Here is a 57,132-nt window from a genome sequence, read left to right on the forward strand (position 1 = left end):
TCCGGGCGCGCCGGCGGGGGGGGTGGCCCCCCCCCCCCCCCAACCCCCGCCCCCGGGGCCCCCGGCCCCCGCCCGGACCCGCTCCTCAAACGCCGGAGGGGCTGGATGTGCCCGCCCGGAGGGGCTGGATGTGCGCGCCCGGAAGGGCTGGACGTGTCTGCTCGGAGGGGCCGGATGTGTCCGCCCGGAGGGGCCGGGTCGTGCCCGCCGCAGGGGTGGGGGCGGGCCCAGCGGGGGCGTGACCGCCGGGAGGGTGGGTGGTGGGGCCGGAGTGGGCCGGTGGGGCCGGAGTGCGGCTAGGGCTCGGCGTGGCCGGGGTCGCGGCGCCGGGGCGGGATCGGGTTGCCGACTAGGCTGCTCGTGGCCGCGGGGGTGCACCCCGCCGGGCCGTACGTCGTTCACCCGCACCCCCCCTGGACCCCGATGCCCCTCCCCGCCGAACCCGGCCGTCCGACCCGCCGTGCGCTGGGCCGGGGGCCCGGTGTGCCGGGAGGGGGCCAGGAGGCCCCTGAAGGGGGCACTGAGCGCCCTGCACCGGCCGCAGGGGCGGCGGAGCCGCAGCGCGCGCCCGAGGCCCCGGAGGGGCACGAGGCTCCGCCGGCGGGTGAAGAGGGTCCTTCGGTGCCCCGGGGCGGGCCGGACGTCCGTGACGGCGAGGCCCCGGCCGGGCGCGTCGAGGAGCCCGTCCACCCCGTGGAGGCGCGCGCCGCGGCGCCGTCCGACGGTTCGGCTCCCGTGGAGGCTGCCGACCGGGAGTCGGGGGCCGGGGAGCTTGCCGGGGAGCCCGCAGCGGGCGACGGGCGGTTCACGTTGCGGCTCGACAACTTCGAAGGGCCGTTCGATCTGCTGCTCCAGTTGATCTCCCGGCACAAGCTCGACGTCACCGAGGTCGCACTGTCCCGGGTCACCGACGAGTTCATGGCCCACATCCGGGCCATGGGTCCCGACTGGGACCTCGACCAGACCACCGAGTTCCTCGTCGTCGCCGCCACCCTCCTCGACCTCAAGGCCGCCCGGCTGCTGCCGGTCGCCGAGGTGGAGGACGAGGCCGACCTCGCCCTGCTGGAGGCGCGGGACCTGCTCTTCGCCCGGCTGCTCCAGTACCGGGCGTACAAGAGGATCGCCGAGATCTTCGAGGACCGGGCCGAGGCCGAGGGCAAGCGGTACCCCAGGACCGTCGGACTGGAGGCCCACCACGCCGACCTGCTCCCCGAGGTCGTCATCGGCATCGGCGCGGACGGGTTCGCCCGGCTCGCGGTCAAGGCCATGCAGCCCAAGGCCAGGCCGCAGGTCTACGTCGACCACATCCACGCCCCGCTCGTCAGCGTGCGCGAGCAGGCCGGGCTCGTGGTGCGGATGCTGAAGGCGCGCGGCGAGGCCACCTTCCAGGAGCTCACCGAGGACACCGACGACACCCTCACCGTCGTCGCCCGCTTCCTGGCCCTCCTGGAGCTCTACCGGGAGAAGGCGGTGGTCCTCGACCAGGAGGAGGCCCTGAACACCCTCACCGTGCGCTGGAGCGGCGGGGACGGCGACGGCGTGCCGGCCGTGACCGACGAGTTCGACCGGATCATCGTGGAGGCGAAGGATTGAGCAGCGAGACGAGTGCCGTGGCGGGGCTGGAGCTGAAGCCGGCCCTGGAGGCCGTCCTCATGGTCGTGGACGAGCCCGCGACCGAGGCGCACCTCGCCAAGGTGCTGGAGCGCACCCCGCGCGAGGTGGCCGACGCCCTGCGCGAGCTCGCCGACGAGTACGCGGCGGCGCGGCGCGGCTTCGAACTGCGCCTCGTGGCCGGCGGGTGGCGGTTCTACAGCCGGGCGGAGTACGCGCCGGCCGTCGAGGGCTTCGTACTGGACGGTCAGACGGCCCGGCTCACCCAGGCGGCCCTGGAGACCCTCGCGGTCGTCGCGTACCGCCAGCCGGTGAGCCGGTCGCGGGTCTCGGCGGTCCGCGGAGTCAACTGCGACGGCGTCATGCGGACCCTCCTCCAGCGCGGTCTCGTGGAGGAGGCGGGCACGGAACCCGAAACAGGTGCGATCCTGTACAGGACGACGAACTACTTTCTGGAGCGGATGGGCCTGCGCGGCCTGGACGAGCTCCCGGAGCTCGCGCCCTTCCTCCCCGAGGCGGAGGCGATCGAAGCCGAGACGCAAGAAGGTGTGCCGTCGTTCGATCCGGACGCACCGGACACCGATGAAGACGACGACAAGACGACGGACATTTGATGCGAAGCAGCGGCAACGGCAACGGTGGCGGCAACAGGAACAGCGGCGGCGGCGCCGGAGGCGGGCGCGGCAACTCCCGCGGCGGCTCCTCCGGCGGCGGTGGTTTCCGCGGGAGCGGCTCCGGCGGTGGCAGCCGCGGCGGGAGCTCCGGCGGGTCCCGTGGCGGCTCCTCCGGCGGCTACCGCGGTGGCGGCTCGGGCGGTTCCCGCGGCGGCTACCAGGGCGGTGGCGGCTACCAGGGCGGCGGCTCCGACTCGCGCGACCGCGACCAGCCGGCCCCCCGCATCCGCAACCCCCGCCCCGAGGAGCGCCGCTACGACGTGGGCCCCGAGGGCGAGCGCAGCGGTCGCAGCGGCCCCAAGGCCGGCGGCGGCGGCGCCCGTGGTGCGGCCGCGCGCGGCGGTGCCAAGGGCGGCCCCCGCACCGGTTCCAAGACCCCCGGCATCGGCGGGGCCGGCGGCCCGCGCAGCGGTCCCGGCAGCCGCAGCGGCAAGGCGCGCCCCCGCGAGCTGGACGCGCGCATCGAGGAGCGCGTGCGCGACCGGTACGCCGACAAGCCCGTGATCAAGACCCCGAAGACCTTCCCGGGTGCCGAGGAGGAGGGCGAGCGCCTGCAGAAGGTCCTCGCCCGCGCCGGCATGGGTTCGCGCCGCGCCTGCGAGGAGCTCATCGAGCAGGCCCGCGTCGAGGTCAACGGCGAGATCGTGCTGGAGCAGGGCAAGCGCGTCCAGCCGAAGGACGAGATCAAGGTGGACGGCCTGACCGTCGCCACCCAGTCGTACCTGTTCTTCGCGCTGAACAAGCCGGCCGGTGTCGTCTCCACGATGGAGGACCCGGACGGCCGCCAGTGCCTCGGCGACTACGTCACCAACCGTGAGACGCGTCTCTTCCACGTCGGCCGGCTCGACACCGAGACCGAGGGCATCATCCTGCTCACCAACCACGGCGAGCTGGCCCACCGCCTGACGCACCCGAAGTACGGCGTGCAGAAGACGTACGTGGCCGCGATCACCGGCAACCTGCCGCGTGACATCGGCAAGCGCCTCAAGGACGGCATCGAGCTGGAGGACGGCTGGGCCCGGGCCGACAACTTCCGCGTCGTCGACCAGGTCGGCAAGAACTACCTGGTCGAGGTGACCCTCCACGAGGGCCGCAAGCACATCGTCCGCCGCATGCTGTCGGAGGCCGGCTTCCCGGTCGACAAGCTCGTCCGGACCTCCTTCGGGCCGATCGAGCTCGGCGACCAGAAGTCCGGCTGGCTGCGCCGACTGACCAACACCGAGGTCGGCATGCTGATGCGCGAGGTCGGTCTGTAGTCCCGCCCCGTTCCGAAAGATCCTGAAAAGCCCGCGGTGCCTTCGGCGCCGCGGGCTTTTCCCTTGTCCGAGACCACCTTCCCTGTTTATAGTCAACCTGACTATAAAAGGAGTAAGGGGTCGTCATGAGCTGGACCATGAGTTGGACCGAGGTACTCGGATTCGCCACTGGTGCCCTGTGCGTCTGGCTCGTCGCCCGCCAGCACGTCGCCAACTGGCCCATCGGCATCGCCAACAACGTCTTCTTCATCGTCCTGTTCGCCCAGGCCGGCCTCTACGCCGACGCCGGGTTGCAGGTCGTCTTCATCGCCCTCGCCGCGTACGGCTGGTGGTCCTGGACCCACGGGGGTGGACCAGGAACCGCGCAGGCCCTGCCGGTGCGCCGCACCACGCGCGCCGAATGGCTCTGGCTGGCCGCGGCGGGGGCGGTGGGGGTCCTCGCCCTCACGCTCCTGCTGAGCCGGGTCACGGACTCCACCGTGCCCTTCTGGGACGCCCTGACCACCGGGCTCTCGCTCGCGGCCACCTACGGCCAGTGCCGCAAGCTCGTCGAGTCCTGGTGGCTGTGGATCGCCGCAGACCTCGTGTACATCCCGCTCTACGCCTACAAGGGGCTCTACCTCACCGCGGTCCTCTACGTCGGCTTCCTCGCGCTGTGCGTGGCCGGCCTGGCCGGCTGGCGGCGGGACCTCCCCGCACGGGAGAACCGCACGGCCCTGGGAGCGACGGCATGAGGCGCCACGCGCACGGCCTCGTGCTCGGCAAGTTCTACCCGCCGCACGCCGGCCACCACCACCTGGTGCGCACCGCCCAGGACCGCTGCGACCGGCTGACCGTGCTCGTCTGCGCGGCCTCCGTGGAGTCCGTACCGCTCGCCGACCGGGTCGCCTGGATGCGCGAGGAACACCCCGGCGCGGACGTCGTCGGCGCCGTCGACGACATCCCCGTCGACCTGACGGACCCGGCGGTCTGGGAGGCGCACATGGCGATCTTCCGGGAAGCGGTCGGCCGGCCCGTCGACGCCGTCTTCACCTCGGAGGAGTACGGGACCGAGCTCGCGCGGCGGTTCGGTGCCGAGGAGGTCTGCGTGGACCCGGCCCGGACCCTCTTCCCGGTCTCGGGGACGGCCGTACGCGCCGATCCGGCGGGCTGCTGGGACTTCCTGGGGCCGGCCGTACGGGCCTCCCTGGCCCGGCGGGTCGTCGTACTGGGCGCCGAGTCCACCGGCACGACGACCCTGTCGCGGGAGCTCGCGGCGCACTACCGGGCGCGCGGCGGGGTGTGGTCCGCCACGGGCTGGGTCGCCGAGTACGGGCGCCGGTACAGCGAGGAGAAGCTGGAGGCGGCCCGCGCCGCCGACCCGGCGGCGACCTGGGAGGACATCACCTTCGCCTCGGAGGAGTTCCCGGTCATCGCCCGGCGCCAGGACGCGGAGGAGGAGAGGGCGGCCCGGCTGGGCTCGCCGGTGCTGATCTGCGACACCGACTCCTTCGCCACCGGCATCTGGCACGAACGCTACGTCGGCGGACGCAACGAGGAGGTGGAGAAGATCGCCGCCCTCACCCGGCGCGACCTGTACCTCCTGACCGACGACGCGGACGTGCCCTTCGAGGACGACGGCCTGCGCGACGGCCCGCACCTGCGGCCCTGGATGACCGGACGGTTCCACGAGGAACTGGAGCGCACCGGCAGGCGTTTCCTCGTCGTGCGGGGCAGCCGCGAGGAACGGCTTGCGGCCGCGGTGGCGGCCGTCGACGAACTGCTCGCCGAGGGTTGGCACTTCACCGACCCGCTGCCGGAGACCCGATGAGCGGCGCGCCGCCGGCGGGCTACGACCCGTACGCCTTCTCGCCGTTCGCGGTGACCGTCGACCTCGCGGTGTTCACCGTACGGGCCGGGCTCCTGCACGTACTGCTCATCCGCCGAGGCCAGGAGCCCTACGAGGGGTCCTGGGCGCTGCCCGGCGGCTTCGTCCTGCCCCGGGAGTCCGCCGAGACCGCGGCCCGCCGGGAGCTGGCCGAGGAGACGGGCCTCGCGGAGCCCCTGGTGGCCGGCCTGCACCTGGAACAGCTGCGCACCTACAGCGAGCCGGACCGCGATCCGCGGATGCGGGTGGTCTCGGTGGCCTTCACGGCGCTCGTCCCGGACCTGCCCGAGCCGGCGCCGGAGGGCGGCGGCGACGCGGCGCAGGCCCGCTGGGTGCCCGTGGGGGAGGCCGCGGAACTGGCCTTCGACCACGCGGTGATCCTCGCCGACGCCCGCGAGCGGATCCGCTCGAAGCTGGAGTACACCTGCCTGGCCACCGCCTTCTGCCCGCCCGAATTCACCCTCGGGGAGCTCCAGGCCGTCTACGAGACCGTCTGGGACACCACCCTCGACCGCCCCAACTTCCGCCGCAAGGTGCTCGCCACGCCCGGGTTCGTCGAAGCCGTGCCCGGCGCCGCCCGGCTGACCGGCGGGCGCGGCAAACCGGCCGCCCTCCACCGGGCCGGCCCCGCCACCGCCCTCCACCCCCCGCTGCTCCGACCCGAAGGAACCACGCGATGACGAAACGAGCCGCGACCGGCGCCCTGCTCGGGCTGGCCCTGGGGGACGCCCTCGGATTCCCCACCGAGTTCAACGACGTCCCGTCGATCCTCGCCAAGACCGGCCCCTGGCGGGAGATGAAGCTGCCCCGCCCGGCGATCGTCACGGACGACACCCAGATGACCCTCGCCCTGGCACGCGGCATACGGACGTCCGAGGAGCGCGGCCGGGTCGGCCCGCTGCGCCTCGCCCGCCCGGTCCGCGAGGAGTTCGTCGACTGGTACCACTCCCCGGAGAACAACCGTGCCCCCGGCCGCACCTGCCTGGTGGCCTGCGGCCTGCTGAACGACCCTTCGCGGGACTGGCGGGACGCCAGTCAGATCGGCTCCAAGGGCTGCGGCGCGAACATGCGCGTGGTGCCCGTCGGCCTGGTCCCCGGCTGGACGGACGAGGAGCGCGCGGGCGCGGCCCAGCTTCAGTCGGCCCTCACCCACGGCCACCCCACCGCCCTCGCCGCCTCCGACCTGACGGCCCGCGCCGTCCACCTCCTGGCGCAGGGCACCGAGGTGACGGGTCTGATCGGGCTGCTGCGCTCGTACGCCCTGGAGAACCGCACCCGCTACCACGAGCGCTGGCTCGGCGACCTGTGGATGCGGACCGCCTCCGACGCCACGCCGGAGTCCTTCATCGCGCGCGGCTGGGACGAGTGCCTGGGGGTCCTGGACCGGCTGGCGGCGGCCCTGCGCACCCCGTCCCCGGAGACGGACCCCTGCCTGACCACCGGCGACGGCTGGATCGCGGAGGAGGCCCTCGCGACCGCCCTCCAGTGCTTCCTGCTCTTCCCCGACGAGCCGATCCTGGCCCTGCGCCGCGCGGCCTGCACCAAGGGCGACTCGGACTCCCTCGCCTGCCTCGCCGGAGCCTTCGCCGGAGCCCACCTCGGCGCGGACGTCTGGCCCCGCGACTGGGAGGGCCGCATCGAATACCGGGACGAACTCCTGGCCTTCGGAACCCTCTGGGATGCTTGATCCATGCTGGACGCACTGAGTCTCGACCTCGCCCCCGTCGTGGCTGAGCAGCCCGACCCGCTGCTCTTCGCCACGGTCTCGGGCGCCCACCTGTACGGATTCCCCTCCCGGGACTCCGACGTCGACCTGCGCGGCGCGCACCTGCTGCCGCCGGCCGCCCTCCTCGGGCTGCGCGAACCGGAGGAGACCCGCACCCGCATGTGGGACCGGGACGACGTGGAGATGGACCTGGTCACGCACGACCTGCGCAAGTTCGTCCGGCTGATGCTGAACCGCAACGGCTACGTCCTGGAGCAGCTCCTGTCCCCGCTCGTCGTCCACACGACGCCGACGCACGAGGAGCTGATCGCGCTGGCCCCGGGCGTCCTGACCTCCCACCACGCCCACCACTACCGGGGCTTCGCGAACACCCAGTGGCGGCTCTTCGACAAGGCCCGCGAACTCAAGCCGGTGCTCTACGCGTTCCGGGCCCTGCTCACCGGCATCCACCTGATGCGGTCGGGCGAGGTCCAGGCGCACCTGCCGACCCTGCTCGGCGAGGTGGCCGAGGCGCCCGCGTACCTCGGGGCCCTGATCGAGGCCAAGGTGGCCGCCGAGCACGGGGGCTACGAGGGGCCGGACCCCGTCCGGGTGCGCGGTGACTTCGAGGCGCTGCACGCGGTGTTGGACGCGGCGCAGAGCGCGTCGGCGCTGCCGGAGCAGGCCTCCGCGTACGACGCGCTCGACGAGCTCGTCGTACGGCGCCGGACGCCGCTCGGCTGACGCCGAGAGGGGCTACGGGACCGCCGCGCGGCGCGTGCGCAGGAGGAAGTCCTCGACACGGGCCAGGTCCGGTTCCTCGGGCAGCGGCGTCGAGGAGAGGGCCGCCTCGGTCTCCTCCTGGAGCCGCGCCATCCAGGCGTCGACCTCCTCCCAGGAGGCCTCGCCGCGGCGGACGGCGAGCAGGCGCTCGCGGTAGGGGCCCGCGTCGATGGTCAGCCGGCCCGTGCGCAGCAGGTCCCGGCAGGACAGGAGCAGCCGCAGCAGGTGCATGGCGTGCTTCCAGCGCGGGGCGCCGTGGACGCGGACGTCCGCGAGGAGTTTGCCGCGCTGGGAAGCCGCGTACCGGCTGAAGCTGGTGTGGGCCCGGCGGGAGAGGAACGCCCCGCGCAGGGAGAGGAGCTCCTCTCCGACCGGGCTGGTCTCCTCCACGAGGGGGGAGTGGAGGCACTCCAGGATGTTCGGGTTGGCGCGGAGCGCGAGCTCGCAGAAGCGCTCCAACTCCCAGGAGAACTCCTCGTCCCGAGGGCCCTCCACGTGCGTCGGGGGCTTCTCGAACCGCCAGAACAGCGGCGTCGGGGCGAGGTAGACACCGCGTCGGTCGGTGTCGCTCGCCTCCGTCGCCAGCCCGAACGCCCGGGACCCCATCACGCACCGGTAGACCGTGTGGTCCCGTACCAGCGTCAGATCGTCCATCAGGGGAGATTAGGCGCCGGGGCCCGCGCTACGCGAGCGAGATGTTCCCGTCCGGAGCCACGGCGATCTTCTTCTCGGGCAGCGGCTTGGTGGCCGGGCCGTGGGCCACCGCACCGTCCGCGACCTGGAACTTGCTGCCGTGGCAGGGGCAGTCGATGGTGCCGTTCTCCACCTTGTTGACCAGGCAGCCCTGGTGCGTGCAGACCGCGCTGAAGCAGCGGAAGGACCCGGCGGTGGGCTGGGTGACCACCAGCTTCTCCTCCTTGAGGATCGTGCCGCCGCCCACCGGCACGTCCGCCGCCTTGGCGATGGCCTTGCCGCCCGCGGCCGGCGCGGAGGCGGACCCGCCCGAGGAGGGGGTGGCAGCACTGCCCGATTCGCTCTGGGGCTGCTCCTTCTCACCGGTGCCGCCGCACGCGGCGAGGGTGCCGCCCGCGAGGGCGGCCGCTCCCACCGCCAGGACGGTGCGGCGGGCGGTGCTCGTGGGGTCGCTCATGGGTGTCTCCTCAGCTGTCTGCAGTCGGCGAGCAGCATCCTGGCCTGTGCCGGCCCGTAGGTGAAGCCCGCCGCGCCGTCTCAACGGTCGGTCGGCTCCCACGGGGCCAGTGAGGCAGGGCTGCCTGGTGTGCGTACCACCTCCCACACGCGCCCCACGGCTTCCCGGTTCAGCGGACCGAAGACGTGCGGGTAGCGGCCGCCCGAGTCACCCTCCCGGCGGACCTCCGCCGTCAGGGCGGCCTCGTCGAGCTCCACCGCGAGCAGGGTCCCCGGCAGCTCCCGGTAGTACGCCTCGACGATCGCGAGGGCGGTGGCCCGGTCCGCGGAACAGTGCACGAAACCCTCGGAGTCGAGCGAGGGCGGGGCGTACGGAAGGTCGGGCGCGGCGGTCCAGTCGGCGAGCGGGACGATGTGGAAGATCATGCCGATCGTTCTACCCCAGCGGCGGGGGAGCCGTGTGCCGGGTGGCGGCACGACCCGCCGTCGGTGAGATTGGCCGTGTCCCGAAGCCGGGTACGACGCCGTCCGCGCGGCCCGGTCCCTCTTCGAAAGGCAGCACCATGGCGGGTAACGACCTCGGCTCCCTTCTCGGCGGGTCCGGCGGCAGCGGCGGCGGTCAGAGCGGTGGGGGTGGCAACATCCTCGGCTCTCTTCTCGGCGCGCTCATGGGCGGCGGCGCCGGTGGCGGTGCGCAAGCCGGCGGGAACGGCAACCCGCTCGGCGGGCTCCTGGACATGCTGACCAAGTCCGGCCTCGCGGAGCAGGCGCAGTCCTGGATCGGCACGGGGGACAACCAGCCCGTCAGTGGCGCCCAGGTCAGGGAGGCGCTGCCGGACGACACGCTGCGGAAGGTCGCCCAGGAGGCCGGCGTCAGCCCGGACCAGGCCGCCGACGAGATCGCACAGGCCCTGCCGCAGGCGGTCGACAGGCTGACGCCGAGCGGTCGGATGCCGTCCGGATCGCTGGAGGACATCATCAAGGCACAGGCCCTCTGACCCCTCCGACCCCATCCGACCACCGGTACGACAGGTTCCGCACGCGGGCCCGGCGGCCCCGTCCCACGGGATGGGCGGCCGGGCCCTCGCGCTGTCCTCTCTGGCTACCCTGGCCACGCAGAGTCCTCGATCCCTTACGCACCCCTTGGAGCGCCCCGTGAGAACCGCCGTCGTCATCGGAACCGGACTGATCGGCACCTCCGCAGCACTCGCCCTGTCGGGCCGGGGCATCACCGTCCACCTCGTCGACCACGACCCGGCCCAGGCCCGTACGGCGGCGGCCCTCGGGGCCGGCACCGACGAGCCCTTCGACGGCCAGGTCGACCTCGCCATCGTCGCCGTACCGCCGGCCCACGTGGCGTCGACCCTGGCGGACGTGATCGGGCGCGGCGTGGCGCGGGCGTACGTGGACGTGGCCAGCGTCAAGGGCGGGCCGCGGCGGGAGCTCGCGGAGCTCGGCGTGGACCTCACCGCCTACATCGGCACGCACCCGATGGCCGGCAAGGAGCGGTCGGGGCCGCTCGCGGGCTCGGCGGACCTGTTCGAGGGTCGCCCCTGGGTGCTGACCCCGACCCGGGACACGGAGCACGAGGTGCTGAACCTCGCCCTCGAACTGGTGGCCCTGTGCCGGGCCGTCCCGATCGTGATGGACGCGGACGCCCACGACCGGGCGGTGGCGCTGGTCTCCCACACCCCGCAGCTGGTGTCGAGCATGGTCGCGGCCCGGCTGGAGGAGGCCGACGAGACGGCCGTCCGGCTGTGCGGGCAGGGGATAAGGGACGTGACGCGGATCGCGGCCTCCGACCCCCGGATGTGGGTGGAGATCCTGTCGGCGAACCCGGGGCCGGTGGCGGACGTCCTGGCCGGGATCGCGGCCGACCTGGAGGAGACCGTCGAGGCGCTGCGGGGCCTGCAGTCGGGCGACGAGGAGAAGCGGCGGGGCGGCGCCGCCGGGATCGAGGACGTGCTGCGGCGCGGGAACGCGGGGCGGGTGCGGGTGCCGGGCAAGCACGGCGCGGCGCCGACGGTCTACGAGACGGTGGCCGTGCTCATCTCCGACCAGCCGGGCGAGCTGGCGCGGATCTTCGCCGACGCCGGGCGGGCCGGGGTCAACATCGAGGACGTGCGGATCGAGCACGCGACGGGGCAGCAGGCGGGTCTCGTGCAGCTGATGGTGGAGCCGCGGGCGGTGGCCGGCCTGACGGCCGAGCTCCGCGAGCGGGGCTGGGCGCTGCGGCAGCAGTAGCCCCTCGGGCGGGCGGGCCGGGTGCGCGGTCCCCACGGGGCGGCGGGCGGATCGGGTGCGGCGCCGTTGCCGGGGGCGCTGCCCCCCGGCCCCCGCGCCTCAAACGCCGGTGGAGCCGGAACGGGCCGGTGGGGCTGGAACGGGCCGTGGGGCTGGAGCGGGGCGGCCCGGGCGGAGCGGGCTGGGCGGGCCGGATTCGGCGGTCGGGATCGGGGGGTTCCCGGGCCCGGTAACCTGGAGCAGGGGCGTTTTTGCGCGCCCGTATGTCTACGCGCTAACCAGGAAGGTGCCCGCACCGTGGAAACCGCAGCTCCGGCAGCCGTGATCGTCGCCATCGACGGTCCCTCCGGCACGGGCAAGTCCAGCACCTCCAAGGCCGTGGCCGCCAAGCTCGGCCTGCGCTACCTGGACACCGGTGCCCAGTACCGGGCCATCACCTGGTGGATGATCACCAACGGCGTGGACACCGAGGACGCGGAGGCGATCGCCCTCGCCGCCGGCAAGCCGGCCATCGTCTCCGGTACGGACCCGGCCGCGCCCACCATCACCGTGGACGGCCTCGACGCCTCCGGTCCCATCCGCACCCAGGAGGTCACCTCCAAGGTCAGCGCCGTCAGCGCCGTCCCCGAGGTGCGCACCCTGATCACCGAGCTCCAGCGCTCCATCGCCGCCGAGGCGGCCCAGGAGGCCGACGGGATCGTCGTCGAGGGCCGGGACATCGGCACCACCGTGCTGCCCGACGCCGACCTGAAGATCTTCCTCACCGCTTCCCCGGAGGCCCGCGCGGCCCGCCGCAGCGGCGAGCTGCGCGGCAAGGAGGCCGCCGACCTCGCGGCCACCAAGGCGGCGCTGATCAAGCGCGACGCCGCGGACTCCGGCCGCAAGACCTCCCCCCTCGCCAAGGCCGACGACGCCGTCGAGGTCGACACCACCGAGCTCACCCTCGACCAGGTGATCGAATGCGTCGTGACCCTGGTGGAGGAGAAGCGGGCGGGCCGCAAGTGAGCGGTACGCCCTCCCTCAAGGGTGCGGCGGTCGGCAGGCGCATCGGCATCGGGCTCATGTACGGGCTGTGGAAGCCCCGCGTGCTCGGCGCCTGGAAGGTGCCCGCCTCGGGCCCCGTCATCCTCGCCGTGAACCACTCGCACAACATCGACGGCCCCATGGTCATGGGCACCGCTCCGCGACCCCTGCACTTCCTGATCAAGAAGGAAGCGTACGTCGGCCCGCTCGGCCCCTTCCTCGAAGGGATCGGGCAGGTCAAGGTCGACCGCAGCGGCCCCGACCGGACGGCCATAGGCCGCGCCCTCGGCGTGCTCGACAACGGCGGCGCCCTGGGGATCTTCCCCGAGGGCACCCGGGGCGAAGGCGACTTCGCCTCGCTGCGCGCCGGGCTCGCCTACTTCGCGGTCCGCAGCGGCGCGCCCATCGTGCCGGTGGCCGTGCTGGGCAGCGGCGACACCCCGGGGCGGCTCGTCAAGGGGCTGCCCGCCCTCAAGAGCCGGGTCGACGTCGTCTTCGGCTCGGCCTTCGACGCCGGGGACGGCAGTGGCCGCCGTACCCGTACCGCGCTGGACCAGGCCACCGTACGCATCCAGGACCGGCTGACCGCCCACCTGGCCGACGCCAAGCGCCTCACCGGGCGCTGAGCGAGACTTGACCCAGTAGTGGAACCGCGCTGCGCGGCTGCCACCGATCACCACGAACGACGAGGAACGGACTTCATGAACGACCAGCACGACCACGGAGCACTTGGCGATGCCGAGTACGCGGAGTTCATGGAGCTCGCCGCGGAAGAGGGCTTCGACATCGAGGACGTCGAAGGCGCCCTGGAGGAGGCCGCTGCCGGCCCCCTCCCCGTCCTCGCCGTCGTCGGCCGGCCGAACGTCGGCAAGTCGACCCTGGTGAACCGCATCATCGGCCGCCGCGAGGCGGTCGTCGAGGACAAGCCCGGCGTCACCCGCGACCGCGTCACGTACGAGGCCGAGTGGGCGGGCCGCCGCTTCAAGGTCGTCGACACCGGCGGCTGGGAGCAGGACGTCCTCGGCATCGACGCCTCCGTCGCAGCCCAGGCGGAGTACGCCATCGAGACCGCCGACGCCGTGGTCTTCGTCGTCGACGCCAAGGTCGGCGCCACCGACACCGACGAGGCCGTCGTACGCCTGCTGCGCAAGTCGAAGAAGCCCGTCGTGCTGTGCGCCAACAAGGTCGACGGCCAGAGCGGCGAGTCCGACGCGGCCTCCCTGTGGTCCCTGGGCCTCGGCATGCCGCACCCGGTCTCCTCGCTGCACGGCCGCGGCACCGGCGACATGCTGGACGCCGTCCTGGAGGCCCTGCCGGAGGCCCCCGAGCAGACCTTCGGCGCCGGCACCGGCATCGGCGGCCCGCGCCGCATCGCGCTGATCGGCCGCCCGAACGTGGGCAAGTCCTCGCTGCTCAACAAGGTCGCGAAGGAGGAGCGGGTCGTCGTCAACGAGCTGGCCGGCACCACCCGCGACCCGGTCGACGAGCTGATCGAGCTCGGTGGCGTCACCTGGAAGTTCGTCGACACCGCCGGCATCCGCAAGAAGGTCCACCTCCAGCAGGGCGCCGACTACTACGCGTCCCTGCGCACGGCCGCGGCCGTGGAGAAGGCGGAGGTCGCGGTCATCCTGATCGACACGACCGAGCAGATCAGCGTCCAGGACCAGCGCATCATCACCATGGCCGTCGAGGCCGGCCGCGCCATCGTGATCGCCTACAACAAGTGGGACGAGCTCGACGAGGAGCGCCGCTACTACCTCGAGCGCGAGATCGAGACCGAGATGCAGCAGGTCTCGTGGGCGCCCCGGGTGAACGTCTCGGCGCTCACCGGCCGCCACATGGAGAAGCTGGTCCCGGCGATCGAGACCGCCCTCGCGGGCTGGGAGACGCGCATCCCCACCGGTCGGCTGAACGCCTTCCTCGGTGAGGTCGTCGCCGCCCACCCGCACCCGATCCGCGGCGGCAAGCAGCCCCGCATCCTGTTCGGTACCCAGGCCGGCAGCAAGCCGCCGCGGTTCGTCCTCTTCGCGTCCGGCTTCCTGGAGCACGGCTACCGGCGCTTCATCGAGCGCCGGCTGCGCGAGGAGTTCGGCTTCGAGGGCACCCCGCTCCACATCTCGGTGCGCGTGCGCGAGAAGCGCGGCGCCCAGTACAAGAAGAAGAAGTAGTACGGGGCGGGAACGGCGGTCCCGGGGTCAGTAGCCCCGGCGCGGAGCGGGCGGCAGTGCCGCCGGGATGTGCGTCATCCCGGTCTGGTGCTGGCGCCCGCCGCTGTATGCGGGGGCGGGCTCGGAAACCGTGCCCGCGTAGGAGTAGGCGGCCGGCTGCGGGGCGTAGGAGGGCTGCCAGTCGTCGACGCGCTGCCATGCGGAACCGTTCCAGCCGCTGCCGTACGAGCTGCCGCCGGTGTGGCCGCCCCCGTACGAGAACGCCGTGAACCCGAGGTCCTCCTCGCCCGTGCGGTCGCCGGGCAGGGCCCGGAAGGCGCGCAGGTACTCCGAGTACAGCGTGTCGTAGATCGGGGTGTGCGAGACGGTGCTCGTACGGGCGGGGACGCGGGAGGAGTCGTATGAGTGCACGTACCAGCCAACGAACGCGGTGCCCTGCGGATGCGGGGTGAACGGGGCGAAAACGCAAGAGGCCGGGGGTGCGCGGGACGGACCGCGCACCCCCGGCGCACACCGCCGGGCCCCCGGGGTGGAGGGGGCCGGCGGCCGTTCGAGGGCCGGTGGGAGTCAGGCCCCCGGGGTGCCCGCGAGGGGCATGGAGGCGGCCACGAGCTTGCCCGCGGCGGCGGCCTTGTCCAGGGCGTCGCGCAGCAGGTCCTCGCGGGGCTGCTGGCCGATGGAGCCGACCGGCGCGGCGTAGATGAGCACGCGCTGGGTCTTGTTGACGGCGGTCCGCCAGCCGTCGGTGACCGACAGGGCCTGGTGCGCCTGCCACCAGGCGACCTGGCCGCCGTCGGCGCCCGGCTGCAGCACGGCGTGCAGCTGCCCGCCCGCGAGCAGCACCGACCAGCCGCCGAGGGCGGTGGGGAGCTCCGCGGTGTCCGTGACCGGGATGAAGCCCTGCTCGATGAGGAGCGGCAGGAAGTCGTCCCCGGGGCCGGTGGTGCCGGGGCGGGCGATCGGCGCGGTCGGCTCGACGACCAGGGCGGGGTGCAGCTCGCCCCCGATCAGGATCAGGCCGCTGGTGATGCCGAGGACGGCCTGACCGCCGGGCACGTTCTGCGGGCCGTCACCGGGGAGCGGCAGGACGGGCGCGGCGGGGGCCGGGCTGTCGCCGGTGATGCTGCGGACGGCGCCCTGCAGCTGCTCCTCGGACACCGTGACGACCTGCGAGGGGATGCAGGTGGCGTGGGCGAAGGCGAGGACGGCGGTCTCCTCGCCGACGAACAGCACCGTGCTGGTGCGGTCGCTCTCGGGGTCGCCGGGGGTGCGGCAGGAGGTGCAGTCGTAACTGCGCGGCGCGTCGTCGCCGACGAGCAGCCTCTCGGCTTCTTCGTCACCGATCTCGGCACGTACCTCATCACTGACGTCGAGCATGCGCGGCACGGGGTGGCTCCTCGGCATAGGTGCGGGCCGGGCGGATCCCGGCTCGCCGGGCTCAACGGGGGATCGGCGGCCGGGGTCACGCCATTGGAGGGAACGGAATCGAACCGGGCCCCCGGAAGAGTGAACCGTCCGACCGGGGCTTTGTTTTGATGCCAACCCTTTTCTGGTTGTGCGCAGTTGGTGCGCGGAGATGGTCGTTTGGGGGAGCCGGTGCGGTCGGCCGACCGGGTGGGCCGCGGGGGCGCGCGGCGCGGCGGGCCGGGAGGGCGACGGGGCCGCGCGTAGCGTGACGCGATGCCCAACCTCGGGATCCGGCCGGGCGCCATCGGCGCCGCCGTCACCGTCACCGTCACCGCTGCCGCCGTGCTGGCGCTCGTACTCCCCTCCGGCGCGGCGGCAGCGGCTCCGCCACCGCCCGCTCCCGGGCCCGCGGGAGTCGCGCACCCCGGGTCGCCCGGGCTGATCGGGAAGGGGCCCGGTGACTGCGGGCCGGGCGGGGAATGGCCCTGGGACTGCGTGGCCGACTGCGAGAGCAGCGGCCGCTGGGCGGTCAACACCGGCAACGGCTTCTACGGCGGGTTGCAGTTCTGGCAGCCGACGTGGGAGGAGTACGGCGGGCTGGCGTTCGCGAAACGGGCCGACCTCGCGAGCCGCGGGCAGCAGATCCGGGTCGCGCAGGACGTCCTCGCCCGGCAGGGCTGGGACGCGTGGCCGGTCTGCTCGAAGCGGTACGGGTTGGCGGGCCGGATGTACACGGTGCGGGCCGGGGACACCCTGTACGGGATCGCCCGCCGGTACCGGGTGGCGGGCGGCTGGCAGGCGCTGTACGCGGCGAACCGGGCGGTGGTCGGGGCGCGGCCGGAGGTCATCGGGATCGGGATGCTGCTGGTGATCCCGGGACCGGTGACTGCCGCCGCCCCGGCCCCGGCCCCGGTCCCGACCCCGGTCCCGACCCCGGCCTCGCCCCCGGCCCCTGCCCCGGCCCCGATTCCCGGGGCTGCCGCCCCGTCGCCCCGACGCTGACCGCTGCCGGGGGCGTCGCGGCTGCGGCTCCGCCGCCGGGGCTCCGCCCCGGACCCCGTGCCTCAAACACCGGCGGGGCTGGATTGTGGCCCCGGTGGCGCGCGTTGCGGGATGGGGGGTGGGCGCCGAACCTGGAAGGGTCGCATCGTGCGGCTTGGACGGTGGTGAGCCAGATGGGCCAGAGGAGAAACGTGCGTGCCGCCCGGTGGGCGGCGGCCGCGGCGCTGCTGGTCGTCCCGGCCCTGGCCGGATCCGCCTCGGCGGCGGAGGGGGCAGTGGCGGTGTCGTCGGGAGTCGGGGCCCCGGTCGTGCCCGTCGCGGACGGACCGGCCGATCCCGCGGCGGCCACGGCGCAGATCGAGAAGAACTGGGCCGTCTTCTTCGACCCGAAGTCCACCACCGAACAGAAGGCCGCCGTACTGGAGCACGGCGACTTCCTGGAGCCGCTGCTGGGCGGTCTCGCGAAGCTTCCTCAGGCGGACAAGGTCTCCGTGAAGGTCACGAACGTCACCTTCACCTCCCCGACCCAGGCGACCGTTACCTACGACCTGCTGGTCTCCGGCACCCCGGCGATGTCGGCGAACAAGGGGATCGCGGTGCTCGACGACGGCGTCTGGAAGGTCTCGCTGAAGAGCCTGTGCGGGCTGATCGAGCTCAGTGGCGAGTCGGCGCCGGCGCCCTGCTGAAGGGTCCGCCGGCAGACTCTGGGCATGCTCGAGACCTCCGCACGACTGCTGCGCCTGCTGTCCCTGTTGCAGGCCCACCGCGAATGGACCGGCGCCGACCTCGCGGACCGGCTCGGGGTGACGCCGCGCACGGTGCGGCGGGACGTCGACCGGCTGCGGGAGCTCGGCTACCCGGTGAACGCCAGCCCCGGCACGGGCGGCGGCTACCAGTTGGGCGCGGGGGCCGAGTTGCCGCCGCTGCTGCTCGACGACGACGAGGCCGTGGCGGTGGCCGTCGGGCTGCGCACCGCCGCCGGGAACGGGGTCGAGGGCATCGGGGAGGCCTCCGTACGGGCCCTGGCCAAGCTGGAGCAGGTGCTTCCCTCGCGGCTGCGCCGGCGGGTGTCGGCGCTGAACGAGTTCACGGTGCCGATGCTGCGCGACGCCGAGCGCTCCACCGTCGACCCGTCGGTGCTGGCCGAGCTGGCCGCCGTCTGTCGGGACGCCGAGCGGCTCCGCTTCGAGTACCGGGACCACGGGGGCAACGCCACCCGCCGGACGGTCGAGCCGCACCGGCTGGTGTGCACCGAGCGCCGCTGGTACCTGGTGGCCTGGGACGTGGAGCGGGAGGACTGGCGGACCTTCCGCGCCGACCGCATCGAGCCCAGGCCGCCGCACGGCCCGCGGTTCACCCCGCGCCGTCCCCCCTCCGAGGACCTGGCCGCGTACGTCTCCCGGGGCGTGGCCCAGCGGGCGTACGCGGCCCGCGCGGTGGTGCGGCTGAAGGTGTCGGCGCAGGACGCGGCACGGATCATCGGGCCGAGCGACGGAGCCCTGGAACCGGTCGACGGGAACAGCTGTCTGCTGCGCACCGGAGCCGTGAACCTGGACGTTCTCGTGATTCACGTCATGCTGCTCGGCTGTGAGTTCGAAGTGGTCGAGCCGCCGGAGCTGACCGACCGGATCAGGGCCGCGCGGGATCTCCTCGGACGGGCCGTGGGCGCGGGAGAAGTGAAGGATATGTAGCGGTCCTGAGAGGCATTCAGTTGGTCTGGTCCAGGGCCGGGGTCAAGGTGGCGGCGCCAATGTCCGGGGAAATGCGTCGGTTCTCGGCGGTAATTCGGGAGGGTCCGCGTGACGGGCGTGTCGTCGGCCGTAAAACAATTGGGAGTTGTAGATATTCTGTGACACAAGCGTGACCCGGGATGGACGAACGTCCTGGCGCGGCGCTGACGAACGGCGAAGGCGGGCCGGGTCCAGGACCCGGCCCGCCTTCGTTTCGCGGGGTGAGGTGGTGCGTACCGCCCCGCGTCGGGGCGGTCAGCCGCCGGCGACCGGACGGGCCGCGGCGGCCGTCGTCCCGCGGGCGGGAGCCCGCTCGCCGTGTGCCGGGCGGCGGCTGCCGACCGGGGTGACCGGGGTCCGCTCGGAACGGATCACGTGCTGGCGTCCGGACACGTGTGCGGCGGGCCGGGGCGCCGGGGAGTGCGCGGCGACCGTCGCCGCGACGGGCTGCGGGACGGGCACCGCGGCCGGCTCCGCGCCCGGGTCGCCGACGGGCCGCAGCTGCCACTTGCCGCCCGCGGAGAGCAGCGGGGTGAGCGCGGTGACGACCGGCGCGGGCATCCGTCCGGTCTCGGCGCGGCGGCGCAGGAGTTCGCGCAGCTCGAAGACGTACGCCTCGGACCGGGCGATCAGCGGCTCGAACCAGGGGAGGGCCAGCAGGATCAGCAGACCCGCGGACCACCCGAGCAGAACGTCGCTGACCCAGTGGGTGCCGAGGTACACGGTGGTGGCGCCCACGCTCAGCGAGACGACCGCGGAGACCACCGACAACACCCGCCGGGTGACCACGGTGGAGGCCAGATAGGCCAGGATTCCCCAGGTCACAACGGCGTTGGCGGTGTGGCCGGAAGGAAATATATCGCCGCCCGCGAAGAGCTCGGCCGAGCCGATCTCCGTGGCGTAGTGCGGACCGAGCCGGCCGAGGCCGAGCTTGACGGACCCGACGGTGATGTTGAGCAGCAGCAGTGCCACGCCGAGGGCGATCAGCGGGCGGAGGGTGTGCTGCCGCCAGGAGCGCCAGCCGAGCCAGGCGGCCACCATGACCGCGGTGGGCCCGCGCTGGCCGAGCACGACGAGGTAGTCGAGGAACGCGTGCACCTGCGGCCACTGCTCGTAGGGCCGGAAGAACATGACCTGCCAGTCCAGGCGGACGAGCCAGGACGTGGTCAGTACGGCCACCACGATCGCGAGGTAGAAGGCGAGGGTCGATCCCAGGAGTACGACGCGGTGCCGGCTCATCTGCGGGGTTTGCAGATGAGCCGGTCGCTCTGGTTCCCGGTCCAGCCGGGCGAACACCCGCTCCAGACGGGTCAGGATTTGATCGGTACGCACTCAATCGACGTTACCGCGCGCCGATGCTCAGGCCGGGCGAATCGCGGGCTTTGTGATGACCATGTGATGTGGAGTTGGTCTCACGCAAGACTTAATTCCGGTTATTTCGGCAGTGGTTGAGGCTGCCTTGATCGGCCGTTCCGGTAATTGTTTCCCCCACTTATCCAGGCTTTATATCGGCGGGCGGTTTCCATTTCTACGGAGGCCCCGAGCCGTTCAGCCAGAACGCCCCGTACACCGCGGAGGCCAGGGCCGCCGCGCCCAGGACCGCGGACGCCCGCACGGTCCGCCACCGGGCCAGGGCCGATGCCACGGGCAGCAGCAGCGGGAAGGCGGGGAGCAACAGCCGGGGTTTCGAACCGAAGTACCCGGAGGCGCACAGGGCCAGCGCCACGACGATCCCGCAGTAGACGAGCAGCGGCGCCGGCTGCCGCTGCCGCACGCACTTCGCGTACAGCCAGAGCACCAGCACCACCCCCGCGATCAGCCCCGCCCCGGCGGGGAAGGCGGACGAGGTCAGCTTCCCCCCGATGAACCGGGCGAAGGCCCAGCCGCCGTCGAAGCCGTTGCCCCAGCCGCCCTGCACGTCCAGGTACCCGAGCAACCCGCCCCCGGTCCGCGCCCCGACCCACAGCACGTACGCCGCCGCGCCCGCCGGGGCGAGCAGCGCGCCCGCCGCCATCCGCCACGAACGCTCCCCGCGCCGCAGGGCGAGTACGACGGCCACCCACACCGCCGCGACCACCGCGGCCCCGACCGGGCGGGTGAGCCCGGCCGCCGCCGCGAGCAGACCCGCCGTGAGCCACCGACCGCGCAGGGCCCCGTACAGGGCCCAGGCCGCGAGCGCCGTGAAGAGGGACTCGCTGTACGCCATCGACTGCACGATCCCGACGGGCAGCGCCGCCCAGACCCCGACGGCGAACACCCCGGCGCGCCGGCCGTGGACGAGGTCGGCCACCGCGAAGATCCCCCAGGCCGCGGCGAGCCCGGCGACCACCGACACGACCAGGCCCGCGGAGCCGTACGACAGCCCGGTCGGCGCCGACACCAGCCGCTCCAGCCAGGGCAGCAGCGGGAAGAACGCCAGGTTCGAGTGGACGTCCCCGTTGGGGAGGAGCACCTCGTACCCGTACCCCTCCGCGGCGATGCGGGCGTACCAGAGCGAGTCCCAGCGGGCCGACAGCAGCGTGTGCGGGCTGCTGCCCACCGCCGCGCACCACACCGCGAGCACCGCCACCCCGAGCAGCCGGACCGCGGCGAAGACGGCGAGCGCGGGCGCGGCCCGGCGAAATCCAAGATCCTTCACGGGCATGATTATCGGTGGCGGCGGCCGGTGGGCCGGGTCGCCGGCCCGGAGGCGGATCCGGCGGGAACTGCGGACCGTGAGCGCGCGTGTACGCGGGGGAGGCGGGGGGTGGAAGGGAGTGGCGCACACCACACGGAGGGCGCCGCCGGGATGAGAGCTTGGCCACGTGCCCGGCAGACGAACTCGCGTACGCTGACCGTTCACTCGCGTGTCGATGCCGGACCCCGTTGGACGCCGCACAGCGCACCACCCCCCGTGGCTCCACAAGACGCTGGTCCGCCGAGCCCGAGGGATCACCTGGGAGGTACATGCATGTCGGGGACGAACGCGGCCGGGGTCAAGGCCCCTTCCCCCTGGCAGCGGCTCTGCGCCGCCTCCGGCGGAACCAACCGCTGGGTCGTCCTGGCCGTCCTCTGCGTCAGCCTGGTCCTCGTCGCGCTCGACGCGACGATCCTCCACGTGGCCGTGCCCTCCGTCACCGAGCACCTGCGGCCCGGCTCGCAGGAGCTGCTGTGGATCGTCGACGCCTACCCGCTGGTCTGCGCCGCGCTCCTGATCCTCTTCGGCACCCTCGGTGACCGGGTCGGCCGCCGGCGGATCCTCCTCCTCGGGTACGGACTCTTCGGCGTGGCCTCGGCCATCGCCGCCCTCGCGGACAACGCCCAGGTGCTCATCGCCGCGCGCGCCCTGCTCGGCATCGGCGGGGCGATGATCATGCCGGCCACGCTGTCGATCCTCCGCCAGGTCTTCCCCGACCGGCGCGAGCGGGCGCTGGCCATCGGGATCTGGACCGCGGTCGCCGCGATAGGCGCCGCGAGCGGGCCGGTGCTCGGCGGGTTCCTCGTCCAGCACTACTGGTGGGGTTCCGTCTTCCTCATCAACATCCCGCTGATGGCGCTGATCCTGCCGCTCGGACGCTGGCTGCTGCCGGAGTCGCGCGGCGCCGCGGACGGGCCGTGGGACGTGCTGGGCGCGCTGATGGCCGCCGCCGGCGTGCTCGGCGCGGTGCTCGGGATCAAGCGGCTCGGCGCGGAGCGGCACCTGCTCGACCCGCAGGCGCTGCTCCCGCTCGCGCTCGGCGTGGTGCTGCTCGTGCTCTTCGTACGGCGCCAGAAGCGGCGCGAGCACCCGCTGATCGACATGCGGATGTTCTCCCGGCCGGCCTTCTCGACCTCCGTCGGCTGCATCGTGCTGGCCATGCTGGCGCTGGTCGGCCTGGAGCTGATCGCCGTGCAGTACCTCCAGCTGGTGCTGCACCTGAGCCCGCTGGAGACCGGCCTGCGGCTGCTGCCGCTCACCTTCGCCGCCATGGCGGCGGGTGCCACCGGTTCGTACACGCTGGCCCGGATCGGGCCGCGGATGATGGTGTCCCTGGGCTTCGTGCTGACCGCCCTCGCCGTGCTGCTGCTGACGCTGATGGGGCAGAACGACCGGCCCGTGCTGCTGACGGTGGGCTTCGTGCTCCTCGGCTTCGGGCTGCAGACCACGCTGTTCGCGGCGTACGAGTCGATGCTGAGCGAGGCCCCGGCGGCGACGGCCGGCGGCGCGGCCTCGATCGGCGAGACCTCGTACCAGCTCGGCGCGGGCATGGGCATCGCGCTGCTGGGCAGCGTGATGAACGCGGCGTACCGGCCGGGGCTGGCGGACGTTCCGGGGGTCGCGGCGGCGGACTCGGCGGGCGCGGCCAATTCCCTGGGCGAGGCCTACCAGATCGCCGCGCACCTCGGCGGGCCGGCGGGAGCCGCGCTGGCCGCGGCGGCGCGGCATTCGTTCGTGCACGGGCTGCACGTCACGCTCGTGGTGAGCGCGGGGTTGTTGTTCGCGGGGGCGTTGATGGCGCTGAAGCTGCCGAAGGTCATGGAGTGCGGCGTGCCGGTGCCGTCCGGCGGTGAGCAGGAGTCGGAGGCCGCGGCGACCCGGGTCGCGCTGCCCGCGCAGGTGAAGGCCGAGCCGTGCCCTTCTCCGGTGGAGCAGGCGGGCTGAGCCGTCGGCTGCGGCTCCGCCGCCGGGGCTCCGCCGTGGGGCTGCGCCGGGCCGGGCGAGGTCTGCGGGTGCGGCGCCGCCGCCGGGGCTCCGCCCCGGACCCCGCGCCTCAAACGCCGGCGAGGCCGGGTTGGCCAGTCGGGGCTGGATTTCGTGTGGTCGGGGCCGCTAGCGTCAGCGGCGTGGTGCAAAAACTTGCGCTGCTAGGTTCTGTCGGCCGGGCCGGCCGCGACGCGGCCCCCGGCACCACGCGGCCCTCGGGCCGCCCAGGCCGCCGGGAGGCCCCGTGTCCTTCGTACCCACCGATCCACTCGGGCTCGACGAGCTCCTCGGGCCAGAGGACCTCGCCATCCGGGACACCGTCCGCGGCTGGGCCGCCGACCGGGTCCTGCCGTACGTCGCCGAGTGGTACGAGAGCGGTGAGCTGCCCGGGATCCGGGAGCTGGCGCGGGAGCTCGGTTCCATCGGGGCGCTCGGGATGTCCCTCACGGGCTACGGGTGCGCCGGGGCCAGTGCCGTGCAGTACGGGCTCGCCTGCCTGGAGCTGGAGGCCGCCGACTCCGGGATCCGCTCGCTGGTCTCCGTGCAGGGCTCGCTGGCCATGTACGCGATCTGGAAGTACGGCTCCGAGGAGCAGAAGCAGCGCTGGCTGCCCGGCATGGCGGCCGGTGAGCTGATCGGCTGCTTCGGGCTGACCGAGCCCGACGTCGGCTCCGACCCCGCAGCGATGCGGACCTACGCGAAGCGCGACGGCACCGACTGGGTGCTGAACGGGCGCAAGATGTGGATCACCAACGGTTCCGTGGCCGCGGTCGCCGTGGTGTGGGCGCAGACCGACGAGGGGATCCGCGGGTTCGCGGTGCCCACCGACACCCCCGGGTTCTCCGCCCCGGAGATCAAGCACAAGTGGTCCCTGCGGGCGTCCGTGACGAGCGAGCTGGTCATGGACGACGTACGACTGCCCGCCGACGCGGTGCTGCCGGGAGTGACCGGGCTCAAGGGTCCGCTCGGCTGCCTCAGCCACGCGCGGTACGGGATCGTCTGGGGATCCATGGGCGCGGCGCGCGCCTGCTTCGAGGCCGCGCTCGACTACGCGAAGACCCGGGAGCAGTTCGGTCGGCCGATCGGGGGCTTCCAGCTCACCCAGGCCAAGCTCGCGGACATGGCCCTCGAACTCCACAAGGGCATCCTGCTCGCCCACCACCTGGGCCGGCGGATGGACGCGGGCACCCTGCGGCCGGAGCAGATCAGCTTCGGCAAGCTCAACAACGTCCGCGAGGCCATCGCTATCTGTCGCACCGCGCGGACCATCCTCGGTGCCAACGGGATCTCCCTCGAATACCCCGTCATGCGGCACGCCACCAACCTCGAATCGGTCCTCACCTACGAGGGCACCGTCGAGATGCACCAACTGGTGCTGGGCAAGGCACTCACCGGGCTCGACGCCTTCCGGTGAGGGCCCTGCCTAGCTCTGGTTGAAGAAGTCGCGCGAGCGGCCGGCGGGCTCGCCGTTGACGATCTGGGTGTCGGCCGGGGTCAGGAGGAAGACCCTGGTCGCCACCCGCTCGATCGATCCGCGCAGCCCGAAGGTCAGTCCGGCCGCGAAGTCGACGACGCGCTTCGCGTCGCCCGGGTCCATCGAGGACAGGTTCACGATGACGGGGACGCCGTCGCGGAACAGCTCGCCGATGCCGCGCGCGTCACGGAAGCCGTCCGGGGTGACCGTCGCGATCCGCCGGCCGTGCTCCACCGCCGACTCGGACGCCACCTTGACCCGGGGGTCGGTGACCCACGCGTCGCCGGGGCCGGACACCGAACCGTGCTGGCGCTCCACCGCCTCCGCGTAGTCGTCGTCGTAGTAACGCTCGTCGTCGCTGTCCTCCACGAGACCCAGCCAGGCACTCGCCTTGCGCACCGAACCCATGGACTGCCTCCTTTCATCGCGGTCAGTCTGTCTTTTCTCCGCTGCCCCTATGCTCGTCCATGATGCTGACAACGCGCCAAGTGGATAGCCGCCGCGCAGAGGTTTCGTGACGGTACTGGTGCAGAACATCCGTTGCACGGTCAAGGATCCTGGCAGCTACCACTGCTGTCTGAGTGAAAATACGACTGCTACCTCCGAATGGGTGACCCGTTGCGGCGTTCGGGTGGCGGCGCGGGCTCGGTACGATGCCCCGCAGGCACGCGTACGACTCACGGGGGAAGCGGTTTGTTCGGCATAGTCAGACCTTGCACGCACCGGCTCGGCGAGCGGTTCAAGGCGGAGTGGATGGCCCATCTCTGCGGGCTCTGCCTGGCACTTCGGGGTGACCACGGCCAGTTCGCGAGGATCGTCACCAACTACGACGGGCTGCTCGTCTCCGTTCTGACGGATGCTCAGTCGGGTCCGGCCGCCGGCTCCCGGCGCACCGCGGGTCCCTGCCCCCTGCGCGGGATGCGCACCGCCTCCGTGGCCAACGGCGAGGGCGCGCGGCTCGCCGCGGCCGTGTCGCTCGTGCTGGCCTCGGCGAAGGTGCGGGACCACGTCGCCGACCGGGACGGGCTGTTGGCCCGCGCCCCCATCGCCCTGGCCGCCCGCAAGGTGGCCCGAGGCTGGGACCGGGCCGGCGCCCGGACCGGGGCCTCGCTCGGCTTCGACACGGCGGTGCTCGTCGACGCCGTGGACCGGCAGGCCGGCATCGAGACGCTGGCGGGCATCGGCACGCCGGTGCTCGTCGTGACCGAGCCGACGGAGACCGCGACGGCCGCCGCCTTCGCCCATACCGCCCAGCTCGCCGGACGGCCAGGCAACGCCCCCGCGCTCGCCGAGGCGGGCCGGTACTTCGGCCGGCTCGCGCACCTGCTCGACGCGGTGGAGGACCAGGCCGCAGACGCCGCGGCGGGCGCCTGGAACCCGCTCACGGCCACCGGCACCTCCCTCACCGAGGCCCGCAGGCTGTGCGACGACGCGCTGCACGGCATCCGGCTCGCACTGCGCGAGGTCGAGTTCACGGACGCGGGGCTCGCCCACCGGCTGCTCGTGCACGAGCTGCGCACCTCGGTGGACCGGGCCTTCGGCACGAGCAGCTGCGGGCACGGGCACGCGGCGACGAACTCCGCCGGGCAGGGCGGCGGGCCGTACGCGGCGAACCCGTACGCGGGCAGCCCCCAGTCCGGTGGCAACCCGTACGGCTCGAACCCGTACGCCCCGGGCGCGCCGCAGGCCCCGAGCGGGCCGGGTACGCCCCCGCCCATGGGGCCCGGCGGCGGTGGCGGCGGCTGGGGCGGTCTGCCGCCGCAGCGGCCGCGACGCGGGCTGCTGGCGGGCTGCGCGGTGGCCATCGGGCTGTTCTGCACCTGCCAGCTGTGCTGTGCCGAGCACGAAGGTCCGTGGTCACGGGAGCGCAAGGAGCCGTGGTGCGACGCCGGCGACTGCTGCGACGGCTGTGACTGCTGCAGCAACTGTGACGGCTGCTGCTGTGACGGCTGCTGCTGCGACGGCTGCGGCTGCGACTGCTGACCCCCTCGGGCTGAGGCGCCGTCAGGACCGTTTTCCCTTCCGGCACGTACAGGTCCGGACGGCGTACCCCGGCTCCACCAGGGGTTTCCGTCCGGACCGGTGTGGAAGGGTTGAGCGGCATGAGCGATGACGAAAACGATCCGCAGGCCGCATGGCACGCATGGCACGAGCATCGGGCGGCCATCGTGTCCGCCCCGTACGGTCCCCTGGCGCTGATCGGAACCCACTGGCTCGCCGACTACCCGGAAGGTCGAATTCCGGCCGTTCCGGGGCGTTGGCGCACGACCGGCGGCGGAGTGGCGCTGACGGCCGCCCCCGGGGATTCCCTTCAGCTCGACGGCGAGCCCTTCACCGGTGACGCGGAACTCGCCGCGGACGAGGGCCCGCCCTCGCGCTCCCGGCTCACCGCCGGGGACATGCGACTCGTCGTGATCCGTCGCGAAGGGGAGTGGGCGGTACGCGTCTTCGACCCCGGATCCGAAGCCCGCAGGGCCTTCGGCGGCATCGAGGCGACCCCGTACGATCCCGCATTCGTCCTGCCCGGGCGGTTCACGCCGTACGGCGAACAACGGACCGTCCAGGTGGACAACGTCGACGGGCAAGCGCGCGGACTCGGCCTCGGCGGCGAGCTGGCCTTCCGCTTCGGCGGTGTCGAGCACACCCTCCAGGTCGCCGTCGACGAGGACGACGGAAGCCTCTGGGCCGTCTTCGGCGACGCCACCGGCGGACGCTCCAGCTACCGGTTCCGTTTCCTGAAGCCGGGCGTCCCGGGTGCGGACGGCTCGATCACCGTCGACCTGAACCGGGCCCTGCTGCCGCCCTGCGCCTTCGCCGACCACTTCATCTGCCCCTTCCCACCCCCCGGGAACACGCTGCCGTTCGAGGTGGCGGCGGGCGAGCGGCGGCTGAAAGGCGCCCTTGCGACCGGTATCTGACGACAGGACACTCCCGACAGCGCTTGTCAGGGGCACGGCCAAAATTCACGCGCCGGTCATGCCTCCGACTGCGCCTCACGGGCGCCGGCACCCCCACAGCCGCCGGGCCCCCGAACCCTCTCCAGGAGGACGAGAAGTGAGGATCAAGCGCATCACCCGTACCAGGCTCCTCGCGGTGGCCACCGGCCTGGCCGCCGTGGCCGCGCTCGCGGCGCCCACCGTGGCGAGCGCGGAAGCCGTCAAGGACGGCAAGGACACAGCTTTCAGCGAGGCGAGGCTCGCCTCCGTCAGCGCATCCGTGCTGCGCGCCGACGTCGCGGGCACCGCCTGGTACACCGACACCGCCACCGGCACCCTGGTGGTCTCCGCCGACTCCACGGTCTCCGCCGCCGACATCGCCAGAATCAAGCGCGAGGCCGGAGCCGACGCCGGAGCCCTGCGCATCGAGCGCACCCCCGGCAAGCTCTCCAAGCTGATCTCCGGCGGCGACGCGATCTACGCGTCGAGCTGGCGCTGCTCGCTCGGCTTCAACGTGCGCAGCGGCACCACGTACTACGTCCTGACCGCCGGGCACTGCACCGACGGCGCGGGCACCTGGTGGACCAACTCCTCCCACACCACCACGATCGGCGCGACGGTCGGCTCCAGCTTCCCCACCAACGACTACGGCCTGATCCGCTACGACAACGCCTCGCTCGCCCACCCGGGCACCGTCGGCAGCCAGGACATCACCAGCGCGGTCAACGCCACCGTCGGCATGTCCGTGACCCGGCGCGGCTCCACCACCGGCACCCACGGCGGCTCGGTGACCGGCCTCAACGCCACCGTCAACTACGGCGGCGGCGACGTCGTCTACGGCATGATCAAGACCAACGTCTGCGCCGAGCCCGGCGACAGCGGCGGCCCGCTCTACTCGGGCACCCGCGCCGTCGGCCTCACCTCCGGAGGCAGCGGCAACTGCACCTCGGGCGGCACCACCTACTTCCAGCCCGTGGTCGAGGCCCTCAACGCCTACGGGGTCAGCGTCTACTGACGGGTGACCCACGCGCCCCCGCCACACCCCTGGACGTCCTCCCGCCTTCTGGGAGGATGTCCAGGGTGTCCGTGTCCACGGGGGAGGCAGGGGTCCGAATGAAGCGAATCGGCGTGACGGGGCACCGGTGCATCCCGGACGAGGTGCTCGACCACGTGGAGAGCGGCCTGCGTGACGTACTGGGCGGCCACGAAGGCCCGTTGGAGGCCCTCTCCAGCCTCGCCGAGGGAGCGGACCAGATGTTCGCCGCCATCGCGCTGGAATACGGCGCGGGCCTCACCGTCGTGATCCCCAGCGGGGACTACGAGGACGCCTTCGAGGACACCGAGTCCCTCGCCCGCTACCGCGGACTCAAACGGCGGGCCACGCAGGAGGTCCGGATGGACTTCGCCCGCTCCACCGACGAGGCCTACTACGCCGCCGGCACCTACATCGCCGACTCCTGCGACCGGCTCGTCGCCGTCTGGGACGGGCTGCCCGCCCGCGGACACGGCGGCACCGCCGAGATCGTCGCCTACGCCCGCGCCCTCGGCAAACCGGTCACCGTGATCTGGCGCGAGGGCGTGACCCGGGACTGAACCGCGGGCCACGCCCCCCCGTGCGTACGCCTCAACTGCTGTGCCGGGCCAGCCAGTCCGTGTGCTGGGGAGAGACGTACCGCTCCGTCTCGTACACCGCCGACGGCCACTGGGACTCGGTGATGGTCGTCTGCATCACCACCATCATCGCCGCCAGGTCCTGCTCGATCAGGGTGTGCGCCTCGATCAACGGATGGTGGCGGCGCACCTCGTTCCACGCGATGCCGGCCGCCGCCGCCGCGCTCAGCAGCCCGGTGAGCTTCGGCCCCGGTCCCGAGCCGAACGCCCCGAACAGGGCGAACAGCAGGGCCAGACAGGTCAGCAGCACGATCGTCCACGACCACAGGGCCGTCGCCCGCCGGGAGACCTCCGTCTTGCGCCGGTACCAGTTGCGCTGCTCGATCAATCGGTCCCGCACGTACGTCTCCCGCCGCACCTGGTAGTCCAGACCCCTCAGCCTGAACATCGCGCCGGTGATCTCCCCGCCCTCCGGGAGCGCCCCGGAGGTCCGCGGATCCTCCCAGCCCATCTTCTTCAGCTCGTCCAGCCCCGCCTCCAGCCGCGTCCGGTACGTGGCCTCCGCCCCCGCCACCTCGCTGCCGAACGGCGCTCCGTGCACGGCGTACCGCCAGGCCAGGGACTTGATGAACTCGGCCGCGCTCCGGTTGAGCTGCCACTGCGGGCGGGCCCGGCGCCGGGTCGCCCGCACGCCCACCCCCAGCACCCCGGCGTACGCGAGCACGCTGAGCAGCCCGAACAGGTACAACGAACCCAGCCGGGGGCCCGTCGGCAGCGCGGCGGCCGCCGCGGCCGCGACGAGCAGCAGCAGCTGGGCGCGCGTCGCCTGGGTGGACTCGCGCTGCCGGGAGATCGCCGCTTGGTCGGTGTGGTGGAAGAGGGCCGGCAGGTCCTCGTTTCGAAAGGTCATGCTGTCGGGCACAGCGCCCCCCTGCTGTCGATCGGATCGATCGGAACGATCCGGAGGAGGGAGGCGGGGACCGGTGCGGTCCCCGCCTCCCTCCTGCGGATCACACGGCGAGCGGCTCCAGGTCGCGGTGGACCCGCCGCTCGTCACGGGCGTACCGGGTCAGACCGTGGTCCTCGCCGAGCAGCCGCGTCAGCTCGCCGACCGCCTCGGCCCGCAGCCGGGCCGCCTCCTCCTTGCGGCCCAGCGAGTCCAGGCTGACCGCCATGTTCGAGGCGCTCGCCAGGGTCTCCGGGTGGTGCGCCCCGAGCGCCTCGCGCAGCCGCATCACCGCCAACCGCTCCAGCTCCAGGGCGCCCTCCGGATCGCCCAGGTCGGCCCGGGTGTTGGCCAGGTTGAGGTTGGCGAAGACCGTGTGCGGGTGGTTGTCGCCGAGCACGTCCCGCATCAGCCGGATCGTCTGCCGCAGCATGGTCTCCGCCGTCTCGGCCGCGCCCGTGCCCCAGTGGAAGACCGCCAGGTTGTTCACGGCCGCCAGGGTGTACGGGTGCCGCTCGCCCGGCACCTTCATGTACTCGTCCACCACCTCCTGCGCCAGGTCCCGGGCCGCGCCCGGCTCCCCGGTCGCGAAGAGGTCCGAGGCCAGGTTCAGCTCGCAGGACAGCAGGTCCGGGTTGACCGAGGTGTACTTGGCCCGGTAGCGGGCCCGGGTGGCCGTGGTCAGCCTGAGCGCGTCCTCCAGCTGGCCCGCCCGGCGCAGCGACACCGCGAGGTTCTTCGCGGCCGCCAGGGTGCCCGGGAAGGCCCGGCCCAGCGTGCGCTTGTAGCTCTCGTACGTCCGGCTGAGCAGCTGCACCGAGTCCTCGTAGCGGCCCACCTCGCGCAGGTCGCGGGCGAGGTTCTGCGCGGAGGACAGGGTGTACGGGTGCTCCGGCCCCAGCACCTCCGTGCGCAGGTCGTGGACCTCCTGGTCGATCTCGCGGGCTCTGGTGTACTGCCCGACGAGCCGCAGGTTCAGCGCCAGGTTGTTCGCCGCCGCCAGCGTGCGCGGGTGCGCCTCGTGGAAGATCTGGCTGAAGCCCTCGTGCGCGTCGGTCGCCAGCTCCATCGCCTCGCCGTACTGGCCCAGGGCGCCCAGGGTGTTGGCGAGACCGCTCATGGTCATGTACGTGTGCGGGTGCGAGGGCCCGAGGACGGCCTTCTGCCGCTCCAGCGTGACCTCGTCCAGCTCCTTCGCCTCCACGAACCGGCCCTGCGAGCGCAGGATGTTCGACAGGTGGAAACGCAGGTACAGGTACTGGAGGTCGTCGTTGCCCAGCATCTCCTTCCAGGCTTCCCGCAGCTCCTCGCCGAGCGCGTACGCGGCCTTGAAGTCACCGCGCTTCCACAGGTAGCGGACCCGGTCGATCAGCAGGCGGCGGGTCTCCGGCTCCTTGCAGTACCGGGCCTCCGACGGGGTCAGGTGCGACCAGATCGTGTTGAACCGCGGCCAGGTCTCCGGGTTGTCGATCGGCTCGTCGTCGTCCGGGCGGGCGCCGGCCAGGATCCGGTGGACGGCGTGCCGGGCCTCCCGCTGCTCCTCCTCCGTCATCTGCGACCGGATCACCGCCTGCACCAGGCGGTGCACCTGGATGCTGTTGCTGACCTGGTCGACCTTGGCCAGCGCGAACCGGCCGATCTCCCGGATCACCCGGCCCAGCACCAGCTTCTCCTGGAGCGAGGAGTCGTACGGCTTGAGGGCGTCGATCATCTCCTTGCTGTAGAGCAGGTTCGCCGAGATCGGCTCCGGCGCCAGGAACGCGCAGAGCTGGAGCAGCCGCACGGCGGCGGGGGAGCGGGACTGCAGCCGCTCGATGGAGATGTTCCAGGTGGCGGCCACCGGCTCCGGGTATCCCGGCGGCTGGTTCAGCCCGAGCACCCGGGCCGCCTGCTGGGCCAGCTGCTCGATGTACGCCGACACCGGGGTCGCGGTCTCCGCGATCCACGCGCCCGCCTGCTCGACGGCGAGCGGCAGGTCCCCGACCGCTATCGCCACCTGCTCGGCGTCCTCCTTGCTGAGCCCCGGGGCCCGGCGCTGGAGGTGCTCGATGGACTCCTCGCGCAGGAACACGTCCACCGGGAGCGCGTCGCCGTACTGCGACCAGGACTGGTTGCGCGAGGTCACCAGAACGTGGCCCGGGCCGCCCGGCGGGAAGAACCGCTTGAGGGTCTCCGGGTCGTCCGCGTTGTCGAAGACCAGCAGCCAGCGCGAGGACGGCACCCCGCGCCGCAGCAGGTCGATCGCCTCCTGCGAGGCGGCCGCCATGTCCTCGCCGGTCTGCGCGCCGAGACGTACGGCCAGCTCCGCGAGGGCCGCGACCACGTCGTCGGTCTGCTCCGAGGAGATCCACCACACCAGGTCGTAGTCGGCCATGAACCGGTGGACGTACTCCAGCGCCACCTGCGTCTTGCCGACGCCGCCGAGGCCGAACAGGGTCTGCGGCTGCGGCAGCACCACCGAGATCCCGCCGCCGAGCTGGTCGCGCATCCGCTCCAGCACCATGGAACGCCCCGTGAAACCGGGGTTGCGGGGCGGCGCGTTCCAGATCTTCGGGACGGTCCCCGGGAAGCGCGGGCCGGGCTGGGAGGCACTGGCCACGGTGTCGGTCAGGGCCGCCGGCCGCTCCACCGCGCGCAGCAGCGCGGTCGTCGCGTGCACCTCGTCGAGGCGGAAGAGGTCCACCGGATTGCGGTCGATGTAGGGCGTGGCGAGCCGTACGTCGCCCACGCGCAGCGCCACCAGATGGCGTCGGCCGCCGGTCGGGTCCTCGGCGGCGGCCCGCTCCCACACGTCCACGGCCCGGGCGGACTTGAGGTAGGCGCTGGAGAGCAGCACCACGGTCCGGGCGGCGTTGTCGATGCTGATGCCCGTCCCGCCGATGGTGTCCCCGGCGTCCGGGCCGGGGGTCCGTTCGGCGGACACGTCCCTCGGGACGACCCGGAAACCGGCCCGGGTGAGCACCGACTCGATCCAGTCGGCCCACATCCGGTTCTCGGCGACGTACGAGAGGAACAGGTCGGCGGGGAGCGCGGGGCGGCGACGGGTGAACGCGTCCCGGATGCGCAGGCGCACCTCCTCGCCGATGACCGGCATGGAGGTGATGGCGCCCTCGGTGACCACGGTGGTCAGCCGCTCGAAGGCGGAGAGGAGGGAGTTGGTGAGCCCGGCCTCGTCGCCGAAGGTGGCCAGGGTCTCCTCGTAGGCGTAGTAGGGGCGGTAGGGGATCTCCACCGCACCCCAGTAGGAGGTGAGTTCGTCACCGACCAGACCGTTCGGGAACCGGTCGAACTTGATCCGGGCCAGCGCGCGGCCCGCGTCCGCCTTCTCCTTCTCGCCCTCGTCGATGCGCATCGGAACGGGGTAGATCTTGATGCCCCGGTCGTTGAACCGCTCGTCGATCTGCCGGGCCACCGAGGCGGCGCCGTCGATGGACTGGTCGGAGAGGGTGAAGCAGTCCACCAGGATGTCGGGGAGGTGGACCGTGCAGATGTCGGCGATGTCGGAGAGGCCGGTGCGGCTGTCGATCAGGACGTAGTCGTAGTTGCTCTTCATGTCCTCCCGTAAGGCGTCGAAGAAGAGCCCGCCGCCGAGGCGGTCGTAGAAGTTGTCCCAGTCGAAGGTGGAGACGGTCGCGGAGTACTCGCGGTTCTGCCGCCCCGCCGAGACGAAGTCCAGGGTGCCGCCGTCCGGGAACTCCCAGCCCAGGGTCTCGGGGGTGAGGGAGACGGCGTGCGGCTGGATCCGCGCGTAGTCCCGGTGCCAGTCGTCGGCGCGCTGCACCGGGCTGGTGGCGGCCCACGCGTACTCGCTGATCAGGTCGATGACCCCGGTGGTCGCCCCGAGGGTGGAGGGGTCCAGGAAGGGGTGGAAGAAGCGGTGCAGGCCCGGGGCCTCCAGGTCCCAGTCCACGGCGAGGACCCGCTTGCCGTTGGCCGCGAGGATCCAGGCGGTGTTGGCGAGCGCCATGGTGCGGCCCGTGCCGCCCTTGTACGAGTAGAAGGTGACGATGCGTCCGTCACGGCTGTCTTCGCTGTCACGACTCGCTGTCATCCGCGTCCCCCCGATCGGTGTCGTTGCTGTCGTCGCTGTCTTCTTCGTGCTCGCCGTCGTGTGCGTCCTCGTGTGCGTCGTCGTGTGTCCCGGTCGGGAAGGGCACTCTCGGCGGGGCGGGCGGTCCGCTCATTCCCATGGGCCCCAGCAGCCGCGGCCGTTCGATCTGGGTGTTGCCGGCCGGCAGGTACACCTGGGCGTGTCTGAGGAACTGCTGGGCGGCGGCCTCGACCACCTGCGGGAGGATCTGGCCCAGCGTCTCCATGCTGGCCACGCCGTTGGCGGCGGCCCGGCACGCGGCCCGGCCCTGCCGCATCTTGACGGGCAGGGTCTCCTCCAGCCGCCGGGCCAGCTCGGCCTCCTTGGCGCGGGACTGGCTGTCGTAGCGGTTCCACGGCACGACCACGTTGATCCACGGGCGGTGCTCCTGGTCGAAGGCGGCCAGGCGCTGGCGGCGGTGCTCGTCCTCCACCGCCCACCGGTCGACGATCAGGATCTCGGGGCGGGTCGGCGGCTGCTTGCTGTCGAAGTGACCGGCCTCGTCGTCGAAGGAGGCCACGGTGGTCTGGTAGTTGAGGTTCTTGACCAGGTCCTCGGCGACGTACGCGATGGGCCGCTGGGCGACCGGATGGTACGGGTTCCACTCCAGGGCGCTCTCCCCGTAGTACTCGGGGCTGCGGCCCTCCGGGAGGTCGTGCCGGGAGGCTGCCGCGACCGTCACGTGCAGGGTGCGGGAGGGGCCGCCGGCGGGACTCCCCGTGGTGCCGAAGGCGCTGGGGACCACCCGGTAGTCCACCGGCCGGACGGGTGCGAGGTCGACGTTCTTGCCGACGTGGACGATGCGCCGGGCGAGTTCGTACACGGCCTTCTCGTACTGCTCCGCGTATCCGCGCAGCTTGATCAGCCCGTACAGCCCGTCGGTGACGTAACGCTCGCCGAAGGTGTTGTGGTTGAACTGCAACCGCTCGGCGGGACCGGGCAGTTGGGAGGGCGGCACCGGCACCCATAACGCGGGCACGATGGCCTCGGGAGGCTGGCCGCCCGGGCTGACCGCCCCGTGGTGGATGGCGCGCTGCGCGAAGGCGTACCACTCCTTCCCGCACATCTGGCTGGTGAAGTACCGCGGTGAGAACAGGGGAACGAAGACACGACAGTTGGCGAGCGCCTCGGCGAGCCGTTCCGACCAGCCCTCACCGCTGCGTATGTCCCGGTCCATGAAGCCGACCGGGAAGCCGGCGGGCAGGTCCGTCATCGCCATGACATGACCGCAGAGATCACGGAAGAGGCGCTCCACCCACATGTCCGGGTCGGGTCCCCCCGCTCCGAATCTCGGCGTATGCGCGTAGCTGAGAAAAAAGTACGGCTCCCCTTTTTTTGCGGGCACACGACCCCCGTCCCGAAGATTGCGAGCGAAGGAACATCATTCCGGAGCTGCTTCGCCGCATCCCCTCATCGTTCAGTCAATCAGCGTCGGTTTTCGGTCATCCACTCGAGCGCGTGATCAACGGCCTCGGGCAGGGAGAAGAGCATGGCCGAAGCCCCTCCCACCCGCCCCCTGCGCACCCCGGAGTCCGGGAACGCGCCGCCGATCTCGGCGAAATCGCTGTCGTCCAGCGCGACGTCCTCGTACGAGGTCCACTCCCCCTCTTGCAGGTGCCCCTGCCGGTCCCGCAGGGGCCCCTGCCTTTCCCCTGGAAGGTTCACCTTCACCACACACTCGTACATGCGCAAGGGGGGCTTCGGAATTCGATACTCCGCGAGATGGAATGCCGAGCAGACGGAAAATCCCACATTGATCATGAGTACCTGGGCCCCCTCCCAGCACAGCTTTCCCAGCGGCGACTCCTCGCCCATGTGGCTTTCCAGCCGGTGCCCGGAACAGAGCCGCTCCGCGTCGGCGCCGACCGCGGCGAAGGAGGTCTGCGGGTGGGCGCTGCGCGCGGCTCCGGGCGCGGTACGGACGGCCTCGGCCAGCGCGCCCATGCCCTGGCTGGGGGTGCTCGCCGGGTCGAAGGCGGGCATCCGCTCCCGGAAGGCCGCCACCTCGGGCCCCGACAGCCCGGCGATCCGCGCCAGGTGCGCGCTGGAGGTGGTGGAGTTCTCCGGGGTGAACGCGGGGACCACGAGCGTCCCGCGCGGCCCGAGCACGCCCAGCAGGGCGTCCCGCAAGGGCTCCGCCCCGAGCCCCGTCCCCCCGAGCGAGGCGTGCACGAGCAGCCGCATCCCCGGCCGCACCCCGAGCAACCGCAGGTGCACCGCGAGGGCCAGTACGCCTCGCGGCTCGCCGGAGGGAACCGGGGCCGTCCCCGCCCGGGCGGGGACGGCCCCGACAGGGCCGTCGGCCGCGCTGCCCCGTCGTCGGTCCGCGGCCGGGCTTCCGCCGGCCGGGACCGGGGGTCCGCCGAGGGGCGCGCGTGCGGCTGCGGCCGGGCCGTCCGGGACGAGGGCTTCGCCCGGCGGCGCGGGCATTGCCGGGCCGGTGCCGCCCCCGTTGCCCGGGCCGGAGGCCGTCACGCGTGGACCGCCTTCAGTTCCCAACGGAGTTCCTCGACCAGCCGCTTGCCGGTGACGGTCAGCTCCGCCGCCCCCGCGAGCCGGTCCAGGGCCTGGTGGATGTGGTCCGAGCCGCCCGGCTCCGGGGACTTCGTGGCCCGCCGGTAGGCCTCCACCGCCACCCGCTCGTGGACGTCCGCCAGCAGCCGGGACACCGGGACGGGGCGGGAGCGCCACGGCGACGGGTGCTGCCACTGCCCGTCCAGCGCGTACAGGTCGGCCACCTCGGTCAGCGCCCGCAGCCGGGCCCGGCGCTGCCCGGTGAGCAGCGCCAGCGCGGTCTCCGGGACCCCCGCCGTGTACGGCACCCCGAGCGCCCCCGGCCCGTGCCGGCCCGCCTCGCCCCAGTCGCCGGCCCGCGGGCCGCCCGCGAGCGGGGTCAGCGTGGTCAGCCCGCCGGCCGCCGACCGGGCGAACTCCGGTACGGCGGAGCGCAGCAGCGCCCACGCCCCGTCGAGGCGGCCCCGCCACTCCTCGGTCTCCCCGGCGCCGAGCCGCAGCCTGGGCGGGCGGGCGAAGCAGTTGCGGTACGGGTCGAGGTCCTCCAGCGCGACCGGAATCTCGTCCGGTCCGGGGGACCAGGTCCGTACGGGCTGCCAGCGCGCGTCGCCCGCGGCGGGGCCGAAGCGGTGCTCGGTGCGGCCGTCCCGGGCGACGTACCCCTCGTCCGCGACGCGCAGCACGGCGCGGCCCTCGGTGCCGGGCTCTCCGAGCCGCAGCAGCCCGAGCGTCGGCAGGTACACCTCGCCGTCGCGGAAGGCCACCTCGGCCGGCAGGTCCAGTCCGCCCCGCAGCACCGCGGCCGCCGCGAGCGCGGTCAGCCTGCGGGCGGCCTCGGGGCCGTCCGGGGCGTCGGCGCCGTCCAGGGCCGCCAGGATCCAGGTACGGGTGAACGGGTGGTCCAGTACGGCGTCCGACGCCAGGGCGCCCGCCTCCCCGGCCCGCTCCGCCGCGCCGAGCAACTCCCAGGCGCGGGCCCAGTCGGGCTCGGCGGCCAGGTCCGCGTGCAGGCGGGCCAGCAGGACCCGGGTCAGCTCCTGCTGGGAGCCGGCCAGCCGGTCGGGGTCGGTCAGTTGCGGAGCGGTCGTGGCGGCGGCGGTGCGGCCCTCGACCCCGTCCACCAGTTCGCGCAGATCGGTGCAGTAGACGGAGGGGTTGTCGAAGCCGTTCGCGTCCCGGTAGCGGTGCGTGTAGAGCCCGCCCCCGCACGAACGTACGACGGGGCACCGGCGGCACGCATCGCTGACGCCCGCCAGGCCCAGCTGTCGGGCACGGACCCCGGGATGGGCCGCGACCTGGTCAAACGCGTGGTCGAAGACGTTGAAGCCGGTCGCCGCGGCGCCCTCGAAGGCGCTCTTGAGCGAGTCCACCTGCTCCAGCGTCCCGTCGGTTTCGACGACGACCAGGTCGGTGGGCGCGAGCCCGAGGGACTCGGTGAGGCTGGGCCCGCCGCGCAGGGTGGACAGCAGGGAGTCGAAGAGCCGTACGGGAACCGGCCGTTCGAGCCGCTCCCAGTGGTCGAAGATCCGCAGGAGCCAGCGGGCGTAGGCGTCGGGGGCGTCGTCGGGGCGGGCCGGAGGCGTTTCCCACGTGGCGTGGGGGAGGAGGAAGTCGACCCGCGGCGGCTCCAGTTCGACGAGCGCGTCCAGTACGGCGACGGGGTCGTTGGCCACGTCCACGGTGCAGAGCAGACCCTGGTAGAGGTGGCGGTACGGCGCGGAGCGGAGCAGGGCGACGGCGGCCAGGACCAGCGGATGGCTCGTACGGCCGTCCGCGAAGCGGCGGTGGCGGTCGTTGGCGGCGCGGTCCCCGTCGAGGGAGATACCGACCCGTACGCCGAACTCGTCGAAGAGGTCGAGATAACGGGTGCTGAGCTGGAGGCCGTTCGTGTGGATCCGCAGGTCGAGTTCGGCGGTCCCGGCGAGGGCCCGTGTGAACTCCTCGCACACGAGGCGGAGTCGGGCGGGGCCCGCCAACAGGGGTTCCCCTCCATGGAGGATCACCGTGACGGAGGGGAGTGCATGGTCACGGGCATGTTCGGCGAGCCTGGACGCGGTGGTCGCAATAACCTCGGGGGAGATCACTTTCGGCCGGGCTCGCCAGCTCTGATCTGCGTGTTCGTAGACGTAGCAATGATCACAAGCAAGATCGCATCTGCTGTGAACTTTCAGGACGATCTCGCGAAAAGCGATCAGGCCGGTCATTCCACCAGTCTAGAGCGCTTACTCCGCCGTCAGAGGGCGGAGTTGAAGATGGGGGCCTGGACGGCGCGGCCGGATTCCGTCTTCAGCACCCGACCGAGTGCGGCGGCCGCGGAAGCACTGCGGACGTCGATCCGGTCGAGGGGGACCCGGTCGGCCTTGACCGTGCAGGTCGGGGGGGTTGCGGAAGTGTTCACGACACCGTCCTCGGGGAAGCCATGTTGAATGGTCATGTGAATGACAGCAGCCACGTGCTGATGTCAAGGGGGACTTTACTCGGCCACACTCCATTGAGCGACCGAGACATGACGCCGGATCACCCGTTCTATAGAAAGCGTGCAGCATTACCCGAGGTCGGCCAATCGCCCGTTTGCCGCACGTCAAGATCCTTTTCTCTTTCCGGCGGTCCGGGGACGGTCGGGAGTCGTGCACGGAACGGGTCTGACCTGCGCGGAGTCCGGTCGGTAGGTTGGCCGGATGACCACCACACCGCTGATCCTGCTGTTGTCCGGAAGTCTGCGCGCCGGTTCCTCCAACGAGGCGGTGCTGCGCACCGCGCACGCCGTGGCCGCCGAGGGCCCCGCACGGGTGCGGACGATCTTCTACGAGGGGCTGGCGGCCCTGCCGCACTTCAACCCGGACGACGACGTCGACCCCCTGCCGGAGCCGGTCGCGACGCTGCGGGCCGCCATCGACCGGGCGGACGCGATCCTGATCTGCGCCCCCGAGTACGCGGGCACCCTGCCGGGTTCGTTCAAGAACCTGCTGGACTGGACGGTCGGCGGCACCGAGATCGGAGACAAGCCCGTGGCCTGGGTGAACGCCGCCGCCCCGGGCCGCGGCGAGGGCGCGGAGGCCACGCTGCGCACGGTCCTCGGCTACACGGGCGCGCAGGTCGTGGAGGAGGCCTGCGTACGGATCCCCGCGAGCGGGCAGCCGTCCGGCCCGGACGGGACCCTCGCCGATTCCGCGGTACGGGAACGGCTCGGCGAGGTGCTCGGACTGCTGGCGGACGCCCGGTCGGTCTAGGGGCCGCCTTTCGGATCAGGCGGGCTGCTGTTCGCTGAGTGGGGGTGTGGGCAGGTCGCGCAGGAGCCAGGTGAGGACGTCGGGCAGCGCGCGCAGGGCCGCGAAGTGTGCGGCCGCCGGGTCGAAGGTGGTCGTGGCGCCCGGGATCCGGCGGGCCAGCCAGCGGGCGTGGCCGACGGGGGAGAACACGTCGAGCTCCCCGTGCCAGATCAGCACCGGGCAGCGGATGTCGGCGGGGTCGAAGCCCCAGGGGCTGCTGAAGGCGAGCATGTCGTCGATCCAGCCCCAGGCCGAAGTCCGCACCCCCTCGCGGTAGTTGCGCAGCAGCATCGACCGCAGACCGGCGTCCGAGACGATCATGCGGTCGCTGGCGGTCAACTCGCGGCGCAGCTCGTCGAGGAGCCGTCCGGGGTCCCGGGCGATGCCGGCCGCGCGGGGGATGAGCCGGGCCGCCAGTTCCTCGGGGTCGCTGGAGGCGGTGGTGTACTCCTTCACGTTCGACGCGGCCATCCCGGCGAACCAGTCCAGGTCCTCCGCGTCCCGGGGGGCCATCGGCACCAGGGCCGCCGTGCGGGTCACCCGGTCCGGCAGCAGGGCGGCGCAGGCCAGGGCGCCGGGGCCGCCGCCGGAGCGGCCGGCCACCGCGAAGGTGTCGAAGCCGAGGGCGTCCGCGATGGCGGCCACGTCCTGGGCGACGTCGGCGACGGTACGGCCCGGGTGGCGGTCGGAACCGCCGTAGCCGGGCCGGTCGTAGGCGATGAGCTGCATGCGGCGCTGGTAGAGGACCATGCCCCGGGGGGCCGGCCCGAGTCTGCTGCCGGGCATGCCGTGGAGCAGGAACACCGGTTTGCCGTCCGGATCGCCCCAGCGCTCCACCGTGAGCGCCCGTCCGTCCGTGGCACGCACCTGATTGCGCACGCACTGCCTCCCTCGCGGCCGATTCGACTGGTCACCGTGATTGTGCTCGCCGGCGGAGGAGCGCGGTAGGGCGCACTTCGCGCGAAATTCTTGTGAATGTTTTCACAAATGCGCAGGGGCCTTTAGTCCTCCCGCATATGCCCAGGTCAAGATGGTGGCCGAGGGGGCGTGAACGGGCGTGAACGGACCTTCGGTCCACCGGGAAAGGCCTTTTTCGGCGCCGCTGATTCCGCTTTCGGGTGTCGAATTGAGGCATCAGGAAAACAGGTCCGCGCAGGCCTTGTGGCCGGGGCGGGTTCGAAATGAGGGAGTTCCTGCCATGCAGGCCAACGAGATGGTGGACGGACTGGTCGAGAGGGCGCTGGGCGCGCTCGGCAGGTTCGAGTCGTTCAGCCAGGAGCAGGTCGACCACATCGTCAAGAAGGCTTCCCTGGCGGCACTGGGCGCACACGGCGAACTCGCCCGCCTCGCCGTCGAGGAGACCGGCCGCGGCCTCTTCGAGGACAAGGCGGTCAAGAACCTCTTCGCCTGCGAGCACGTCGTCAACTCGATGCGGGGCCTGAAGACCGCGGGCGTCATCCGCCGCGACGAACCGAACGGCATCACCGAGATCGCCGAACCCGTCGGCGTCGTCTGCGCGATGACCCCCGTCACCAACCCGACCTCGACGACGGTCTTCAAGGCGCTGATCGCGCTGAAGACCCGCAACCCGATCGTCTTCGCCTTCCACCCGTCGGCGCAGCACTGCTCCGCCGAGGCAGCCCGCATCGTCCGCGACGCGGCCGTCGCCGCCGGCGCCCCGGAGCACTGCGTGCAGTGGGTGACCGCCCCCTCGATGGAGGCGACCGCCGCGCTGATGAACCACCCGGGCGTCTCCACCATCCTCGCGACCGGCGGGAACGCGATGGTCAAGGCCGCCTACTCCTGCGGGAAGCCCGCCCTCGGCGTCGGCGCCGGCAACGTCCCGGCGTACGTCCACAAGAGCGCCCGGCTCGGCCGTGCGATCCACGACATCGTGCTCTCCAAGGCCTTCGACAACGGCATGATCTGCGCCTCCGAGCAGGCCGTCATCCTGGACCGGGAGATCTACGAGCAGGGCCTGGCCGAGTTCCGGCGGCTCGGCGCGCACGTGGTGTCCGCGGCCGAGAAGACCAAGCTGGAGCAGTACGTCTTCGGCACGACGGCCCACGCCGCCGACGTCTCCGGCGCGAAGCTGAACCCGGCGGTCGTCGGCAGGTCCCCGCGGTGGATCGCCGAACAGGCTGGCTTCACCGTCCCCGAAGGCACCTCCATCCTCCTCGTCGAGTGCGACGAGGTCGGCGAGGGCGAGCCGCTGACCCGCGAGAAGCTCTCCCCGGTACTGGCCGCCCTGAAGGCGTCCGACACCGAGCACGGACTCGAACTCGCCGCCGCGATGGTCGAGTTCCACGGACTGGGCCACAGCGCCGCCGTCCACGCCGAGGACGAGGAACTCGTCGAGGAGTTCGGCCGGCGGGTCAAGGCGGTCCGCGTCATCGCCAACTCGCCCTCCACCTTCGGCGGCATCGGCGACGTCTACAACGCCTTCCTGCCCTCGCTCACGCTCGGCTGCGGCTCCTACGGCCACAACTCGGTGTCCGACAACGTCACCGCGGTGAACCTGATCAACGTCAAGCGGATCGGACGGCGCAACACCAACATGCAGTGGTTCAAGGTCCCGCCGAAGATCTACTTCGAGCGCAACTCCCTGCGCTACCTCGGGGAGATGGAGGGCATCGGCCGGGTCTCCGTCGTCACCGACAAGACCATGGTCGCCCTCGGCTTCGTACAGAAGGTGACCGACATCCTCCAGGCCCGCGAGGGTTCCGTCGCCGTCCAGGTCATCGACGGCGTCGAACCCGACCCGGAGCTGTCGACCGTGCGGGCGGGCGCCGCGATGATGCGCGACTTCGGGCCCGACACGATCATCGGCCTCGGCGGCGGCTCCCCGATGGACGCCGCGAAGATCATGTGGCTGATGTACGAGCACCCCGAGGTGGAGTTCGCGGACACCAAGGAGAAGTTCTTCGACGTCCGCAAGCGCGCCTACACCTTCCCCTCGCTCGGCGGGAAGGCCCGGATGGTCGCCATCCCGACCACCTCGGGCACCGGCTCCGAGGTCACCCCGTTCGCCGTCATCTCCGACCCGGCCGCGGCCCGGAAGTACCCCCTCGCGGACTACGCGCTGACCCCGGACGTCGCCATCGTCGACCCGGTCCTGCCGATGGGGCTGCCGCCCGCCGTGACCGCCGACTCCGGCTTCGACGCCCTGACGCACGCGACCGAGGCGTACGTGTCCGCGTACTCCAACGACTACACGGACGGCCTCTGCCTCCAGGCGATCAAGCTGATCTTCGAGAACCTCCGGCGGTGCGTCGTCGACGGGCCGAACGACCCCGAGGCCCGCGAGAAGATGCACAACGCCGGGACGGTCGCCGGCATGGCCTTCGCCAACGCCTTCCTGGGCCTCGTGCACGCCATGGCGCACACCCTCGGCAACACCTTCCACGTCGCCCACGGCCGCACCAACGCGATCCTGCTGCCGCACGTGATCCGCCACAACGGCACGGTCACGCACAAGGCCACCCCGTGGCCGAAGGCCGAGGTCTACCGGGCCCCGGAGCGCTTCCAGGAGATCGCGAGGATGCTGGGCCTGCCGGCCGCCACCCCGGCCGAGGGCGTCGAGTCGTACGCCAGGGCCGTCGAGGAGCTCCGCACCGCGTGCGGGATCCCCGCCTCCTTTGCCGAGGCGGGCGTCGACGAGCGGGCCTTCATCGAGGCCCTGCCGGTCCAGGCCGTGAACGCCTACGCCGACCAGTGCGCCCCCGCCAACCCGCGGATGCCGATGATCGACGACATGGAGCGTCTGATGCGCCAGGCGTACTACGGCAACGCCGAGGGGGCGCCCGCCGACTGCTGAGCACACCGAACGGCCCGCCCGGGCGACAGGCCCGAGCGGGCCGTTCGCTATGCGGCGGGGATCAGGAGCGCCGCCGCCGAGCGGGCCTGCGCCAGGGCCCTCGCGCGGTCGGCGCCGCGCTGGCCGAGGACGACCCGGGTGCTCAGGCCGTCCAGCAGCGCCAGGAGTTCCGAGGCCCGGGCCGGGATGTCCATGGGGGCGAAGCGGCCCTGGTCCACGCCCTTGGCCAGCAGCGCCTCCAGGTCCCGCTGCCAGCTGTCGTCGATCTCCTCCTGGGCCGCCTTCAGCGGTTCGTTGGAGGCGGTACGGGCCCACAGCTCGATCCACAGGGTCCAGCGCGGGTCGCGCGGCCCCTCGGGGAGGTAGAGCTCCAGGTACTGGTCGAGCTTGCGGGAGGCCGTCACCCGGCGGCCGAGGAGGGCCCGGCGCTCATCGGTGAGCAGTTCCTCGCTCCAGCGCAGCGCCTCCAGCAGGAGCCGGTCCTTGCTGCCGAAGTAGTACAGGATGTGCCCGCCGCTGGTGCCCAGCCGCTCGGCCAGCTTGGACATGGTCAGAGCGGCGAGCCCGTCCTCGGCGATCGCCGCCATGGCCTCTTCGAGCATGCGTTCCTGGGCGATCTGCCCGTCGCGCCGCCGTGCCGCTCCTGCCACCGGTCCCGCCCTCCGTCCGCCTTGGCCAGACCTTATCCCGAACAGGGTCTTGACGGCCGCGTGGTCCACCCCTCATCTTGAATGCCATTCAACAACTTAGAACGCCGTTCAAGATCAGTCAGGGGTGTAAGCGGATGAGCGACGAGGTCTTCAAGGTCGAAACGCACGGCATCGACCCGATCCCGGACGAGGAACGGCACGGCAGTGCCATGGACCTCTTCTGGCTCTGGTTCGGCTCCAACCTGACCTTCACCTACGTGATCAACGGTGCCCTGGCCGTGGCCTTCGGGCTCTCCTTCTGGCAGGCCACCGCCGTGGTCGTGGTCAGCGGACTGTCGTTCTTCGCCGTCAGCGCCGCCGGGCTCAGCGGGATCCGCACCGGCACCGCCACCCTGGTCATCTCCCGCGCCGCCTTCGGCGTCCGCGGCAACTTCCCCGCCGGAGTGCTCAACTGGGTGGTGAGCATCGGCTACACCATCGTCAACACCGTCGTGGGCACCCTGGCACTGGAGCTGATCCTCGCCCAGACCGGCCTGGCGGAAGGGAAGCCGGCTCGCGCCCTCGCCCTCCTGATCACCCTCGCGCTGACCTTCACCGTCGCCATGTGGGGCCACGCCACCGTGCAGTTCGCCGAGCGCTGGGCGGCGTACGCGCTGGCCGCCGGATTCGGCGCGCTCCTCGTGCTCGTCCTGCCCGGCGCCGACACCTCCGCCCCGTCCGCGGCGCCCGGGCTGTCCGGCTGGAGCCTGGCCTTCGTGGTCATGCTCGCCGGGCCGTTCTCGTACCTGCCGATGCCCGCCGACTACACCCGCTACCTGCCCCGCACCACCTCGCTGAAGTCCATCACCTGGACCGGCGCCCTCGGCGGCTTCGTCTCCTCCGTGGCCCTCGGCGTCGCGGGCGTGGCCGCCGCCACCCGGACCGACATGACCGACGCGGTCGCCGGGGCCCAGGGGCTGCTCCCGGGCTGGTTCCAGCCGCTGTTCCTGACCCTCGTGCTCGGTGGATCCGTCACCAACTCGATCATCACGCTCTACTCGTCCAGCCTGAACCTCCAGGTCCTCGGCATCCCGTGGAGCCGCGCCCGCGCCCTCGGCATCAGCGCCGCCGTCACCGCCGTCGGCTCGCTCGCCGCGCTGTTCCTCACCGACTTCACCACCTCCCTGCTCTCCTTCCTCTCCCTCCTGATCATCGTGTTCGCCCCCTGGGGCGGGGTCTTCCTGGCCGACATGCTGCTGCGCCGCTGCCACTACGACGCCGACGCGCTGCACAGCGGGAGCGCGGGCGCCTACTGGTACCGCGCCGGCTACCACCCGGCCGGGATGGCCGCACTCCTGGCGGGCATGGTGTTCGCCGCCCTGACCTGCGACTCCGCGCTGTGGACCGGGCCGCTCGTGGCCCCGCTCGGCGGCGCCGACCTCACCCTGCTCGGCTCGGTCGTCTCCGCGCTCGCGTACTGGGCCCTGGCCCGCCGCGCGGTGCAGGCGACGCGCGTTCCCGAGGCCGTTCCCGCAGCCTGACGCCAGGCCGCCGCCCGCCACCCCCTCCGCACCCGCATCCCCTCCGCACCCGCACCCGCACCCGCAATGGAGCACACCCCGATGTCCCACCCCCTCCCCGCCGACCTCCTGCTCACCGGAGCCCGGATCCACACCGTGGACCAGGACCTCCCCGAGGCCGAAGCCCTCGCCGTCCGCGACGGGGTGATCGTCTGGATCGGCCCGGACGCCGAGGCCGCCGCCTGGGCCGGCCCGGACACCGAGCGGATCGACGCAGCCGGGAAGCTGGTCCTCCCCGGCTTCGTCGACGCGCACAACCACGTCCGGCTCGGCTCCGACGACGCCTGCGTACAGCTCGCCGGAATGCGCACGCTGGAAGGCATCCACGAGCGGATCCTCGCCTGGCGGGAGACCAACCCGGACGCCGAATGGATCGAGGCCGAGGCGTTCGACTACTCCGCGATCCCGGACGGCCGGATGCCGACCGCCGCCGACCTGGACCCGGTCACCGGGGACACCCCCGCGCTCGTGCTCTCGTACGACGTCCACACGGCCTGGCTGAACACGGCGGCGATGCGGCGCCTCGGCGTCACCCGCGACCGTACGGACCTGCCCTTCGGAACGGCGGCGGTGGACCCGGAGACCGGCGAACCCACCGGATTCGTCAAGGACTTCGCCGTCAAGGGCCTCTCGCGCGACGGCCACCGCGCGCTGCGCGACCTGGGCGTGCCGTGGGCCTCGCCGGACCGGCAGTACGGGCGGCTCGCCAAGAGCCTCGACGACGCGATCGGCTTCGGCATCACCACGGTGGTGGAGCCGCAGAACTCCCTCGACGACCTGGAACTGTACGAACGGGCCCGCGCGGAGGGCCGGCTGCGCTCGCGGATCGTCGCCGCGCTGTTCCACCCGAGGGGGACGGACGACGCCGACCTGGCCGACTTCGAGGACGCCGCCCGCCGCTTCTGCGACGACCGGCTGCGGGTCGGGCCGCTCAAGCTGTACATCGACGACGTGGTGGAGCCGCGCACGGCGGCGCTGCTGGAACCGTACGCGGGCTGCGGCAAGCACCGGGGCGAGACCTTCTACCCGGCCGAGGAGTTCGCGGAGCTCCTGGCGAAGCTGGACGCGCGGGGCTTCCAGTGCTTCGTGCACGCGACGGGCGACCGCGGCATCCGGACCGTCCTGGACGCCGTGGAACACGCCCGCGCGGTCAACGGCCCGCGCGACGCCCGCCACCAGGTGGTGCACGTGGAGTGCCTCGACCCCGACGACGTACCGCGCTTCGCCGAGCTGGACGTGGTGGCCTGCATGCAGCCGAGGCACTGCGCACCGGAGATCGCGGGGCCGGGGCAGGACTGGGCCGAGAACGTGGGCGAGGAGCGGTGGCACAAGGCGTGGCCGATGCGGAGCCTGCACGAGGCGGGGGCGGTGCTGGCGTTCTCCAGTGACTGGAACGTCGCCGAGATGGACCCGATGGTCGGCATCTACACGGCCGTGACGCGCCGGTCCCTCGACGGGGGCGGCGAGGCGTGGCAGCCGGGCGAGACGGTGGACGTGGAGACGGCCGTGCACGGCTACACGATGGGCTCGGCCTACGCCAACTTCCTGGAGGACGAGCGGGGTTCCCTGACGGTGGGCAAGGCGGCGGACTTCGTGATCCTGTCCCGCGACATCCTCACCGTCCCGGCGGACCGGATCCCGGGCACGGTCGCCGAAACGGTGGTGGTGGCGGGCGAGGTGGTCCACCGGTCCCCTGCCGGGGGCCCGGCCGCGTAGGGGGCCACCCCCGGCGGGGCACGAGGGGAAGCCGACCCAACCGGGGCGGGCCCCCCTGCCGGGGTGGGGTGTCGTCCGGGACTCATGATTCATGGCGCCGGACGGGGTCCCCACCCCGTCCCCTCCCTGGAACGTGGCGGCAAAAGCCGGCTCCCCGGCGTTTGAGGCGCGGGGTCTGGGGCGGAGCCCCAGGGCTTTGAGGTGCGCCCGCGTGTTACGGGCGGACGACAGGTCCGTGTCCGAACGGCCGGGACAGGCAACGGCCGTTGCGGGGTGGCCGGACAGCCGGCTAGCTTCGGCGCATGGCACGCACTCCCGGTCTGACGAAGCGGCGCTCGATCGACCTGATGAGGGTCGCCGGCGCGATCTGTCGGTGATCTCCCACCCGGTCCCGCCCCTTCTTCCGCCAGGAGTGTTCGTGAAGCCCTCTCGCTCTGCCCTGCTCACCTTCGGGTCCGCCTTGGTGCTGTCCGCCACGGTCGCCCTGCCCTCCGCCCAAGCCGCCGTCCCCGCCCCTGCCGACAGCGGAGGCGCGGTGGTGCGCGAGTGGTACGACACCACCGCGCAGACCGTCGCCGCCGCGGGCGCGCCCACCCAGGTCACCAACAGCCGCACCTGGGCGATCAGCTGGCTCGCCGCCGCCCGCGCCACCCGGGAGGCCCCCGGCGGGCGCGGCCGGGCCGCGTTCCAGGACGCGGCCGTCGCCTCCGCCGTGCACGACGCGCTCGTCGCCCTCGCCCCCACCCGGAAGGCGGAGCTCGACGCCGCGCTCGCCGGCAGCCTCGCCAAGATCCCCGACGGACCCGCCGAGCGGCGCGGGGTCGCCGCCGGGGCCCGGCAGGCGAGCCTCGCGCTCGCCGACCGGCAGGGCGACGGCCTCGACCCCGCGTCGGTGAACGCGCCCTTCGCCGTGCCGGCCGCCGCGCCCGGCGTGTGGCAGCCGACGCCCGACGGCTACGCCCCCGCCGCGCAGTACGGAAACCGCGTCGCCAAGCCCTTCCTGCTCGACTCCCCGTCGCAGTACCGGGTCGGCCCGCCGCCCGCGCTCGACTCGCAGCGGTACCGGACGGACCTGGCGGAGGTGCGCGCGTACGGGAAGTCCGACAGCACCGTGCGCACTCCGCAGCAGACGGAGACGGCCACCTTCTGGTACGGCTCCTCGCTGACCCTCTACACCGAGCCGCTGCGGGTGGCCCTGACCCGCTCGCACGGATCGGTCGCCGAACAGGCCGGGCTCGTCGCGCTGTTCCACGCCGCCCTGGTGGACACGCAGATCGCGACCTCCGACAGCAAGTACGCGTACACCCGCTGGCGCCCGGTCACGGCGATCCGTACCGGCTCCATCGACACCGACCCGGCCTGGAGCCCGCTGCACGCCACCCCGGCCCACCCGGACTACCCGAGCGGCCACGGCACGTACGCCGGTGCCGCCGAGGCGGTGCTGGACGCGCTGGCCGGGCCCCGCACCGAGCCGTTCTCCCTCACCAGCCCGACCGCGCCCGGCGTCCGGCGGACCTACACCAGTTGGGAGCAGCTGACGCGCGAGAACGTCGACGCGCGCGTCTTCTCGGGAATCCACAGCCGCTCCGCCGACGAGGCGGGCGTCACCCTCGGCCAGGCCGTCGGCCGCCACGCCCTGCGCGGGGCCGGTCGGCTGCTGAGGCCGCTCCGCTAGGTCGTCTCGCCGGTGGAGCGGGGGACGGAGGGGGCGTCGTCGGGGAGGCCACTGCCCACCGCCGCCCCCGGCCGGCCCTTGCGGGAGACCGCGCAGGCCAGGGTGACCGCCGAGCCGAGCACCGCCCAGCCGGCCAGCACCAGCATCGGGCCGCCCGCGCCGTTGCCCTTGAAGTACGTGATGGAGCGCGCGGCGTACGTACCTGCGCCCGGCGGCAGGGCCGGGCCGATGGCGCTCCAGAACGGCGGAAGCAGCGGGTACGGGTAGGCGCCGCCCGCGCTCGGGTTGCCGAGCACCACGACCAGCAGGATCGCGAGGCCGATGCCGACCACGCCGGCCAGCCCCTGGAAGGCCAGGGTGATCGCGCCGACCGCGAAGACGACCAGGGTGCCCAGCCCCCACAGGGCCATGATGTTGCCGGGCAGGGCGTCCAGGACGGGACCCGCGACGAGCGTGCCGAGCAGGCCCGCGGCGATCGAGTACAGGAGCAGCGCGCCGAGCCGGATGATGGCGCGGGCGGCGTTCGCGGGCCGGGCGCCGGCGCTGATCGCGAGGATCGCGGCGCACAGGTAGCCGCCCACGCACCAGCCGATGACCAGGTAGAAGGAGCTCAGGCCGCGGGCGTCGCCGCGGTCGGCCGGGGCCACGTCGGTGACCTTGACCGTGCGGCCCTGTGCCTTCTCGGCGAGGCCCACGACCGTTTCCAGTGCCTGGGAGAGCGAGGCGCCGGCCCCGGAGGCGACCAGCAGTTCGTCGGTGGTGCCGGCCGGGTTGACGATCAGCGCTCCGTCCACGTCCCGGTTCTGGACCTGCTCGACGGCCACGGCCCTGTTCTCCACCGCACGGGCGTCGAGCGGCGTGCCGGGCAGGCCGTCGAGCTGCTTCACGGTCCGCTCGGTGAGCGGTGGGGCGGGGGCTGCCACGGCGATCGGGATCTCGCTGGGCTTCGGCTGGTGAAAGGCCCCGATGTACGAGGTGATGAAGGCGAGCTGGAGGGCCAGCACCCCCACGACCAGCAGGGCTGCCCGGATGGTCACGGCGTCCTTGATCTCGGCGAGGAAGCCGCCGGACGGGCCTGCGTCGGTGCTTTCGGTGCGCTGGGTCATGCCCCCACGCTCGACGGGGCGGGTACGGGACGCAGCAGGGGCGGGCCGAACGGATGATCTCCCACTTGGATGGTCGAACAAGTGTTTCGCACGGGTATTCGAATTGCTCTATGGTGGAGACGGGGGAGGTGTTCTACGAGCGAAGCAGGAGGCCGCGGGTGCCTGGTTTTACGCATCTGCACACCGTTTCGGGGTTCTCCATGCGCTACGGAGGCTCACACCCGGAACGGCTGGCGGAGCGTGCCGCGGAGCGGGGCATGGATGCCCTCGCCCTGACCGACCGCGACACCCTCGCGGGTGCGGTGCGGTTCGCGAAGGCGTGCGCGAAGGAGGGGATCCGACCGCTGTTCGGCGCGGACCTCGCCGTGTCGCCGGCGGCGGGCCCTGTGGGTGCCGGTGCTCGTGCCGGTGCGGGCCGTGCGGGGTCGGCCGGGTCGGGGGGCTCGGCCGCCTTCCGTACGGGTGGGTCCGACGGGGGCTCGGGGTTCGGTACGGGCCAGGGCGGGTCCGGCTCCGGGGCCGGTGGGGGCCTTGAGGTCTCGTACCGGCGGCGGATCCCGGTCAAGGGCGGGGCCTTCGTCGACGAGTCCGCCGCGCGGGCCGTCTTCCTGGCCCGGGACGGGGCCGCAGGGTGGTCCGAACTGTGCCGGATGATCACCGCCGCGCACGCGGGTCCCGCCGGCGCCGGGTCCGCGCGGGACGTGGGGCGGCAACCCGTCGTGCCCTGGGAGGCGTTGCGCGGGGAAGGGGTGTTCGTGCTGCTCGGGCCCGGCTCCGACGTGGGGCGGGCCCTCGCCGCCGGGCGGCCCGACCGGGCCGCGCGGCTGCTCGCGCCCTGGCGGGAGGTGTTCGGGGACGCGGTCCGCCTGGAGGCCGTCCACCACGGCCGCACCGGCACCGGCTCCGGCTCGCTGCGGCTGGCCGCCCGTACCGTCGGCTTCGCCGCCGAGCAGGGCGTCCCGGCCGTGCTGACCAACGCCGTCCGGTACGCCGACCCCGGCCAGGGCCCGGTCGCCGACGTCCTCGACGCCGCCCGCCGGCTCGTCCCCATCGACCCCCGGGGCCCCCTCGACACCGGCGAGCGCTGGCTCAAGGCGCCCGCCGCCATGGCCGAGGCCGCCGACCGCATCGCCCGGGCCGCCGGACTGCGCCCCGCCGACGCCCGCCGGCTGCTCGCGGAGACCCGGAACACCGCCGAGGCCTGCTCCGTCGACCCCGAGGACGATCTCGGCATGGGTTCCGTGCACTTCCCCGAGGCCCGACTCGTCGGCGCGGCCCACCGCACCGCCCAGCGGGTCCTCGCCTCCCGCGCCTCGGCCGGCATGGTGCTGCGCGGCCACGCGGACGACCCCGCGTACTGGGAGCGGATGCACCACGAGCTCGACATCATCGCCCACCACGGCTACGCCTCCTACTTCCTGACGGTCGCCCAGGTCGTGGACGACGTACGGGAGATGGGCATCCGCGTGGCCGCCCGCGGCTCCGGCGCGGGGTCCCTCGTCAACCACCTCATCGGCATCGCGCACGCGGACCCCGTCGAGAACGGCCTGCTGATGGAGCGGTTCCTGTCCAAGCGCCGCCGCGTCCTGCCCGACATCGACATCGACGTGGAGTCCGCCCGCCGGCTGGAGGTCTACCGGCGGATCATCGGCCGGTTCGGCGCCGAGCGCGTCGCCACCGTCTCCATGCCCGAGACCTACCGGGTCCGGCACGCCATCCGCGACGTCGGCGCCGCCCTGTCCATGGACCCGGCCGCCGTCGACCGGCTCGCCAAGGCCTTCCCGCACATCCGCGCCCGCGACGCCCGCGCCGCGCTGGAAGAGCTCCCCGAACTGCGCGACGTACGAGGGGAGTCGTACGGGCGGCTGTGGGAGCTCGTCGAATCCCTGGACGCGCTGCCGCGCGGCATCGCCATGCACCCGTGCGGGGTGCTGCTCTCCGACGCCTCGCTGCTCGCCCGTACGCCCGTGGTGCCCACCAGCGGCGAGGGCTTTCCCATGTCCCAGTTCGACAAGGACGACGTGGAGGCGCTCGGACTGCTCAAACTCGACGTGCTGGGCGTCCGGATGCAGTCCGCGATGGCGCACGCGGTCGCCGAGATCCGGCGCGGCACGGGGGAGGAGCTCGACCTGGACGACCCGGCACAGGTCCCGCCGGGCGACGGGCCCACCTACGAGCTGATCCGCTCGGCCGAGACGCTGGGCTGCTTCCAGATCGAGTCCCCGGGCCAGCGGGACCTGGTCGGGCGGCTCCAGCCGTCGACCTTCCACGATCTGGTCGTCGACATCTCGCTGTTCCGGCCGGGGCCGGTGGCCGCCGACATGGTGCGGCCGTTCATCGAGGCCCGGCACGGGCGGGCTCCGGTGCGCTTCCCGCACGAGGACCTCGCGGACGCGCTCCGCGAGACGTACGGGGTGGTGGTCTTCCACGAGCAGATCATCGAGATCGTGCACGTCATGACCGGCTGCGGGCGGGACGAGGCGGACCGGGTGCGGCGCGGGCTGTCCGACCCCGATTCGCAGGGGCGGATCAAGGCGTGGTTCGCGGCGACAGCGCGCGAGCGCGGCTATCCGGTGGAAGTGATCGACCGGACCTGGGAGATCGTGGAGGCCTTCGGCTCGTACGGCTTCTGCAAGGCGCACGCGGTGGCCTTCGCCGTGCCCACGTACCAGTCCGCATGGCTCAAGGCGCACCACCCGGCGGCCTTCTACGCCGGGCTGCTCACGCACGATCCGGGGATGTACCCGAAGCGGCTGCTGCTGGCGGACGCGCGGCGGCGGGGCGTGCCGGTGCTGCCGCTGGACGTGAACCGGTCCGCGGTCGCCCACCGCATCGAACTGGTGTCCGATACGGCTTCCTCCCGGGAGGTGTGGGGGCTGCGGCTCGGCCTGTCCGACGTCCACGGCATCAGCGGCGCCGAGGCGGAGCGGATCGAGGCCGGGCAGCCCTACGCCTCCCTGCGCGACTTCTGGGACCGGGCCCACCCGGGGCGGCCGGTCGCCGAACGGCTGGCACAGGTAGGCGCGTTGGACGCCTTCGGGGCCAACCGTCGTGACCTCCTGCTGCACTTGACGGAACTGCACGGCGCGCAACGGGCCGCCGGGGCGCGGGGCGGCAGCCGGGGCGGGGCGCAACTCCCGCTGGAGGGCGGCCGGTCCACGGCCTCCGTCGGACTGCCGGACCTCTCCGACGCGGAACGGCTCAGCGCCGAACTGGGTGTCCTCGGCATGGACGCCTCGCGCCACCTGATGGCGGACCACCACGCCTTCCTGGCCGAGCTGGGGGCGATCCCGGCACGGCGGCTGCGGGAGTCCCGGCACGGGCAGACCGTGCTGGTCGCGGGCGCCAAGGCGGCCACCCAGACCCCGCCGATCCGATCCGGGAAGCGGGTCATCTTCACGACCCTGGACGACGGTACGGGCCTGGTCGACCTGGCCTTCTTCGACGACAGCCACGAGCGCTGCGCGCACACCGTCTTCCACTCCTTCCTGCTGCTGGTACGGGGCGTCGTGCAGCGGCGCGGTCCGCAGAGCCTGAGCGTGGTCGGGGCGGCGGCGTGGAACCTGGCGGAACTGGTGGAACTGCGGGCCGCGGGCGGCCTGGACGCGGTGGCGGCCCGCCTGGCCGCCTCCGGCGAGGCCGCTGCGGGTGCCGGCGGTGCGGGTGCCGCCGACGGTGACGGTGCGGCGGGCGCCGACGGTGCGGCCGGCGGGCAGGGCTCCGGCCGCCGGATCCGCATGTCCACGGGGTACGAGATGAACCCCTGGGCCGACCTCCAGCCCCCGGGCGAGGGCCCCGCGACGGGTCGCAAGCTCTGGCACTCCAGCCCGGGGAGCGCGGGATGACGGCGGGCCGGAGCACGGATGCACGGGGCGGCTTCGGCGCAGCCGCGGGAGCCCGTGCCGGCGGCGGTCCGCGGGAGGCCGTCGCCGGGCCCGAGCCGGCCGCGTCCCCGGCTTCCCCGCGGGCGGCGGCAGGGCGGGCGGGGGGCGGCCGGGCCGTCATGTGTCTGCGGCTGCGGCCCGTCGGCGGGGGGCCGCTCGGGGCCGAGGCGTACGCCGGGGTGCTCGCGCTGCTCGGCGGGCTGACCCCGGCCGTGCAGGCGCTGCCGCCCGACGCCGCACTCGCCGATGTCCGGGGCGCGCTGCGCTACTTCGGCTGTGACGCCGACCGACTGGCCGCCGTGATCCGGGTGCGGGCCCTCGCCCTGTACGGGGTGGACGCCGCCGTCGGCGTGGCCGGCAACCCCATGCTGGCCCGGGCGGCGGCCCGCGAGGCCCGGCCCGGGGGAACCCTGCTGATCCCCGACGAGCCCGCCGCCGTACGGGAGTTCCTCGCCGGCAAGCCCGTCGGCGCCCTCGACGGGGTCGGCCCCAAGGTCGCCCGCACGCTGTGCTCCTACGGTCTCGACTCCGTCGGCCGGGTCGCCGCCGCGCCGCCCGCGGCACTGCGGCGGATCCTCGGGGCCCGGCTCGGACGTGAGGTGCACGAACGTGCCCTGGGCATCGACCGGACCCCCGTCCGGCCGGGGTCGGCCGCCCGGGCCGTCGCCGCCGAGCGGGCCTTCGACCTGGACGAGCTGGATCCCGTACGGCACCGGCGGGCGTTGCTCTCGCTGACCGAGGAGCTCGGCGCACGGCTTCGTACACAAGGGTCGGGGGAACGGGGCCGGGGCCAGGTCTGTCGGACCCTCTCGCTCACCGTCCGCTGCGCCGACCGCACCACCCTCACGCGCACCCGCACCCTCGGCGAACCCACCGCGCACACGCCCACCCTGACCGCCACCGCCTACGCCCTCTACGAGGGCCTCGGCCTCCAGCGGGCCAGGGTCCGCGCGCTGTCCCTGCGGGCCGAGGACCTGGGCCCGGCCGAAGGGGCCGCGCGGCAGCTCAGCCTCGACCCCGAGGACGACAAGGCCCGCCGACTGGAGGCCGTCACGGACCGGCTCCGCGCACGCTTCGGACCGCACGTCATCGCGCGGGGCACGCTCGCGGCATGACAGCGGCATGACGGCGCTGCCACAGAGGGGCGCTCGACACGCGAATTTTTACCGACGCGTAACTTCCAACTCTTGCTACTCGCCCGTAATTTAGCGGCAGCAGCGCCCCTTGTGATCCGGATCACGGGACGAACCCCCACGCCCCATCCCCTTGAGTCGAACGCAAGGAGATCACACGATGCTGCCCTGGAGACGACTGCTCCGCCAGCTGGCCGTCCTCACCCTCACCGCCGCCGCGCTCGTCGGTCCCACCGGCGTCGCGCAGGCCTCGACGGCTCCCAGCAGCGGCTGGAACAACTGGTCCTGCAAGCCCTCCGCCGCGCACCCGCGCCCCGTCGTGCTCGTGCACGGCACCTTCGGCAACTCCTGGGACAACTGGCTCGGCCTCGCCCCGTACCTGGTGAACCGCGGCTACTGCGTCTACTCCCTCGACTACGGACAGCTGCCCGGCGTGCCCCTCTTCAACGGGCTCGGGCCCATCGACAAGTCCGCCGGGCAGCTCGCCGTCTTCGTCGACAAGGTGCTCGCCGCCACCGGCTCCGCGAAGACCGACATCATCGGCCACTCGCAGGGCGGCATGATGCCGCGCTACTACCTGAAGTTCCTCGGCGGAGCCGCGAAGGTCAACGCCCTGGTGGGGCTCGCACCCGACAACCACGGCACCGACCTGCTCGGCTTCACCAAGCTGCTCCCGTACTTCCCCGGAGCCGAGGACCTGATCACCACCGCGACCCCGGGCCTCGCCGACCAGATCGCCGGATCCGCCTTCCAGCAGAAGCTGAACGCGGGCGGCGACACCGTCCCCGGCGTGAAGTACACGGTGATCGCCACCAAGTACGACGAGGTGGTCACCCCGTACCAGACCCAGTTCCTGAGCGGCCCCGACGTCCGCAACGTCGTGCTCCAGGACCTCTGCTTCCTGGACCTCTCCGAGCACGTCGCCATCGGACTCACCGACCGGATCGCCTGGCACGAGGCTGCCAACGCCCTCGACCCGGCGCACGCCGAACGGACCACCTGCGCCTCGGTCTTCGACTAGCGGCCGGCTAGCGCCCGTGGCGGCCCGTCGTCGGGGAAGTGCGGCGGCGGGCCAGCCCGAACAGCACGGCCGCACCCACGGCGAGGACGGCGGCCCCGGCCACCGCGATCACCGGGGTGGCGCTGTTGCCGCCGGTCTCCGCGAGGTTGTGGGCGGCGCGCGTCGGGGCCGGGGTGGCGGAGGCGGCGACGGGGGTCGAGCTCCCGTTCGTCTTCGGGTCGTTGTCGCCGTGCCCGTTGTGCTCCACCGTGGACTTGCCCGCCCCGTCGGCGATCTGCTGGTCCGTCGGAGCCGAGGGGGCCGCGGTGGCGCTCGCACCGGCCTTGGCCGTGGGCTTCGCGGTGGCTCCACCGGTGTTGCCCCCGTTGCCGCCGTTGCCCCCGTCACCGCCGCTGTCCTTGCCGAAGACGACGTCCGAGCAGGTGTAGAAGGCCTCCGGGCTGTCCGAG

At 73.0% G+C, this 57,132-nt stretch carries 49 protein-coding genes (1 of these 49 cut by a window edge); 31 read left to right on the forward strand and 18 right to left on the reverse strand.

What is annotated here, in order from left to right; translation table 11 throughout:
* Nucleotides 1–423 precede the first annotated feature (423 nt).
* The 8 genes from ACFYZL_RS16255 (at nucleotide 424) to ACFYZL_RS16290 (ending at nucleotide 7,857) form a co-directional block, all read left to right on the forward strand.
* Nucleotides 424–1,593: a segregation/condensation protein A gene (locus tag ACFYZL_RS16255; protein WP_388679490.1), complete on the forward strand. Its 1,170-nt coding sequence runs from the start codon at nucleotides 424–426 to the stop codon at nucleotides 1,591–1,593.
* On the forward strand, nucleotides 1,590–2,225 hold the full coding sequence (gene scpB / locus ACFYZL_RS16260; protein WP_384754487.1) for an SMC-Scp complex subunit ScpB: 636 nt from the start codon (nucleotides 1,590–1,592) through the stop codon (nucleotides 2,223–2,225). The genes ACFYZL_RS16255 and scpB overlap by 4 nt, the downstream gene beginning before the upstream one ends.
* Nucleotides 2,225–3,541 carry a pseudouridine synthase gene (locus ACFYZL_RS16265; RefSeq protein WP_384754485.1) on the forward strand — a complete coding sequence of 439 codons (1,317 nt, stop codon included), beginning with the start codon at nucleotides 2,225–2,227 and terminating at the stop codon, nucleotides 3,539–3,541. Before scpB ends, ACFYZL_RS16265 begins: the two co-directional genes overlap by 1 nt.
* Before the next feature lie 125 nt (nucleotides 3,542–3,666).
* Nucleotides 3,667–4,275 (forward strand): nicotinamide riboside transporter PnuC, encoded by a 609-nt coding sequence (gene pnuC / locus ACFYZL_RS16270; RefSeq protein WP_384754482.1) that lies wholly within the window; start codon nucleotides 3,667–3,669, stop codon nucleotides 4,273–4,275.
* Nucleotides 4,272–5,351 carry an AAA family ATPase gene (locus tag ACFYZL_RS16275; RefSeq protein ID WP_388679495.1) on the forward strand — a complete coding sequence of 360 codons (1,080 nt, stop codon included), beginning with the start codon at nucleotides 4,272–4,274 and terminating at the stop codon, nucleotides 5,349–5,351. Before pnuC ends, ACFYZL_RS16275 begins: the two co-directional genes overlap by 4 nt.
* Complete coding sequence (locus tag ACFYZL_RS16280) at nucleotides 5,348–6,088, forward strand: NUDIX domain-containing protein (RefSeq protein WP_384754474.1); 741 nt, start codon at nucleotides 5,348–5,350, stop codon at nucleotides 6,086–6,088. Before ACFYZL_RS16275 ends, ACFYZL_RS16280 begins: the two co-directional genes overlap by 4 nt.
* Nucleotides 6,085–7,095, forward strand: a complete 1,011-nt coding sequence (locus ACFYZL_RS16285) for an ADP-ribosylglycohydrolase family protein (RefSeq protein WP_384754471.1) — start codon at nucleotides 6,085–6,087, stop codon at nucleotides 7,093–7,095. Before ACFYZL_RS16280 ends, ACFYZL_RS16285 begins: the two co-directional genes overlap by 4 nt.
* 3 nt (nucleotides 7,096–7,098) lie before the next feature.
* Nucleotides 7,099–7,857 carry a DNA polymerase beta superfamily protein gene (locus ACFYZL_RS16290; RefSeq protein WP_384754468.1) on the forward strand — a complete coding sequence of 253 codons (759 nt, stop codon included), beginning with the start codon at nucleotides 7,099–7,101 and terminating at the stop codon, nucleotides 7,855–7,857.
* Between the two features lie 12 nt (nucleotides 7,858–7,869).
* Here ACFYZL_RS16290 and ACFYZL_RS16295 read toward each other — a convergent pair whose 3' ends face one another.
* The 3 genes from ACFYZL_RS16295 to ACFYZL_RS16305 all read right to left on the reverse strand — a co-directional run bounded on the left by ACFYZL_RS16295 (nucleotide 7,870) and on the right by ACFYZL_RS16305 (nucleotide 9,471).
* Entirely contained in the window at nucleotides 7,870–8,550 is a 681-nt protein-coding gene (locus tag ACFYZL_RS16295) for a DNA polymerase beta superfamily protein (protein WP_384754465.1), read from the reverse strand.
* A 28-nt stretch (nucleotides 8,551–8,578) separates the two neighbouring features.
* A complete protein-coding gene (locus ACFYZL_RS16300) occupies nucleotides 8,579–9,046 on the reverse strand; it encodes a Rieske (2Fe-2S) protein (protein ID WP_384754461.1) in 468 nt (155 codons plus the stop codon).
* Between the two features lie 80 nt (nucleotides 9,047–9,126).
* Entirely contained in the window at nucleotides 9,127–9,471 is a 345-nt protein-coding gene (locus tag ACFYZL_RS16305; RefSeq protein WP_384754458.1) for a DUF952 domain-containing protein, read from the reverse strand.
* A gap of 68 nt (nucleotides 9,472–9,539) precedes the next feature.
* On the opposite strand from ACFYZL_RS16305, the gene ACFYZL_RS16310 reads away from it, so the two are divergent.
* From ACFYZL_RS16310 to der, 5 genes are all read left to right on the forward strand, one after another.
* A complete protein-coding gene (locus ACFYZL_RS16310; protein ID WP_388679700.1) occupies nucleotides 9,540–10,043 on the forward strand; it encodes a YidB family protein in 504 nt (167 codons plus the stop codon).
* Nucleotides 10,044–10,200: 157 nt separating this feature from the next.
* On the forward strand, nucleotides 10,201–11,289 hold the full coding sequence (locus ACFYZL_RS16315) for a prephenate dehydrogenase (protein WP_384754455.1): 1,089 nt from the start codon (nucleotides 10,201–10,203) through the stop codon (nucleotides 11,287–11,289).
* A gap of 297 nt (nucleotides 11,290–11,586) precedes the next feature.
* Nucleotides 11,587–12,294, forward strand: coding sequence for a (d)CMP kinase (gene cmk / locus ACFYZL_RS16320; protein WP_384754452.1), 708 nt, complete (start codon nucleotides 11,587–11,589; stop codon nucleotides 12,292–12,294).
* Nucleotides 12,249–12,938, forward strand: a complete 690-nt coding sequence (locus ACFYZL_RS16325; protein ID WP_384594313.1) for a lysophospholipid acyltransferase family protein — start codon at nucleotides 12,249–12,251, stop codon at nucleotides 12,936–12,938. The genes cmk and ACFYZL_RS16325 overlap by 46 nt, the downstream gene beginning before the upstream one ends.
* A gap of 75 nt (nucleotides 12,939–13,013) precedes the next feature.
* Nucleotides 13,014–14,480, forward strand: a complete 1,467-nt coding sequence (der, locus tag ACFYZL_RS16330) for a ribosome biogenesis GTPase Der (protein WP_384754449.1) — start codon at nucleotides 13,014–13,016, stop codon at nucleotides 14,478–14,480.
* A gap of 27 nt (nucleotides 14,481–14,507) precedes the next feature.
* Here the strand turns inward: der and ACFYZL_RS16335 are convergent, their stop codons facing one another.
* Both ACFYZL_RS16335 and ACFYZL_RS16340 read right to left on the reverse strand, forming a co-directional pair.
* A complete protein-coding gene (locus ACFYZL_RS16335) occupies nucleotides 14,508–14,891 on the reverse strand; it encodes a hypothetical protein (protein ID WP_384754446.1) in 384 nt (127 codons plus the stop codon).
* 156 nt (nucleotides 14,892–15,047) lie between these two features.
* Nucleotides 15,048–15,866, reverse strand: a complete 819-nt coding sequence (locus ACFYZL_RS16340; protein ID WP_384754443.1) for a hypothetical protein — start codon at nucleotides 15,864–15,866, stop codon at nucleotides 15,048–15,050.
* Nucleotides 15,867–16,160: 294 nt separating this feature from the next.
* Here ACFYZL_RS16340 and ACFYZL_RS16345 point away from each other — a divergent pair, with 294 nt between their 5' ends.
* The 3 genes from ACFYZL_RS16345 (at nucleotide 16,161) to ACFYZL_RS16355 (ending at nucleotide 18,580) form a co-directional block, all read left to right on the forward strand.
* Complete coding sequence (locus ACFYZL_RS16345) at nucleotides 16,161–16,889, forward strand: transglycosylase family protein (protein ID WP_388679503.1); 729 nt, start codon at nucleotides 16,161–16,163, stop codon at nucleotides 16,887–16,889.
* Between the two features lie 191 nt (nucleotides 16,890–17,080).
* On the forward strand, nucleotides 17,081–17,575 hold the full coding sequence (locus ACFYZL_RS16350; RefSeq protein ID WP_384759313.1) for a hypothetical protein: 495 nt from the start codon (nucleotides 17,081–17,083) through the stop codon (nucleotides 17,573–17,575).
* Between the two features lie 24 nt (nucleotides 17,576–17,599).
* Nucleotides 17,600–18,580 (forward strand): helix-turn-helix transcriptional regulator, encoded by a 981-nt coding sequence (locus tag ACFYZL_RS16355; protein WP_384759316.1) that lies wholly within the window; start codon nucleotides 17,600–17,602, stop codon nucleotides 18,578–18,580.
* Between the two features lie 294 nt (nucleotides 18,581–18,874).
* Here the strand turns inward: ACFYZL_RS16355 and ACFYZL_RS16360 are convergent, their stop codons facing one another.
* Nucleotides 18,875–19,951 carry a phosphatase PAP2 family protein gene (locus tag ACFYZL_RS16360; protein ID WP_384758808.1) on the reverse strand — a complete coding sequence of 359 codons (1,077 nt, stop codon included), beginning with the start codon at nucleotides 19,949–19,951 and terminating at the stop codon, nucleotides 18,875–18,877.
* Nucleotides 19,952–20,147: 196 nt separating this feature from the next.
* On the reverse strand, nucleotides 20,148–21,263 hold the full coding sequence (locus tag ACFYZL_RS16365; RefSeq protein ID WP_384758805.1) for a hypothetical protein: 1,116 nt from the start codon (nucleotides 21,261–21,263) through the stop codon (nucleotides 20,148–20,150).
* Nucleotides 21,264–21,569: 306 nt separating this feature from the next.
* Here ACFYZL_RS16365 and ACFYZL_RS16370 point away from each other — a divergent pair, with 306 nt between their 5' ends.
* On the forward strand, nucleotides 21,570–23,240 hold the full coding sequence (locus ACFYZL_RS16370; RefSeq protein WP_388679507.1) for an MFS transporter: 1,671 nt from the start codon (nucleotides 21,570–21,572) through the stop codon (nucleotides 23,238–23,240).
* Between the two features lie 286 nt (nucleotides 23,241–23,526).
* Nucleotides 23,527–24,696 carry an acyl-CoA dehydrogenase family protein gene (locus ACFYZL_RS16375; RefSeq protein ID WP_384756027.1) on the forward strand — a complete coding sequence of 390 codons (1,170 nt, stop codon included), beginning with the start codon at nucleotides 23,527–23,529 and terminating at the stop codon, nucleotides 24,694–24,696.
* Between the two features lie 9 nt (nucleotides 24,697–24,705).
* On the opposite strand, the gene ACFYZL_RS16380 is transcribed toward ACFYZL_RS16375, so the two are convergent.
* On the reverse strand, nucleotides 24,706–25,164 hold the full coding sequence (locus tag ACFYZL_RS16380) for a cell division protein SepF (RefSeq protein WP_384593863.1): 459 nt from the start codon (nucleotides 25,162–25,164) through the stop codon (nucleotides 24,706–24,708).
* A gap of 285 nt (nucleotides 25,165–25,449) precedes the next feature.
* Between ACFYZL_RS16380 and ACFYZL_RS16385 the strand changes: the two genes are divergently transcribed.
* The 4 genes from ACFYZL_RS16385 to ACFYZL_RS16400 all read left to right on the forward strand — a co-directional run bounded on the left by ACFYZL_RS16385 (nucleotide 25,450) and on the right by ACFYZL_RS16400 (nucleotide 29,285).
* Entirely contained in the window at nucleotides 25,450–26,739 is a 1,290-nt protein-coding gene (locus ACFYZL_RS16385; RefSeq protein ID WP_384756031.1) for a DUF5685 family protein, read from the forward strand.
* Between the two features lie 119 nt (nucleotides 26,740–26,858).
* A complete protein-coding gene (locus tag ACFYZL_RS16390; protein WP_388679510.1) occupies nucleotides 26,859–27,674 on the forward strand; it encodes a DUF1684 domain-containing protein in 816 nt (271 codons plus the stop codon).
* 136 nt (nucleotides 27,675–27,810) lie between these two features.
* Nucleotides 27,811–28,707, forward strand: a complete 897-nt coding sequence (locus ACFYZL_RS16395; protein ID WP_384756037.1) for a S1 family peptidase — start codon at nucleotides 27,811–27,813, stop codon at nucleotides 28,705–28,707.
* A gap of 98 nt (nucleotides 28,708–28,805) precedes the next feature.
* Nucleotides 28,806–29,285: a hypothetical protein gene (locus ACFYZL_RS16400; protein ID WP_384756040.1), complete on the forward strand. Its 480-nt coding sequence runs from the start codon at nucleotides 28,806–28,808 to the stop codon at nucleotides 29,283–29,285.
* A 31-nt stretch (nucleotides 29,286–29,316) separates the two neighbouring features.
* On the opposite strand, the gene ACFYZL_RS16405 is transcribed toward ACFYZL_RS16400, so the two are convergent.
* The 6 genes from ACFYZL_RS16405 to fxsA form a co-directional block, all read right to left on the reverse strand.
* Nucleotides 29,317–30,213, reverse strand: coding sequence for a DUF4231 domain-containing protein (locus tag ACFYZL_RS16405; protein ID WP_384756043.1), 897 nt, complete (start codon nucleotides 30,211–30,213; stop codon nucleotides 29,317–29,319).
* A gap of 100 nt (nucleotides 30,214–30,313) precedes the next feature.
* Nucleotides 30,314–34,300, reverse strand: coding sequence for an FxSxx-COOH system tetratricopeptide repeat protein (gene fxsT, locus ACFYZL_RS16410; RefSeq protein WP_384756046.1), 3,987 nt, complete (start codon nucleotides 34,298–34,300; stop codon nucleotides 30,314–30,316).
* Entirely contained in the window at nucleotides 34,284–35,684 is a 1,401-nt protein-coding gene (locus ACFYZL_RS16415) for a TIR-like protein FxsC (protein ID WP_384589165.1), read from the reverse strand. The genes fxsT and ACFYZL_RS16415 overlap by 17 nt, the downstream gene beginning before the upstream one ends.
* A gap of 80 nt (nucleotides 35,685–35,764) precedes the next feature.
* Nucleotides 35,765–36,814 (reverse strand): aminoglycoside N(3)-acetyltransferase, encoded by a 1,050-nt coding sequence (locus ACFYZL_RS16420; protein ID WP_388679515.1) that lies wholly within the window; start codon nucleotides 36,812–36,814, stop codon nucleotides 35,765–35,767.
* Nucleotides 36,811–39,057: a radical SAM/SPASM protein FxsBH, inactivated beta-hydroxylase extension form gene (fxsBH, locus tag ACFYZL_RS16425; RefSeq protein ID WP_384748408.1), complete on the reverse strand. Its 2,247-nt coding sequence runs from the start codon at nucleotides 39,055–39,057 to the stop codon at nucleotides 36,811–36,813. Before fxsBH ends, ACFYZL_RS16420 begins: the two co-directional genes overlap by 4 nt.
* 29 nt (nucleotides 39,058–39,086) lie before the next feature.
* A complete protein-coding gene (gene fxsA, locus ACFYZL_RS16430) occupies nucleotides 39,087–39,251 on the reverse strand; it encodes an FxSxx-COOH cyclophane-containing RiPP peptide (RefSeq protein ID WP_384730849.1) in 165 nt (54 codons plus the stop codon).
* 280 nt (nucleotides 39,252–39,531) lie between these two features.
* Here fxsA and ACFYZL_RS16435 point away from each other — a divergent pair, with 280 nt between their 5' ends.
* Nucleotides 39,532–40,083, forward strand: a complete 552-nt coding sequence (locus tag ACFYZL_RS16435; RefSeq protein ID WP_388679519.1) for an NADPH-dependent FMN reductase — start codon at nucleotides 39,532–39,534, stop codon at nucleotides 40,081–40,083.
* Nucleotides 40,084–40,098: 15 nt separating this feature from the next.
* Here ACFYZL_RS16435 and ACFYZL_RS16440 read toward each other — a convergent pair whose 3' ends face one another.
* Nucleotides 40,099–41,001: an alpha/beta fold hydrolase gene (locus ACFYZL_RS16440; protein WP_384748402.1), complete on the reverse strand. Its 903-nt coding sequence runs from the start codon at nucleotides 40,999–41,001 to the stop codon at nucleotides 40,099–40,101.
* Nucleotides 41,002–41,320: 319 nt separating this feature from the next.
* Here ACFYZL_RS16440 and adhE point away from each other — a divergent pair, with 319 nt between their 5' ends.
* Nucleotides 41,321–43,939, forward strand: coding sequence for a bifunctional acetaldehyde-CoA/alcohol dehydrogenase (gene adhE, locus ACFYZL_RS16445; protein WP_388679523.1), 2,619 nt, complete (start codon nucleotides 41,321–41,323; stop codon nucleotides 43,937–43,939).
* Nucleotides 43,940–43,986: 47 nt separating this feature from the next.
* Here the strand turns inward: adhE and ACFYZL_RS16450 are convergent, their stop codons facing one another.
* Nucleotides 43,987–44,589: a TetR/AcrR family transcriptional regulator gene (locus tag ACFYZL_RS16450; RefSeq protein WP_384748396.1), complete on the reverse strand. Its 603-nt coding sequence runs from the start codon at nucleotides 44,587–44,589 to the stop codon at nucleotides 43,987–43,989.
* Between the two features lie 134 nt (nucleotides 44,590–44,723).
* Here ACFYZL_RS16450 and ACFYZL_RS16455 point away from each other — a divergent pair, with 134 nt between their 5' ends.
* The 4 genes from ACFYZL_RS16455 (at nucleotide 44,724) to ACFYZL_RS16470 (ending at nucleotide 49,539) form a co-directional block, all read left to right on the forward strand.
* Entirely contained in the window at nucleotides 44,724–46,109 is a 1,386-nt protein-coding gene (locus ACFYZL_RS16455) for a purine-cytosine permease family protein (RefSeq protein ID WP_384748393.1), read from the forward strand.
* Between the two features lie 81 nt (nucleotides 46,110–46,190).
* Complete coding sequence (locus ACFYZL_RS16460) at nucleotides 46,191–47,864, forward strand: amidohydrolase (protein WP_388679527.1); 1,674 nt, start codon at nucleotides 46,191–46,193, stop codon at nucleotides 47,862–47,864.
* Nucleotides 47,865–48,166: 302 nt separating this feature from the next.
* The gene (locus ACFYZL_RS16465; protein ID WP_384748421.1) at nucleotides 48,167–48,241 is read left to right on the forward strand and encodes a putative leader peptide; all 75 of its coding nucleotides are present in this window, start codon (nucleotides 48,167–48,169) and stop codon (nucleotides 48,239–48,241) included.
* Nucleotides 48,242–48,282: 41 nt separating this feature from the next.
* Nucleotides 48,283–49,539 (forward strand): vanadium-dependent haloperoxidase, encoded by a 1,257-nt coding sequence (locus ACFYZL_RS16470; RefSeq protein WP_384748387.1) that lies wholly within the window; start codon nucleotides 48,283–48,285, stop codon nucleotides 49,537–49,539.
* On the opposite strand, the gene ACFYZL_RS16475 is transcribed toward ACFYZL_RS16470, so the two are convergent.
* Nucleotides 49,536–50,645, reverse strand: a complete 1,110-nt coding sequence (locus tag ACFYZL_RS16475; RefSeq protein ID WP_384748384.1) for a DUF3533 domain-containing protein — start codon at nucleotides 50,643–50,645, stop codon at nucleotides 49,536–49,538. The genes ACFYZL_RS16470 and ACFYZL_RS16475 overlap by 4 nt on opposite strands.
* A gap of 110 nt (nucleotides 50,646–50,755) precedes the next feature.
* On the opposite strand from ACFYZL_RS16475, the gene ACFYZL_RS16480 reads away from it, so the two are divergent.
* From ACFYZL_RS16480 to ACFYZL_RS16490, 3 genes are all read left to right on the forward strand, one after another.
* Complete coding sequence (locus ACFYZL_RS16480) at nucleotides 50,756–54,490, forward strand: DNA polymerase III subunit alpha (RefSeq protein ID WP_388679531.1); 3,735 nt, start codon at nucleotides 50,756–50,758, stop codon at nucleotides 54,488–54,490.
* A 158-nt stretch (nucleotides 54,491–54,648) separates the two neighbouring features.
* On the forward strand, nucleotides 54,649–55,644 hold the full coding sequence (locus tag ACFYZL_RS16485) for a hypothetical protein (protein ID WP_388679703.1): 996 nt from the start codon (nucleotides 54,649–54,651) through the stop codon (nucleotides 55,642–55,644).
* Nucleotides 55,645–55,822: 178 nt separating this feature from the next.
* Nucleotides 55,823–56,683 (forward strand): esterase/lipase family protein, encoded by an 861-nt coding sequence (locus tag ACFYZL_RS16490; RefSeq protein WP_384589202.1) that lies wholly within the window; start codon nucleotides 55,823–55,825, stop codon nucleotides 56,681–56,683.
* A 7-nt stretch (nucleotides 56,684–56,690) separates the two neighbouring features.
* On the opposite strand, the gene ACFYZL_RS16495 is transcribed toward ACFYZL_RS16490, so the two are convergent.
* Nucleotides 56,691–57,132, reverse strand: the final stretch of a protein-coding gene (locus ACFYZL_RS16495) for a lytic polysaccharide monooxygenase (RefSeq protein WP_384748377.1). 584 nt of this gene lie beyond the right edge of the window; only the last 442 of its 1,026 coding nucleotides appear in the window; the start codon falls outside the window, past its right edge; its stop codon occupies nucleotides 56,691–56,693.

This window comes from Streptomyces sp. NPDC001717 (genome assembly GCF_042892775.1).
GTDB lineage: Bacteria > Actinomycetota > Actinomycetes > Streptomycetales > Streptomycetaceae > Streptomyces.

Coding starts and splice junctions, on each gene's coding strand:
- ACFYZL_RS16255 (WP_388679490.1), top strand. CDS start 424: ATGCCCCTCCCCGCCGAACCCGGCCGTCCGACCCGCCGTGCGCTGGGC.
- ACFYZL_RS16265 (WP_384754485.1), top strand. CDS start 2,225: ATGCGAAGCAGCGGCAACGGCAACGGTGGCGGCAACAGGAACAGCGGC.
- pnuC (WP_384754482.1), top strand. CDS start 3,667: ATGAGCTGGACCATGAGTTGGACCGAGGTACTCGGATTCGCCACTGGT.
- ACFYZL_RS16275 (WP_388679495.1), top strand. CDS start 4,272: ATGAGGCGCCACGCGCACGGCCTCGTGCTCGGCAAGTTCTACCCGCCG.
- ACFYZL_RS16280 (WP_384754474.1), top strand. CDS start 5,348: ATGAGCGGCGCGCCGCCGGCGGGCTACGACCCGTACGCCTTCTCGCCG.
- ACFYZL_RS16285 (WP_384754471.1), top strand. CDS start 6,085: ATGACGAAACGAGCCGCGACCGGCGCCCTGCTCGGGCTGGCCCTGGGG.
- ACFYZL_RS16290 (WP_384754468.1), top strand. CDS start 7,099: ATGCTGGACGCACTGAGTCTCGACCTCGCCCCCGTCGTGGCTGAGCAG.
- ACFYZL_RS16295 (WP_384754465.1), bottom strand. CDS start 8,550: ATGGACGATCTGACGCTGGTACGGGACCACACGGTCTACCGGTGCGTG.
- ACFYZL_RS16300 (WP_384754461.1), bottom strand. CDS start 9,046: ATGAGCGACCCCACGAGCACCGCCCGCCGCACCGTCCTGGCGGTGGGA.
- ACFYZL_RS16305 (WP_384754458.1), bottom strand. CDS start 9,471: ATGATCTTCCACATCGTCCCGCTCGCCGACTGGACCGCCGCGCCCGAC.
- ACFYZL_RS16325 (WP_384594313.1), top strand. CDS start 12,249: ATGCGTCGTGACCCTGGTGGAGGAGAAGCGGGCGGGCCGCAAGTGAGC.
- der (WP_384754449.1), top strand. CDS start 13,014: ATGAACGACCAGCACGACCACGGAGCACTTGGCGATGCCGAGTACGCG.
- ACFYZL_RS16345 (WP_388679503.1), top strand. CDS start 16,161: ATGCCCAACCTCGGGATCCGGCCGGGCGCCATCGGCGCCGCCGTCACC.
- ACFYZL_RS16355 (WP_384759316.1), top strand. CDS start 17,600: ATGCTCGAGACCTCCGCACGACTGCTGCGCCTGCTGTCCCTGTTGCAG.
- ACFYZL_RS16365 (WP_384758805.1), bottom strand. CDS start 21,263: ATGCCCGTGAAGGATCTTGGATTTCGCCGGGCCGCGCCCGCGCTCGCC.
- ACFYZL_RS16370 (WP_388679507.1), top strand. CDS start 21,570: ATGTCGGGGACGAACGCGGCCGGGGTCAAGGCCCCTTCCCCCTGGCAG.
- ACFYZL_RS16380 (WP_384593863.1), bottom strand. CDS start 25,164: ATGGGTTCGGTGCGCAAGGCGAGTGCCTGGCTGGGTCTCGTGGAGGAC.
- ACFYZL_RS16390 (WP_388679510.1), top strand. CDS start 26,859: ATGAGCGATGACGAAAACGATCCGCAGGCCGCATGGCACGCATGGCAC.
- ACFYZL_RS16400 (WP_384756040.1), top strand. CDS start 28,806: ATGAAGCGAATCGGCGTGACGGGGCACCGGTGCATCCCGGACGAGGTG.
- ACFYZL_RS16405 (WP_384756043.1), bottom strand. CDS start 30,213: ATGACCTTTCGAAACGAGGACCTGCCGGCCCTCTTCCACCACACCGAC.
- fxsT (WP_384756046.1), bottom strand. CDS start 34,300: ATGACAGCGAGTCGTGACAGCGAAGACAGCCGTGACGGACGCATCGTC.
- fxsBH (WP_384748408.1), bottom strand. CDS start 39,057: ATGACCGGCCTGATCGCTTTTCGCGAGATCGTCCTGAAAGTTCACAGC.
- ACFYZL_RS16435 (WP_388679519.1), top strand. CDS start 39,532: ATGACCACCACACCGCTGATCCTGCTGTTGTCCGGAAGTCTGCGCGCC.
- adhE (WP_388679523.1), top strand. CDS start 41,321: ATGCAGGCCAACGAGATGGTGGACGGACTGGTCGAGAGGGCGCTGGGC.
- ACFYZL_RS16455 (WP_384748393.1), top strand. CDS start 44,724: ATGAGCGACGAGGTCTTCAAGGTCGAAACGCACGGCATCGACCCGATC.
- ACFYZL_RS16460 (WP_388679527.1), top strand. CDS start 46,191: ATGTCCCACCCCCTCCCCGCCGACCTCCTGCTCACCGGAGCCCGGATC.
- ACFYZL_RS16475 (WP_384748384.1), bottom strand. CDS start 50,645: ATGACCCAGCGCACCGAAAGCACCGACGCAGGCCCGTCCGGCGGCTTC.
- ACFYZL_RS16480 (WP_388679531.1), top strand. CDS start 50,756: ATGGTGGAGACGGGGGAGGTGTTCTACGAGCGAAGCAGGAGGCCGCGG.
- ACFYZL_RS16485 (WP_388679703.1), top strand. CDS start 54,649: ATGTGTCTGCGGCTGCGGCCCGTCGGCGGGGGGCCGCTCGGGGCCGAG.
- ACFYZL_RS16490 (WP_384589202.1), top strand. CDS start 55,823: ATGCTGCCCTGGAGACGACTGCTCCGCCAGCTGGCCGTCCTCACCCTC.